Here is a 56,074-nt window from a genome sequence, read left to right as displayed (position 1 = left end):
ATATCTTGCGTTGCGCAGAGGCGCTCCGAGCGGCTTGGCCCCTCTGCGTGGACTGGACAACACCTCCGCCTCCCGGGACTTTCTGCGCGAGTGGTTGATGGCCCTGATCGAGAGTGACGGCCGTGGTCCGATCTCGCCGGAGGAAAGCCGTCGGCTGGAACGCGGAATTGTTCGTCAGCTTTCGTTCGAACCCCCTATGCGCTCACTTGCGGGCCTGCGCGAGTTCCTATTGCACAGCCCCTCCGAGGGCGCAGGAGCACGGCTGCAGCGGTGGTGTAGAGGGGGGGCGCTTGGATGGGCCTTTGACGGCGACGTGGACGAAGTAAGGCTGGATGCCTCGATTACGGGCTTCGACATGACGCAGCTCCTGGAATATGAGGAGGTCTGTGCACCGGCCGCCGCATACCTTCTGCATCGAGTGGGCGCTATCGTCGATGGTCGTCGGTTCGTCATGAGCTGCGACGAATTTCGATTCTATCTACTCAACCCCCAATTCTCGGCCGTTATCGACAAGTTCTTGCTCACGGTCCGCAAAAACAACGGCATGTTGATACTCGCAACGCAGCAGCCTGAACACGTTCTGGAATCGCCTCTCGGAGCTAGTCTCGTTGCGCAATGTATGACGAAAATTTTCTACCCATCACCGACGGCGGACCGCTCTGCATATGTCGATGGCTTGAAGTGCACTGCGCAGGAGTTCGAGGCAATCCGCCAGGGAATGGCAATCGGCAGCCGCAAGTTTTTGCTCAAGCGCGATAGCGGGAGTATTGTTTGCGAATTCGATCTTGGGCAGATGCGCGAGTACGTAGCCGTACTCTCGGGGCGGGCCAACACAGTGCGCTTTGCCGACCAGCTTCGTAACCAGCACGGAGACGCCCCAAGTGGGTGGCTCGACAAGTTCATGGCCCGGTACCATGAAGTTCAAGACTGACGGAGGAATATTCATGAAATTTGCCAAACTTGCAGTAACGACCCTTGCTGCTTCCCTTCTGCTTCACGGACAGGCCCGTTCGCAATGGATCGTCACCGACCCTGTAACAGAAACACAATCGACCTTAACAGCGATTTCCAATGCGGCGATCCTTGAGAGGTCAATCGAGACGCTCGCTACCACGATCGAAATGGTGACAATGCTGACGTCGTCATTCGCTGTCACGGGACTGCTAAGCTCACTGAACCAAGGAAATCATTACCCGTCGAGCAATAAGCTGGAGGAGCAGATGTTTGATGCTCGGGCGCCAGCTTCGATTATGGCCCGTAACATTGCGAAGGACCCAAATCGGATTGTCAACGGCACCGATTCAGAAGCGAAACTGTTACAGGGACAAATCGCCGGGGCCGCCAATGCCGCAGCTATTGCAGCCGACACTTTGGGCATGATGGACAAGCGCCTTAAGGATAACGCCGGCACGCTTGGTCAGCTTTCCCGCTCGGGAAATATTATGCAGGCTACCGTGACCAACGGTCTGGTCCTCAAGCAGATTCACGATGCGATGATCCAAAATGTCCAGGCCACGAGTCTGCTGACGATGGCCACTGCACAAGGGAGCCTTCACGCCGTGGAGGAGGCCGCCACGCAGCGTCGCGAACATCAGGACACCGCTAATATGTTTAGCATCCTCCCGTAAACCACACAGAGTTCATCAGGCTCAGCTGCGCTGATCAGGGACACATCAGGCTCACGCCATGAATTTCAAAATTCCCGCGCCATTCACGACTATACACACGATCTTTCATGGGGCCTTCACGTCCGGGCTGCACAAAGTGCTTGAAAACGTCCAGGCGGCGGTCAGTGCGCCTCTGGTTGCGTGTGTCACGCTCTGGATAATAATCCAAGGCTGTCTGGTCATGCGTGGTCAAGTCGATGCGCGCGGGGGTATCTCGCGCGTAATCATGGTGTCGATTGTCGTCGCCCTTATCTTAGGGCAGGCCAACTATCAGCAGTACATTGAAGCGCTCTTCGACGACACGATTCCGAGGTTGGCTCACGACATCAGTGGCAGCGACTTGCCCTTCATCGGAATCCCCCAGAAGCTCGATCTCATGTTTGCTTCAAGCCAGTATGTCTTTCAGCTGATTGCTTCCGAAATTGGGCCTATGAACGGCCAGGACATACTTGCTTTCGAGGGAGCGCAATGGATTTTCTACGGCGCGCTGTGGACAGCGTTCGAGATCTACGATGCCGTTGGAATTCTGACGAAGGTGCTCTTGACGATCGGCCCCCTGGTCCTTGTAGGCTACCTTTTTGATCACACTCGAGACATAGCCACCAGATGGATCGGCCAACTGCTCTCGTACGGGCTGCTGCTTCTCCTCCTCAACATCGTTGCAACGATAGTAATCGCTGCCGAAGCAGTCTCGCTGGCAGCCATGCTTTTGATGATCAAATTCTCGGGCACGACAGCAGCCAAGATCATCGGGCTTTACGAGCTCGACATGCTTTTCCTAGCTGGTGACGCTCTGATCGTCGCGCTTCCGACGATCGCCAGCAGCATCGCCGGCGGCTCTTGGGGAGGTGCGAACCGACCTCTTAACAGCCTCAATCGCCACTTTGCCAAAACGGCGGGTGGTTAATCAATCGACAAGCTCGGTGCCAAAAACATGAAATATTGCCTACTTCTGTCAATCCTCGCTTTGGCCGCCTGCAAGACGAGCCATGGGCTTGCGACGTGCGCGGGTGCCCCATTCCAACTGAACGTGGGACAATGGGAAACCACCCCTGAGGATCTTCAGGTCGAATGCGCGGAAGAGCCAAAGTGAAATTTCCTGAACATGCCCTTCTGGTGGAGAGAGAAACGCTAGCCGCCCACTATAAGAAGGTGGAAGCGTTTCAAACGTCACGAGCGAAGTCTGCGCGGCGCCTGTCAAAGGCCCTGATCGCCTTTGCCGCAGCGGCGGTCCTAGGAAATGTTGCCCAGGCATTTACCATCGCTGCCATGGTCCCGTTGGCCAAGCTCGTACCTGTGTTCCTCTGGGTCCGGCCGGATGGGACCGTCGACAGCGAAGTGTCAGTCTCTCGACTGCCGGCAACCCAAGACCGAGCCGTCATAAATGCTTCGCTGTGGGAATATGTACGCCTGCGCGAGGGGTACACAGCAGATACAGCCCAATACGCCTATGACCTCGTATCCAGTTTCAGCGCGCCGGCTGTGCGACAGCAATATCAAGATTTCTTCAACTATCCGAATCCCACCTCGCCGCAAGTCACGGTCGGCAAGCGCGGCAAGCTCGAGGTCGGGCATATTTCTTCAAACGACATCAGTCCGGACGTTCAACAGATCCGTTACAAACGTACGCTTGTTGTCGATGGGCAGATGCCGATAGTGACCACCTGGACAGCTACCATCCGCTACGAGCGCTTGACGGGTCTGCCTGGGCAATCGAGGCTCACCAATCCGGGAGGTCTACTCGTCACTTCTTATCAAGGCTCGGAAGATAGCGTATCGAACCTGGGCTATGTGCAGCCATGACAAAAAGAGCGTTTCTCGCGCTGGTCTGTTCACTCTTCTTAACGATGGAAGCGTCCGCGGAAGACACACCACTTGCCGGCAAGCATGATGCGCGCATGCGCTACCTGGCTTACCGTCCCGACGAAGTGGTGCGCCTGTCTACCGCAGTGGGGGCAACGCTGGTTGTCACATTCGCGGCCAACGAGACAGTCGCAGCCGTGGCCGTTTCCAATAGCAAAGACCTGGCTGCGCTCCCGCGCGCCAACTATCTCTTTTTTAAGGCTAGCCGGATGCTCCCGCCGCAGCCGGTCATCGTGCTGGCGGAGAGTGAGTCCGGTACACGGAGATACGTCTTCAGTATTTCAACGAGAGCGATGCCAAAACTCGATGAGCAGCAACCTGACCTATACTATAGCGTGCAGTTCACCTATCCTGCTGATGAGGCTGCTGCTCGGAGAAAGGACGCAGAAAGGCGCTCGATTCTTGGTCAGGGCCGGGCGAAAGTGCTGCACGACGAGAGAGTTCAGGATTTGTTGAATCGGCCCGCCGCAACTACCAGTCCGGACGAAAGCAATTTTCACTACGTCGCAAAGGGCGATCGATCGCTGTCCCCGCTGCAAGTTTTCGATAATGGCTTTACCACCGTATTTGGCTTCGCAAGCAATTCCCGCATACCCTCTCTCTACATTATCAATCCCGACGGCAAGGAAGCCGCTGCCAATTACACGGTCAAAGGGGACTATGTTGAAGTATCCGCAGTCGCCCGGGAATGGCGTCTGAGAGATGGCAATACGGTCTTGTCCATTTTCAACAGGGCTTATGACCCTGTGGGACGAGCGCCAGGGACCGGTACAGTGACACCCGACGTGTGGCGCGTTTTGAAAGGCTCGGCCGATGAATGAAACCGGCCCACAGTCGGGACATGATGTCCATGCCTCCGGATCGATGGTCTCGGAGCCGGCCCGCCGGCATGTTTCGGGATTGCAGAAGTTGGCCGTCGCTGCTCTTGTTCTCATCTCATCTCTATCGCTCATCTGGCTCGGAGGTCGTCCCAGCACACAAGACGAGCCAACTCAGCCAAAACCTCCAATTGTCGCCGACGCCGAGCCATTCCGCCCCGTGCCGATTGAGATTGCTCCCGAACCTCCAGCACCCGTACAGGTGGCGCAGGCAGGAGATCCTGCGCCATCTACGCCGCCTCCGGCGCCAGCTGATCCGCCGCCGGAGGAATCACCAATTTTCGCCTACAGTGGCAGCGGTCAAATGCCCAACGACGGTCAGCGGAGCGAAGACAACCATAGGGATGCTCCCGCAACCTCGGATGAGATTTCAGACGCTGGCGATCTGTCGGGGCGATTGAAGCCAGATATACAGGAGCCGAGCCGGGCCACACTTTTGCCGCACCCTGATCTCGTGATTACTCAAGGAACGATAATTCCCTGCATTTTGCAAACGGCAGTCGACACAAACTTACCGGGTTATGTGAAGTGCGTCTTACCTAAAGACGTCCGCGGCGCCACCAACAACGTGGTGCTTTTGGATCGCGGGACGACCGTGATTGGCGAGATCCAGCGTGGTCTCCAACAGGGGGATGCGCGTGTCTTCGTGCTGTGGACGCGCATCGAAACGCCTGACCATGCCCTCGTTTCGCTAGCATCGCCGGGCGCTGACGAGCTCGGCCGCTCCGGAATGCCTGGCACGGTGGATAATCACTTCTGGCAGCGCTTTGGCGGAGCAATGCTCATGAGCGTCATTCAAGGCGCGTTTCAGGCCGCCGGTCAATACGCTGGCAGCTCAGGTGGAGGAAGCGGCATCAACAGCTTCCAGAGCAACGCCGGACAAGCCGTTGACACGACCCTTAGAGCAACGATCAACGTTCCGCCAACTCTGAAGAAAAACCAGGGAGATGCTGTATCCATCTTTGTGGCTCGGGATCTCGATTTCTCAGATGTATACGATCTTAGAGCGACCGCCGTGGCGCCAGCCCCCCAACATCGTGAACGCCGGAGAGACAACAATGCGACCGGAGGCTGACCCTCAATTGCGTTTGCTTCTCAACCCTGTTCTGAAATGGCTTGAGGAGCCAAGGACCGAAGAGGTCGCTATCAACCGGCCTGGGGAAGCCTTTGTCCGACAGGCCGGCGTTTTCACGAAACATCCGCTACCGCTATCTTATGACGATCTGGAGGACATCGCGATCCTCGCTGGAGCGCTGCGCAAGCAAGATGTCGGACCGCAAAGCCCCCTCTGTGCGACTGAGCTGCCGAACGGAGAGCGGCTGCAGATCTGTTTGCCGCCCGCTGTTCCCTCAGGAACAATAAGCCTGACGATACGGCGTCCCTCAAGTCGTGTGACCGAACTCAAGGAAGTTTCTTCTCGCTACGAATACTCGCGTTGGAATCAATGGCGGTCACGAAAGGAGCGCCAAGAGCGGCAGGACGAAACGATTCTTCAGCACTACGACCATGGTGACTTGGAGCAATTTTTGCGAGCGTGCGTTTGCGGGCGGCTCACGATGCTGCTTTGCGGACCTACTGGAAGCGGCAAAACGACAATGAGCAAGACTTTGATCAACGCTATACCCCCGCAAGAGAGGCTGATAAGTATCGAGGACACGCTCGAACTTGCAATCCCGCACGAGAACCATGTCCGGTTACTCTATCCGAAGGACCGAGCAGGCGTAGGTGCGGTGACAGCCGAGCAACTGTTGCAAGCCAGCTTGCGCATGCGCCCTGATCGAATATTGCTTGGCGAGATGCGCGATGATGCTGCTTGGGCCTACCTTAGCGAAGTCGTCTCCGGCCATGCGGGATCAATATCAACGATTCATGGGGTGGATCCGGTCCAAGGCTTTAAAAAGCTCTTTTCACTCGTCAAGAGCAGCCCGCAAGGAGCTGCTGTGGAAGACCACACGCTTCTTGACCTGCTGTCGGCTGCCATTGACGTCATTGTGCCGTTCCGTACCCACGGCGACGTGTATGAGGTGGGGGAGGTGTGGCTCGCCGCCGATGCCCGGCGACGCGGAGAGACAGTAGCCGACCTTCTTAACAAGCACTAAGGCTAGAGCATGTCGGGGATCGGTAAGTGGTTTGTGATCCGATGGCGTAATTTGTTCAGATTGAACGTCCACTTTGATTTGACGGAGGTGGATAATGGGAGGAGGACTGGGCGTAGACCTTCGGTCACAAGTCTGAAGTCTTCGGGCGCCCTGTCGGCGCGGCAAGCTGCGGCACGATTCGACTGGGTGTATCGAGCGCGTCCGCTGAATTGCGCGGGCGACGCTCAGCGAGCTGGTGCCGATGCCTGCTTCAAAAGCGGCATCGACACCCGGCAGGTCGTACCCTTGATTTACCTAGCCGCGCTCAATGAGCGTGTTCAAAGCCGCCGAACGTGGTTCGGAATGACCGGTTGGTAAATCGGGAAGTGCCATATAGGGAATCCTCCTGGTATTGCCTTCAGGGGGTCCTCTCAACGCCGCAACCTGCCCTTGCGACCTCAGCTGGAGTTTGCGATGCAACCCATATAGGAGGATCGATGCGTAGAGAAATCGCACGCAGAGTCGGTGGCATTGTGGGCTGGCCGACCGACGGTTTCAGCCCGTCAACAGGTCTTCACGTGTTCCATCCCCGACTATTGCAGGCGTGCGGCTTGCATGCTCCCGCGATCACCCATCGGAAAGAGCGTTACGAACACTACGACGAGTTGCGCGACTTCTGCTGTCGCCCCGGTCTTACAGCGGACGGTGACCTGTCCTACCTTGATAGGACGTGAAATGCGAACGCTGCTCATTGATCATCATGTGGATCTTACGCGCGCCGTGCGAGTTGCGCTCGGGGATAGCGGTTTTGCCGTTGATGTAGTTGGCAACCTGGAACAGGCGTCGAGGGCATTTTGTTGCGCAACCTATGAAATTCTCCTGCTGGAGTTGGCTCTGCCAGATGGCGATGGCTTGGGCTGGCTGAGACAGCTAAGGAGCGACGGGCATTCAGTTCCAACCCTCATTATGAGTAGCATCAACGATCTCGAGAAGCGAATTGCAATTTTCAACGGTGGCGCGGACGACTTTCTGCTCAAGCCCGTCTCTTTCGATGAGCTCATCGCCAGAATGAGAGCCATTCTGCGCCGGTCGACACAGGTGACCGACCCCATCGTTGTATTTGGCAATCTCAATTTCGATCCGATCGGCCGACAGGTTTCCGTCTCGGGTCATCCTCTGAAGATCGCACGCCGCGAACTATGTATTTTAGAGCATCTGCTTATCCGTGCAGGCCGCATCGTGCCTCGTGCGCAGTTGGAAGATCACCTCTATTCGTTCAACGACGAGGTATCTGCCAACGCGCTTGAAGTCGGAATCTATCGCTTACGTGGACACCTGAGTAGGTCAGGTGCAACGCCACGTATCACGACCGTGCGCGGCATTGGCTACATTCTTGAATTGACTGAGGCGGCATCCGCATAGTTGGTCTAAATTGAAAGAACAGACTGCCTGCCCGTCGTCAGGTTGAGCTTGTTGGCCATAATGGACATCGCGGCCGCCCTTGACGATGGTGTCGGCATGCGGTTCGAACGGCTCTGTCGCAAACCTTTTTGTAAGCGAGCATGGCAAGAAAAACGCCTCAGCTGTGGAGGAGCACGTGATGTTCAAGGGCCGCCATTTCGACCAGTCGGTGATCCTGCTGTGCCTGCGCTGGTACCTGGCCTACACTCTGAGCTGCGCGATCTGGAAGAGATGATGGCCGAACGCGTTGAAGGTCGACCGTGCATCGCTGGGTCGCCCACTTCTCGCCGCAGCTGCTGGAGCGCTTCAACCGGCGCAAGCGTGTGGTCGGCAGCAAGTGGCATATGGACGAGACGTACATCAAGGTCCGCGGCCATGGATGTATCTCTACCGCGCTATCCCTCGGCGACACGGTCGAGTTCTTCTTTAGCGAAAACCGTGACCTGGTGGCGGACCAACGCTTCCTCCGCAAGGCGCTGACGTGCCATGGCCGGCCGGAAGTATCGTCATCGACGGCAGCCAGACCAATTACGAAGCAATCCTTTCCTGCGACGCTGAAAGCCGGCTGCGGCAGCGATCGCGGGCGACCGCTGAAGCCGATCCGCATCCGCAATAGCCGGCATCTCAACAATCGGATCGAACAGGATCACCGGCGTATCAAGCGCCGCATTCCCGCATTCGATCCATGCTCGGCTTCAAGTCGCAGGCGAGCGACGTGGTGATCCTCTCCGGCATCGAGATGATCCACATGATGGGCAAGCGACAGGCGAGGTATGCCTACAAGTCTGTCGATCGCTGTTTCGATATCCTCGCTGCCTGACGGACAGGCCGAAATGGCCGTTCACAACCCCATTTCCAGGTTTGCGACAGAGCCTTTTGTCGGCGTTGCCGGCTTCGAAGGGCCGGTGCGCGCCGAGCGCATCAAGATCACCCCCGGCCACCTTGCTGCGGCCACTCGCCGAGTACGAAGCGGTGGCCGGAGGGAGCTGGTGATGACGACCCTAGATCATGACCTGCTGATCGCAATTCTGGATCGGCTGAAGTTGACGGCGATCCGCGACCAGCTCGACACGCTCATGTCGAGCAAGATCGCGCAGTTCCCGTTTGTCCGCGAACTCGACGGCTTCGGCTTCGACGCGCAGCCATCGGTCTGCTTCAGCCAAACGTATTCATAGGTATGGGAGAGGCCTTGGGTATGGGACAGGCCTTGCTATGTCCGCCACCCACGCCTGCTCCGAGGTCCTCCAGGGCAATGGTCTGAGACCTGGGCTCAAGCCCTTCGGCGAGGAGGATGAGACACCGCTGGAGCTCAGGTGCAAGCGCTGCCACGCCCGCTCCGAGGCCCCACAAGGCCGAAGCGCAGTCGTCGGGGTCACGAGGCCCCTCGGCCACGACGACGAGACGCTGCTGGAGCCCGGTTGCAAGGGCTGCCACAGATGGCCTGAACCTGGATCCGCCTTTCTTGAGGCGTTGCGACTATCATGGCGGCGACACGCAGCTCTTGATTTGTGTGCGACATCCTCAGCAGATCCATCGGGCTGAGCCGCTCAGCAATATCAACGAGAATGTCCAGCGGCAGATCAAGGATACTTAGAGGAGGAAACGCTTGATCTTGAGGCTCAGAGCGCGTCTGCTCCACTATAGAATAGGATGATTCACCGGGTCCTTCAACGCCAGCCGCCGGTCCGATGAGAGAATTGTCCCTGATATCACGCTCGATGGGGTTAAATGCCGAGATGGGCGCCTTGCCACGCTCCTCAATGCCCTCATGATTCACCGCCTATAGCTACCAACTGAATGAATCATCGTGATTGTCGCGCAGCGGAATCCTCAAGGATCGGGCAGTTCGTAGGGGGCGCCGGTTTGACCAGGTTAAGCCCGCGAATTGCTCGATCGGACAAGATCCTAATTCTCGACCATGCGGTGAGGCTCGAATGAGATCCTCGGGACGCACTCCAAGTTGTCGATCATGTTCGGCACACAAGGAAAGGGCGGCATTGCTGCCGCCCTTTCCGCTGTAGGTTGATAGGGGCTGGATTAGAAATCCATGCCGCCCATGCCGCCCATGCCGCCCATACCGCCGCCGCCCATGCCGCCAGGCATGCCGCCGCCAGCCGACTCCTTCTTCGGAGCCTCCGCGATCATGGCTTCGGTGGTGACGAGCAGGCCGGCGACCGAGGCCGCGTCCTGGAGGGCAGTGCGCACGACCTTGACCGGATCGACGATACCCATGGCGATCATGTCGCCATATTCGCCGGTCTGGGCGTTGTAGCCGAAGGTCAAGCCCTTGTTCTCAAGGATCTTGCCGGCAACGATCGATGCTTCCGCACCGGCGTTGGCCGCGATCTGGCGGGCCGGAGCCTGCAGCGCACGACGAACGATGTTGATGCCAGCGGCCTGGTCGGCATTGACGCCGGTGACCTTGATGTCGGCCGAAGCGCGCAGGAGAGCGACGCCGCCGCCTGCAACGATGCCTTCTTCCACGGCCGCGCGGGTCGCGTTGAGGGCGTCATCGACGCGGTCCTTCTTTTCCTTGACTTCGACTTCCGTCGCACCGCCGACGCGGATCACCGCAACGCCGCCCGCGAGCTTCGCGAGGCGTTCCTGCAGCTTCTCCTTGTCGTAGTCCGACGTGGTCTCTTCGATCTGCTGCTTGATCTGGGCGACGCGGCCCTGGATCTCGGCCTTCTTGCCGGCGCCGTCGACGATGGTGGTGTTCTCCTTGGAGATCGACACCTTCTTGGCGCGGCCGAGCATGTTGAGGCCGACGTTCTCGAGCTTGATGCCGAGGTCTTCGGAGATGACCTGGCCACCGGTGAGGATGGCGATGTCTTCCAGCATGGCCTTGCGGCGATCACCGAAGCCCGGCGCCTTGACGGCGGCGATCTTAAGGCCGCCACGCAGCTTGTTGACGACCAACGTGGCCAGAGCCTCGCCTTCGACGTCTTCCGAGATGATGAGCAGCGGCTTCGAGGTCTGCACGACGGCTTCGAGGACCGGCAGCATGGCCTGCAGGTTGGAGAGTTTCTTCTCGTGCAGGAGGATGTAGACGTCCTCGAGCTCGGCAACCATCTTGTCGGCGTTGGTGACGAAGTAGGGCGAGAGATAGCCGCGGTCGAACTGCATGCCTTCGACGACCTCGAGTTCAGTCTCGGCGGTCTTGGCTTCCTCAACCGTGATGACGCCTTCGTTGCCGACCTTCTGCATCGCTTCCGCGATCATCTTGCCGACCGACTCGTCGCCATTGCCGGCGATCGTGCCGACCTGGGCGACTTCCTCGGAGGTCTTGATCTTCTTGGCAGCCTTGCCGAGCGCCGCGACGACTTCGGTCACGGCCAGATCGATGCCGCGCTTCAGGTCCATCGGGTTCATGCCGGCGGCAACGGCCTTGTTGCCTTCCTGGACGATCGACTGCGCCAGAACGGTCGCGGTTGTGGTGCCGTCGCCGGCGATGTCGTTGGTCTTCGAAGCAACTTCGCGGATCATCTGCGCGCCCATGTTTTCGAACTTGTCGGAAAGTTCGATTTCCTTGGCGACGGTGACGCCGTCCTTGGTGATGCGCGGTGCGCCGAACGACTTGTCGATGACGACGTTGCGGCCCTTGGGACCGAGGGTCACCTTCACCGCGTCGGCGAGGATGTTGATGCCGTGCAGCATGCGCTCACGGGCATCACGGGAGAATTTTACGTCTTTGGCAGCCATTTTTTTACTCCTGGGCATCTCGCCCGAAATTCAGATTTGATGGTGCGAAGGAAAGGCGGCAGCGTGTCAGCCGATGATGCCCATAATGTCGGATTCCTTCATGATCAGAAGGTCTTCGCCATTGAGCTTGACTTCCGTGCCCGACCACTTGCCGAACAGGATGCGGTCGCCGGCCTTGACGTCCAGCGGGACCAGCTTGCCAGCTTCGTCACGAGCGCCGGAGCCGACAGCGATGATCTCGCCTTCCTGCGGCTTTTCCTTCGCCGTATCCGGGATGATGATCCCGCCGGCGGTCTTGGATTCGGATTCGACCCGGCGAACGACCACGCGGTCATGCAGCGGCCGGAAATTCGACTTTGCCATTTTTGGATTTCCTTGGTGCGGATGTTGAACGGTTCTCCGTTGCCGGAGCGTGCTTAGCACTCAGCCGAAGCGAGTGCTAACGCGGCAATGAGATAAGCCGCATGCTCCTGCTAGTCAAGACGGAAGAGCAAAGAGCAAAGAGAAAAGAGCAGACAGCAAAGAGAAGAGAGCAAAGAGCGTGTAAGCATCGAGCCTTTTATGTGAACAATGTCGGGTATCAGACATATATGGGGCGGCTCACCCTTTGTATTTGAGCTTTATTCAGATGGCACGAATGATGCAACGGGTGATGCATTTGATCTCATCCAGAGGTTCGCACGGGGTCGTGCTGCGTCAGCTCGGTCATGTCGAGCTTCAGAAGGCCATTTTGGCATTGGTTCTGTTGCCCTATTGCCATTCATGACCAGTCCTGCGCGCGTGAGCCGGCCGGCTAGATTCCAACCACGAGAGCGCCGCCGCTGAGACCCGCACCCGCCGCCGACAGAAGGATTTTCTCTCCAGGCTGGAATGGCTCCGTCTGGTTGGCGAGCGAGAGCGACAGCGGGATCGTCGCGGCCGAAGAGTTGCCGTATTCGGCAATCGTCTTGACAATTGCTTGGTCCGCGATGCCGAGGTTCCTCCCGACCGCGTCGAAAATCCGAGTATTGGCCTGATGTGGCACGAACCGGCCGAGATCGTGTGGCCGAACTCCGGCAGCGGCTAGCGCGCTTATCGAGCAATCGGTCATCATCTCGACGGCCATTGCGAACACTTCGCGGCCGTCCGTCATCCTCATTCGGGTTTGCGCGAGATCGAGGTCACCGTGGAACGGCTTGTTGCTTCCTCCTGCGGGAATCTGGATCAGCCCGTATCGCGAGCCGTCCGAAGCCACCGAGGCACCGAGAATGCCCCGATCAGCATCATCGCACTGACCGATCACCAGGGCGCCGGCGGCATCGGCAAACAGGACCGAGCTTGCGCGCTCGGCTGGATTGATGCGGCGGCTGAGGATGTTGGCGGCGATAACAAGGCTCGCTTTGCCGTGCAGGCGGGTAAATCCGTCCGCAAACATCAGCGCATAGATGAAGCCGGCGCAGGCGCCTGTCAGATCCACCGCGCCTGCGCGGCCAAGGCCAAGCTTGTGTGCGACCAGCGGCGCGCTCGGCGGCAGAAGATGGTCGGGTGTCGAGGTGGCAAGCAACAGCAGACCGATGTCGTGGCGCGCAATACCGGCGTTCGCCAGCGCCATGTCGCCGGCCTGCGCAGCAAGACCAGACAGCGTGTCTTCGTCGGTTGCCCAGAAGCGCGACCGTATCCCGGTACGCCTTTCGATCCAGCCTGGATCAAGACCGAGATTGCTCTCGATTTCGGCATTCGCCACCTTGCGCCCAGGCGCATGATGGCCAAATCCGAGAATGCGCGACGACTTGCTCATGGCCTGGACCCGAAGCGTTCGCCGGCCTCCTCGATGGCGTCATAGAGTCGCTCGAGCTCGTCGCCTGCCATGCAATAGGGCGGGAGAAGGTAGAGGACATTGCCGAGCGGGCGCACAAGCAGGCCGCGCTCGAGGAAGAACGCACGCAGCTTCGGACCAATCTCGGCGAGATAACCTGCGGAACCGGTTCGCAGGTCGAGCGCCGCGATTGTTCCCGTGGCTCGGCAGTCGGTGAAGAAGCTGTTGTCGCGAAAGCGTCGAAGCCCGGCGGCCTGCATTGCGCTCAAGGCCGCAATGCGCTCGGCCACCGGCTCGTCCCGCCAGATCTCGACATTGGCAAGTGCTGCCGCGCAGGCAATCGGGTTGGCAGTGTAGGAGCTCGAATGGAAAAACGTCTTCTTCCGGTCCTCGGAATAATGAGCCTGGAAGATGGCATCGGTGGCAAGCGTTACGGCCAGCGGGATGGCGCCGCCGGTCAGGCCTTTCGAGGTGCACAGGATATCTGGAGAGATCGATGCCTGCTCGCAGGCGAACATGGTTCCGGTCCGCCCCCAGCCGGTCATCACCTCGTCGGCGATCAGCAGCGAGCCGGAGGCCTCAGTGATCTTCTTCAATTCGGCCAGAACCGATGCTGGATACATCAGCATGCCGCCGGCGCCCAGCACCAGCGGCTCGACGATTAAGGCTGCGGCTCGTCGATCGCGGGTCACAGCCTCTAAACGATCCAGCGTCTCCTGCTCGCGCCCCGCTGCCGGAAAGGGGATGGTGTCGACCTCGAACAGCAAGGGTTCGTAGGCGGCGTTGAACACGCCACGCGCACCGACGCTCATCGTGCCGATCGTGTCGCCATGATAGCTGTGATCCATGACGACGATGCGCGAGCGTGGGGCGCCGATGTTGCGGAAATAACTGAGTGCCATCTTCAGCGCAACTTCGACCGAGGTCGAGCCACTGTCGGAATAGAACACCCAGTCGAGTCCAGCGGGAGCGAGGCCGACAAGCGCCTTGGCCAAGCGCTCTGCCGGCTCGTGCGTGAAGCCCGCAAAGATAATCTGGTCGAGGCTCGACGCGGTTGTCTCGATTGCCTTCATGATGCGGGGATGGCGGTGGCCATGTGTGACGACCCACCAGGAGGAGATGGCGTCCAGGATGCGGGCGCCGTCGGCCCTGCGGAGATAGGCGCCTTCAGTCCGGACGATTTCTGGGATCGCAGGCTCGAGCGCGTGCTGGGTGAAGGGATGCCAGACATGGGACTGCGACATCAGTCACCTCCAGTAATCGAGGCGAAGGCGAAGCCGGCAATCATTGCGTCCCTCAGTGTTTTGCCCGTCAGCAGATCGAGGTGCGGCAGCCTGCCGAGCTGCGGCGCACCGCTGAATTCCACGATGGTCCGTTGCGTATCGGCCATCTCATCGCCGATGAAAGCGATGCCCGCCAACGGGATGGAGCGGGCGCGGAGCGCCTCGACCGAGAGCAAGGTGTGGTTGATGGTGCCGAGCGTGGTGCGGGCGCACAGAATAACGGGCAGCCGCCATTCAGCGAAGATGTCGATGAACCTTGTGCGCCGGTTGAGCGGCACCATCAGGCCGCCGGAGCCTTCGATGACGAGCGGCGTCGGTAGGACGGGAAAGTTAAGATCGTCAGCCTTGATCGCGACGCTGTCGATCTCGGCCGAACGATGCGGCGACAGCGGGCTCCGCAAGCGGTAGGCTTCCGGCAGCACGCGCTCTGAGGGCAAGCCGGCAAGCCGCGCGACCACCTCGCTGTCGGTCTCGCCGTCGAGGCCCGATTGCACCGGTTTCCAGTAAAAGCCGTCGAGCAGGCCGGCGAGCCCAGCCGCAAACACGGTCTTGCCAACTCCCGTGTCGGTTCCGGTGATGACGATGCGTTGGGTCATATCGCCTCCGGCGATGTTTGGGCCAACACCTCGACCAGCGCCTCGACCATGGCGGAAATGTCGGCTTCGCCGATATTGAGCGTCAGTGAGATGCGCAGCCGCGACGTGCGCACGGTCGGAGGACGAATACCGCGTATGTCGAAGCCGCGGGCCTGCAGGCGCGCCGCCACTGCCATGGTGCGCCTGACATCGCCGATTACGAGGGGCTGGATCTGCGAGCCGCTGGGTATCACGCCGCAGCGCTCGGCCAGCTGGCGGCCGGCGAGGGCAACGCGTTCATGCAGCTGAACACGCCGCATAGGCTCGTCGGCGAGCATTGCGAGTGCTTCGCGCACTGCCACTGCCATCAGCGGCGATGGCGCGGTGGCGTAGATGAATGGCCGGCAACGGTTGATCAGATACTCGCACAGTGTCCTCGGCCCGGTCACGAGCCCACCAGATGCGCCGAGCGCCTTGCCGCAGGTGTGGAGCGCGACGATGTTGTCGCGGCCCTCGAAAGTGGCGGCAAGCCCCCGGCCGTCCGGTCCCCAGACGCCGGTCGAATGCGCCTCGTCAATGACGATGAATGCGCCGTGCCGATCGGCAAGCGCGACCAGGCTCTCCAAAGGCGCGCAGTCGCCATCCATGCTGTAAAGGCTTTCCACCGCGATCCAGACGCATCCCATGCCGCCTGCGGCGCGCCAACGTGTGATCGCATCCTCAACAGCGGTGGCATCGTTGTGCGCGGCCAGCACGAACTGTGCGCGCCCGGCCTGCGCACCCTCATGCATGCTGGCATGGGCGAGCTCATCGAGAACCAAAAGATCGCCCTTCTGCGGCAGGGCACTCAGCAGAGCGAAGTTGGCGATGTAGCCGCTGCCGAAGAACAGCGCGCGGTCGGCTCCAAAGAATGCCGCCGCGTCTGCCTCGAGCTGCTCGTGTTCCGGTGCATTGCCGCGCAACAGCCGCGACCCGGTGGCGCCAACCGGCGTGCCCCGCGCAATCGCCGCCACAACAGCATCGCCAAGTCTCCTGGACGAGGCCAGCCCGAGATAGTCGTTCGACGAGAAGTCCAGCCCGGCGCGGGGCGAAAGCGTCCGCAGCCGGTCCTTGCGCGCCAGCCTCTTCAAGGTCGCATCATAACTGGCAAGCGGCGCCCCGTTCATTGCGCTTCGAGTTCCATCGGCTCGATGCCAAGGCGCCGGAACAGCAGGGTATCCTTGTCCTCACCGGGATTGTCCGCCGTCAGCAGCGTGTCGCCGACGAAAATCGAGTTGGCGCCGGCAAAAAAGCACAGCGCCTGCATCTCGTCGGTCATGGCCATACGGCCGGCGGAGAGACGGATATGCGATTTCGGCATCATGATGCGCGCCAGCGCGATCACGCGCACGAATTCGATCGGCTCAATGGGCTTGGCATCGGCAAGCGGCGTGCCGGCGATCGGAATCAGCATGTTGATCGGAACGCTTTGCGGATGTTCCGGCAGATTGGCCAGCGTCACCAGCATGTCGATCCGGTCCACCGGCTCCTCGCCCATGCCGATAATGCCGCCGCAGCAGACCTTGATGCCAGATTGGCGAACGTGCTCGAGTGTCTCGAGCCGCTCGGCGAAACTCCGCGTGCTGATGACCTCGCTGTAGTAGCGTTCCGACGTATCGATGTTGTGGTTGTAATAGTCGAGACCCGCCTGCTTCAGACGAGCGGCTTGCTCAAGATCGAGCATGCCCAGCGTCATGCAGGTCTCCATGCCCAGCGCCTTGACGCCCTCGACCATCGCCACCATCGCATCCATGTCGCGCGCTTTGGGGTTCCGCCAGGCGGCTCCCATGCAATAACGCGTGGCGCCGGCGTCACGCGCTTTCTTCGCCTCGGCGACGACGCGCCTGACCTCCATCAGCTTCGACGCCTTCAGGCCGGTCTCGTGATGCGCCGACTGGCTGCAATAGCCGCAATCCTCCGGGCATCCGCCCGTCTTGATGCTGAGCAGCCGGCTGAGCTGGACCTTGTTTGGATCGAAATTCTGGCGGTGCACGGTCTGCGCCAGGAAGAGGAGATTGTTGAAGGGGGCATCGTGAAGTGCCTGAGCCTTCTCCAGGGTCCACGCTCCAGGGTCAGGGGATTGAGCCTGTGGCGATGTCTGCGTTGAACTTGCCGTTTGCATGTCCATGCTGTTCCTCCGGTCTGTCTTGCGGGGTCTTTGCTATCTGACTGTCGACGATCGGAGAGGACAGTTGACCAAATCCTGTTCGTTACTCAGACAATCATGAGCCCCGATGGTCGAGGCCGATATCCAGGATCGGCGCGCTGTGGATGAGTCGGCCGACCGAAATCAGATCAACGCCGGTCGCGGCAACCGCTCGCGCTGTATGGGACGTGATCCCGCCAGAAGCCTCGGTGATAGCGCGGCCACCGACGATTGCGACGGCGCGGCGAAGATCGGGGAGGGACATGTTGTCGAGCAGAACCGCATCGGGAGCGAAGCCAAGTACCTCCTCCAACTGGGCCAGAGTATCGACCTCGACTTCGATCTTGACGAGATGACCGGCCGCTCTTCGTGCTCGCTCGAGCGCTGGGCGGACGCCGCCTGCGATGGCGATGTGGTTGTCCTTGATCAAAATTGCATCGTCCAGGCCGAAGCGGTGATTGGACCCGCCACCTGCGCGCACGGCATATTTTTCGACTGCCCGCAATCCAGGCGTCGTCTTGCGTGTGCAGACGATCTTCGCGCCATATCCACGAACCGCAGCGACGATCGATGCCGTTGCTGTGGCGATGCCGCTCAGATGGCACAAAAAATTGAGTGCCGTCCTTTCGGCTGTGAGAATGGCCCGGGCCGGGCCAACCACTGATGCAATGATCTCTCCATCCACGACATTGCAGCCGTCTGCCCGCTCCACCGAGATGTCGACATCAGGATCAATCAAGTGGAAAGCGAGCATCGCCAGATCGAGGCCGGCGACAACTCCAGACTGTCGCGCCACCAACACGGTTCCCGCTTGGTATTCCTTCGGGACGATGGCATCCGTGGTCAAGTCGCCGGCTCTGCCAAGGTCTTCAAGAAGCGATGCCCGTACAAGCGGCTCAAGCATGACCGTGGGAAGCGGTGAGAGCCTCATCACTTTGCCCCTTCCAAGTTTGGCGAGTGTCCGAGTTCGCGCGCAGCGCCCAAGGCGGCTTCGAGCGTGATTTCGGACCGTCGGGCGGCAGTCGCATGATGAGGAAAATCTGTCCGGTAATGAGCGCCGCGGCTTTCTTCGCGCAACAAGGCGGCAACCGCGATCATTAGCCCGACAGCCGCCGGATCCGAGACCGCATCCTTGCTTTCGGCGAGCGGCAATAAGGCACGCGCGGCTGCTTTCAACCCTTCACCGTCCCGGACGATGCCGAGTGCGCGCGACAGGAAAACACGCACGGGTATCGGAGCGGGCGGTGGGTAAACGTTCGCAAACGCAGGTCTTGTTCTGCGACCAGGCGTTCCGGCGACACTTTCAGCGACCCAGCGGGCGCACACGATTGCCTCGGTCAAGGAATTGCTGGCGAGCCTGTTGGCGCCATGCAGTCCTGTCGAAGCGACTTCGCCGCAGGCCCACAGCCCCTCGACGGAGGTCCTGCCAAAGCTGTCCACGGCAACGCCACCCATGTGGTAGTGTTGGGCCGGACGAATGGGGATGAGATCGCGCGCGGGATTGATGCCCGCTCCACGACAGGCTGATGCGATTGTCGGGAAATGTCGAGCGAATGCCGGGCCAGGCCGTTGTCGGGCGTCGAGAAAAACACGGTGGCCGTTCGCAAGATGGTTCCACACGGCGCGGGCCAAGACATCGCGAGGCGCAAGTTCCGCCCCTGGCACGCTTTGAAGAAAAGCCTGGCCGGTTTCATCGATCAGGGCAGCACCTTCGCCTCGGACAGCCTCGCTGACCAGGGCCATAGGGCGTTCTGGGCCGTCAAGCGCGGTCGGGTGGAACTGGATGAATTCGAGGTCGGCTAGGACAGCTCCAGCGCGGGCCGCAAGTGCAAGGCCTTGTCCGCAACTGCCCCAAGGGTTCGTGGTGTCGAGAAACAGTCCCCCGATGCCACCGGTGGCGAGGACGACCCGCCGTGAGCCGAAGAAGAAAGGTCCGATCGAACAGCTCGCCCAGACGCCTCGGATCGCATTCTCTCGCACGGCCAGCCGGCGTGCTTCCACGCCCTCCACGACAACTATCGACGGAGTGGAACGCACAGCCGCGATCAGGGCACGCATGATCTCACGCCCGGTGCCGTCCCCATGCGCATGAACGATGCGACGTCGGCTGTGTGCGGCCTCCAATCTGAGGCACAGTGATCCTTTCGGCGTGCGGTCAAAGGGAACCCCAAAGCCCGCAAGCCCCTCTATCGCCTTGGGCGCGGCCTGGAGGATGCGGCTCGCCACGTCTCTGTCGCAGAGACCATCCCCGGCGGCAAGCGTATCGGCCAGGTGCATTGCCGGATCGTCGTCTTCGCCGAAACTTGCAGCCAGACCCCCCTGTGCCCAGGTGCTCGAATTGTCAGCTCCCAGCAGCGACCTTGACAGAAGAAGCACCGGCTCCGGCGACAGTTGAAGCGCGGTCATCAGTCCGGCGATGCCGCCGCCGATGATGATCGGCCGCCCGAAGAAGCTGCGGAGGTCGGCGCTCAAACTGCCAGCATCCGTTCGACCGCAAGCCGCGCGCGCCCGGCGATCCCGGGTTCGATGGTTACGACATGTTGGTTCTGCTCGAGCGCCGTGCGGATGTTGGCAAGCGTGATCCGCTTCATGTGCGGGCACAAATTGCAGGGCCGGATGAACTCGACCTCTGGGTGCGCTAACGCGACGTTGTCGCTCATCGAGCATTCCGTCATCAGCACGACACGTGGCGGCCTTTGCCTTTCGACATAGTCGGACATGGCAGCCGTCGAGCCGGAAAAATCTGCTTCAGCCACGACGTCGGGCGGGCATTCGGGATGGGCGAGCACGACCACGCCGGGATGGCTTTCGCGCAACTCGCGGATGTCGGCCGGTGTAAAGCGCTCATGCACCTCGCAATGCCCTTTCCAGGCGATGATCTGCACATCGGTCTGGGCGGCGATATTCTGGGCCAGATATTCGTCCGGCAGCATGATCACCCGGAGAACCCCAAGGGATTCGACGACCGCCTTGGCGTTGCCGGATGTACAGCAGATATCCGACTCGGCTTTCACTTCGGCCGACGTGTTTACATAAGTGATGATCGGAACCCCGGGATAACGCTGGCGCATCAAGCGCACGTCTTCTGCCGTGATTGATTCCGCCAACGAGCAACCGGCGCTGAGATCCGGAATGAGCACGGTCTTGTCCGGATTAAGGAGCTTGGCCGTTTCGGCCATGAAATGGACGCCGGCCAGCACGATGACTTGCGCCTCGATCGTCGCAGCCGTGCGGGCCAGTGCCAAGCTGTCGCCGACGATGTCGGCCACGCAATGGAAGATCTCGGGCGTCTGATAGTTGTGCGCCAGGATGATGGCGTTGCGCTCGCGCTTCAGTGCAAGGATCGCCTCGATATCCTCGGCGAAAGCCGGCCATTCGATCGGCGGGATCACTCGTCGGACGTGCTCGTAGAGCAACGCGGCCGTAGGCAGCATGGCGCTCATCGACCCCCTCCCGCTTATACTCTAATTGAAAATAACCAGCATATACTTACTGTGAGTATAAGGGATGTCAACCCCGCGCCAGCGGCAATTTTGTCCCGGCGATGAGCCTATCGTCGAGAACGGCGTGGCGGAAACGGAAAAGCTTCGCTGGCCGGCCGCCGGTCTCAGTGGTGGCCTCTCCGGTCTCCTCGACCAGCTCCTGCTGTTCGATCAGTCGGCGAAAGTTCGGCTTGTGGATGAGCCTGCCGGCGAGCGCCTCCACGGTTCGCTGCAGCTGCAAAAGCGTGAAGACCGGCGGCATCAGCTCAAAGACGACCGGCCGGTATTTGATCTTGGAGCGCAGCCGCGCAATGCCGGTCGCCACGATGCGGCGATGATCGGCGACCATGGACTTGCTGGGCACCAGCGGAGGGGGCGCCGCGTCCCGCCCTCTTACGGCCTCTTGGACCAGGCCTGCTTCGTAGACTAACTCATAGCGTTGAAGCGTGAGTTCCTCGTTCCAAAGGCGGTCGTCGAAGCCGAAGGCTATCGTCGCCCGCTGCCAGCGTTCACGTCGCGTGGCCGAATCGCGGACGCCGTTTGCCCATTCAATCAGGCGTGGTCGCAGAACGTCCAGCACGACCGGAGGCGTGCCGGAGCGGTGGTCCTCCCATGGAAAATATTCATACCAATTCTGCCATCCGCACTTGGGCGAGCCCGCTGCCTGTTCCTTGCGGGTCAATGCAAGATAGCTGATGGAGATGACGCGCTGCTGGCGCTCGGCGCCGATGCGATCCCGATCAGCGAACGTGTAGAGTTGCTCAATGTACCCCAGCCGATGGCCGGTCTGCTGCTCGACCCACCCCCTCAAGCCGGATTGCAGCGATCGGTGCTCAAGCGCAAAGGGACCGGAGGGCAAGGTGTCTGCCTGGCCGATGGTGAGCACACAGGGTTCACTGTCGTTTACGGCGACGACAAGGGCGATCAGGTCCACTTTGACGTCGTCGGCCTTGAAGGCGGCTCTGTCTTTCCTGAGTCCTATTGCCTGATCGTCCATGTTCGCGAATTACTTGGCCAGCTCGGGGGACCTTAATCGATTTAGTGTAAGCGCGCCTGTCGGCACGTCAACACCCCACAGCTGCAAGGGCATTTTTAGCTCTTCGCACCTGCACAAAAATGTGCCAAAGGCGACACCCGCGGTTGGTAACGTAGGGGAAGGAGGATCCATTGAGCGCGTTTGGTGACACCAAGGCGATCACACCGCCGGATATTCGTTCGCGCAAAGGTGGGACGCCGCTCGTCTGCCTTACCGCCTACACCACTCCAGTCGCCCGGCTTGTCGATCCCCATTGTGATGTGGTGCTCGTCGGCGACAGCGTCGGCATGGTTCTCCACGGCCTGCCCTCGACGCTCGGTGTCACGCTGGAGATGATGATCACGCACGGCCAGGCGGTGCGCCGTGGCATCAAGCAGGCGCTGATGGTGGTCGACCTGCCGTTCGGTTCCTACGAGGAAAGCCCAGAGCAGGCTTTCCGAAATGCTGCGCGCGTCATGTCGGAGACCGGCTGCACTGCCGTCAAGCTCGAAGGCGGCGAAACGATGGCAGAGACGATCGGCTTCCTCGCCGCACGCGGCGTGCCCGTCATGGCTCATGTCGGCTTGACGCCGCAGGCCATCAACGCCATCGGTGGCTACCGCGTGCAGGGCAGGGGCGGGGATGCCGAGCGCATCAGGCGCGACGCAATTGCGGTGAGCGAAGCGGGCGCCTTTGCGGTCGTCCTGGAAAAGGTTCCTGAAGCGCTCGCCCGCCGGATCACCGGGGAGGTGGCGGCCCCGACCATTGGCATCGGTGCCTCGGCAGCCTGTGACGGCCAGATTCTCGTCGTCGACGACATGCTCGGCCTCTTCGGCGACTTCCGACCCAAGTTCGTCAAGCGCTATGCTGAACTGGGGGAGGCGGCTGCGGCTGCGATCGCTTCCTATGCGCACGAGGTGAAGGAGCGCCAGTTTCCGGCCGCCAAGCACGTGTTTGCCGATGCGCCCAAGCCCGCCGACACGGACGCCACCAAGAGCGGAGAAGCAGCGTGAGCGTGCCGATCGTCAGGAGCGTTGACCAGCTTCGCGAAATCGTCGCCGCATGGCGCCGCGAGGGCGTGAGGATTGCCGTGGTGCCAACGATGGGCGTCCTGCATGAGGGCCATCTCAGCCTGGTGCGCGCTGCACTCAAGAAAGCAGACCGTGTGATCGTGACGCTCTTCGTCAACCCGAAGCAATTCAATAGCCAGGCCGATCTTGCCGCGTATCCGCGCACCGAGGACGAGGATGCCGCCAAGCTGGCACCGGTTGGCGCGCACCTGCTTTATGCGCCAGATGCAGAGGAGATGTATCCGGCGGGCTTCGCCACCACCGTTTCGGTGTCCGGTGTCAGCGAGGGCCTGTGCGGTGCCTTCCGGCCGGGACATTTCGATGGCGTGGCGACCGTCGTCGCCAAGCTCTTCCTGCAGACCAGCGCTGACTTCGGCTTCTTTGGCGAAAAGGACTTTCAGCAAATTCACCTGGTCAGGCGCATGGCCCGGGATCTGGATATTCCAATCACCATTGTTGCCTGTCCGACAGTCCGTGAAGCCGACGGTCTTGCGCTATCATCGCGCAATGTGCGGCTCTCGCCAGCGCAACGCGCTGTTGCTCCCAAGCTATCATCGGTCCTGCTCAAGACGGCTGAGCGGCTTGGGCGCGGCTCACCCGTCCTGCCAACGCTTGCAGAATCTCGCGCAGCAATTCTGGCTGCAGGCTATCGCGAGGTCGAATACCTGGAACTTCGCGAAGAGGCAGATCTGCACCCGATGACAAACCTTGATCGACCGGCACGGTTGCTTGCCGCGGCCTGGCTCGGCGGCACACGTCTCATAGACAACGTCAGACTATTTCGGATTGGTTCAACAGATTAGCCACGTTCTCGGCACGCGCTGTATCCGTCCGGGATCGTTTAAAACAAGGTCTCTGCCTGGCATTGAGCGAACGGAGGTTACGCACAGGGCAAATGCATCGCGTGTTTGAGAACTTCGTCGAGCAACTGTCTGCAAGTGTTGATGCTGCCGATCTCTGTGAGGCAATGGCCTCCGCTGCAGCCGGCTTCGACTTCCCGCTATTCGCCTATTTCACTTACCCGTCGGCCTCCGGCGACGCCCCCCAATTGATTTCAAACTATCCTTCATCCTGGACGTCACGTTATCTGCAACAGCGGTACCACAGTCTCGATCCGGTCATCCTGCGCGGGCTGCAAGGCTGGGATACATTCGATTGGGGTGTGGATCGCGCTCGACACTGTCTGCCGAATTCGCAGCAACAAATTCTGGAGAGTGCGGCTGAGTTTGGCATCTGCGGCGGCCTGACGATGTCCATGCATGATCATCTCGGCCGGTTTGCTGCCCTGACCTTTGCTTCCGACCAGTCCCGTCCGCCTCTGTTGCGGTCACTGGCACGTTACGAAAAAGCATTGCAGCTGGTGGCCATCAACTTTCATATCCACGTCCGGCGCAGGCTCGCCGACGATCGCGTGGTGGATGGTGTAACGCTCACCCCGCGGGAGTTCGAGTGCCTGAAATGGGCGGCGCGCGGCAAGTCGGCTTGGGATATCAGCCAGCTTCTCGGCGTCTCAAAGCGCACCGTGACTTTTCACTTGGAAAACGCCAAGGCAAAGTTCGGCGTCCGAACGATCAACCAGGCCGTTGCACGAATGGCTGCCTCCGGCCAGACAAGATCCTGATTCTTCAGCCACGATACCTGTAAACCTCTACAGGCTGCATCGCTGTCAGCTTTGCCCTTCGATGGCGGGAACACATCCCACATGGAGGCGACCATGATGCAACTGATAACACCAGACTTTTACAACGAGTTTGCAAGCGAACTCAAAGAGATGCACGGGCTCAGGTTTCGGGTGTTCAAGGAAAGGCTCGATTGGGAAGTTGATACCGAAGACCAGATGGAATCCGATCCGTTTGATGCTCTGAAGCCCGTCTATCTGCTCCTCAAAGGATCCGACTGGCGAATTCGCGGTTGCGTGCGTCTTCTGCCCAGCACCGGACCCACAATGTTGCGCGACACCTTCCCGGTGCTGCTGGGTGCTGACGTCGTGCCCTCGACCACCGACATATGGGAGAGCAGTCGTTTCGCGCTCGATCTTCCTGCGTCGGCGCCCAAGGCTGCGGGCGGGCTGGCCCAGGCGACCTACGAGCTCTTCGCGGGCATGGTCGAGTTCGGCTTGGCCAAGGATCTGACCCGGATAGTAACGGTGACGGATACGCGCATGGAGCGGATCCTCCGCCTGGCTACGTGGCCATTGTCGCGCATCGGAGAACCCAAATGCGTCGGCAAAACGGAGGCGGTGGCTGGGTTTCTCGAGATTTCCCACGCGAGCCTTTTGCGCATCCGCAGCAGGGGACGTCTGATTGGACCGGTACTGTGGCAACCGGTTCTAGGCCCGTCGGCATAGCGCCATAGTGGACACCTGAGCCATGAAGGATGCTGGTCTGTCCAAGGAAGCGACGGTCGGCCTTGTATGCTGGCCGGACTGGCGTCGCCAGGACGCTTACCACTACGCCAGACAATTGCCACGCACTGGCTGGGCCTGGGAGTTTCTTCGGCGCAATCCACAATTCCAGCGCGACCACGCCAAAATGGCACCGTCCGCCTGCTTTGTCGGAGCCCAGGCCGACATGAAGATAATCGAGTTGACGACAGAATCAGCTTTCCTAAGACAATGGTGCCTCCTCTTTCGCGGACGCGCCACAGTCGGACGCTACATCGGCAAGGGTCTTTTGGGATCCACGCGATTGCGCCTGTATTCTACGAGCGGCTGCGGAGCCGCTTGGGCTCGACCACGATTTTGAACCGCTTCACCTTTCTTCGCTCTCATGCTGCAAGGACATCCTGCTGACAGCTGCGGGCGTGCAGCACGTGCTGCTGAGGGAGAACTGCCGGAGTCTGCAGATCGCCGTTTCCGGTGCGTCCGTCCTCCGCCCGTTGCGGCTATATGTCGACGCGATCCTTCAGCCGCGCCACCTCAAGTTCCATGTCTCTGCCCTTCAGTTCCTGAACGACGTCAATGGTTGCCGCCGTCTGTCAGCTGCTTGCTTTCCGCCGGAACACCGCGGAGCGCGTCTGCGTATCGTACTCCAGGCTTTGGATGGCTCGCTCGCGGGAGCATCTCATCAGGAGGTCGCCATTGCCTTGTTCGGCAGACGCCGTGTCGAAGAAGATTGGCGTCATCCAGGTGGCCATCTTCGCGATCAGGTACGTCGCGCCATCCAACGTGGCCGCTACCTGATGGGCGGCGGCTACAGACAGTTCCTGAGGTAATTGGGGTGGTTGTGATTGTCTTATTCGAACGCGCAACCTCCATTTTCTCACTGCAATTGTGCGTTGCGCAAAACGTGGCAAGCGCCTAGTTCTTCCCGCGGCGAATCCGGTTTCGGCGAAGCACTGAGACCCAACCTTCGTCGATAAGTGCCTTCATGCCCTGAGAATCCCGATGACCGTTAGGAACCCCGACAAAGCCGGCGCTGCAAGCCTTGAGACAATCGCGCGAAACGGCAGCATGCTGCGTCGCATAGCCGTACGCATTCCGACCTACCTGTCGGATATTCGCGAGAACCCGGCGTGGCTGCCCATGTTCATGTTGGCGCGCACCATGCCGGCACGGAGAATGCACTGGCGTGGTGCAAAGCCGGTCCGAAGGTCAAAGAGCCCAGGACACGATGTTTGCCGGTGTCAATTGCCACGACGTTGTCGACGCGCTGCAGATGGATGGGCTTTTTCCCGGCCTAGTCCTGCCAACAATGGTGGCTGAAAATGTAGCCGCATTCGCCAGGTGCACACCTTGTTTCGGCAATTTCGATCGCCGACTCGAATTCATGCCGGCGGAGCATGTGGAGGCTGAGGCGCGGTTTGGCCGTCCGTTGCTCAGCGGCCATTATTTCGAGCGCATTCTGGGCTGTAACTCGGCCGTTGCCGTCCAAAACGATCCGCTGCTCATGGATATTAGCCTGAGTTCGCTTCGCGGGCCGCGCGGCTCGCCCAGGACCGTCGTCGTCTCGCGCGGCGCCGGTGTCAGTTGACGATGGCATAATGCCCGCCGGGGGCGAGCGCCTCGCGCACGGCACGTGCCAGCCGCGGTCGGTCCGGGACGCCATGGAAAGCGTTGGCCATGAAGACGAGGTCGACGGGGCGTGACACCAGAGTAGCGAGTTCATAGGCGTCGCCGGCGACGAATTCGCAATTGGTCACGCCGGCGCCGGTAGCGGCGCTGCGTGGCCTCCAGCTTAGTCAGGCAGTCCGGCATGTATGAGCATTGTGCCGCCGACTTCGGCATCGGCGATGGTCTGTCTCGGCGACAAGCTGCGGCGACGGCTGTGCCGATCGCCACGGTCGCCCGCCATGTCGTCGCCATAGACATCGACGCCGACCAAGGGCTCGCAGGCCGGTCGTCCGTCCACTGTCCAAGGCCTGCTGGCCTTTCTGAGGCCGTGATCCTGCCGCGGGTGAGTTTGCGATTCTCATAAGAGCGTCAGGCGCGAATAGAACTTTAGGTCCCCACAGCAGCCGACCTATCCATGGGGTGGATGGTAGTGATCACTACAATCAATTGTACCAATATCATGGAATACTACTACAAGGCCGCCACTTAAAGCGGCCGGATGGGTATCCGTCTCGCGTGGGCTGATGCTGCCCGCAAAAATGCGGAGACGAACATGTGCGGGATTGTTGGCATCGTTGGGCAACAGCCGGTGTCGGATCGGTTGATCGGCGCGTTGAAGGGTTTGGAATATCGCGGCTATGATTCCGCCGGCGTTGCGACGATCATCGACGGTGCCTTGCACCGCCGGCGCGCCGAGGGCAAGCTCGTCAATCTCGAGAGGCGACTGAAGGAAGAGCCGCTGAGCGGCAAAGTCGGCATCGGCCACACGCGTTGGGCAACCCACGGGGCCTCGACGGAACGCAATGCGCACCCGCACTTTACCGACGGTGTCGCCGTCGTCCATAACGGCATCATCGAGAATTTCACCGAGCTGAAGGAGGAATTGGCGGCGGATGGCGCCGAGTTCCAGACCGACACCGACACCGAGGTCGTTGGGCATCTCTTGGCAAGATACCGCCGCGAGGGCATGAGGCCGCAAGAGGCCACGCGTGCCATGCTGAAACGCGTCAGGGGCGCCTATGCGCTTGCCATCCTCTTCGAAGATGAACCGTCGACCATCACGGCGGCGCGCAACGGACCACCGCTGGCGATCGGTCACGGCGACGGCGAGATGTTCCTGGGCTCCGACGCGATCGCTCTTGCGCCCTTCACCAATGAAATTACCTATCTCATGGACGGCGACTGGGCCATTGTCGGCAATTCGGGCGCCCATATCTTCGATATCGACGGCCATCCCGTCGAGCGTCCGCGCCATATCTCCACGGCCGCGGCCGATCTGGCCAACAAGGGCAGCCATCGCCACTTCATGGAGAAGGAAATATACGAGCAGCCCGAGGTCATCGCCCATGCTCTTCGTCATTACATCAACATCATAGAGGGTCGCGACATGGTTCCTGGCATCGATTTCGCCAAGGTTCCGAGCTTGGCGATCTCTGCCTGCGGGACCGCCTATCTCGCCGGACTGATCGGAAAATACTGGTTCGAACGCTATGCGCGCCTGACGGTTGAAATCGACGTTGCGTCTGAATTCCGTTACCGCGAGATCCCTTTGCCGCCGCAGTCCGCGGCTCTTTTCATTTCGCAGTCCGGCGAAACCGCCGATACGCTTGCATCGTTGAGGTACTGCAAGGAGCGTGGGCTGAAAATTGGCGCTATCGTCAATGCCTGCGAATCGACCATCGCTCGGGAGGCCGATACGGTCTTCCCGATCCTTGCCGGACCGGAGATCGGCGTCGCCTCTACCAAGGCTTTTACCTGCCAGCTTGCCGTTCTAGCCGCACTCGCCCTCAGCGCCGCCAGAGCCCGCGGGACCGTCCCCGAAGGCGAGCTGCAGGCACTCGTCAGGAGCCTCGCCGAATTGCCGCGCGTCATGGGCCAGGTACTCAACAGCATCCAGCCGGAGATCGAGTTCTTGTCGCGCGAACTGTCAAAGTGTCGTGACGTCCTGTATCTCGGCCGTGGCACCAGTTTCCCGCTAGCGATGGAAGGAGCGCTGAAGCTCAAGGAGATTTCCTACATCCATGCCGAAGGCTATGCAGCGGGTGAATTGAAGCACGGGCCAATCGCATTGATAGACGAGAACATGCCGGTGATCGTCATCGCGCCCCATGACCGCTTTTTCGACAAGACCGTCTCCAACATGCAGGAAGTGGCTGCCCGTGGAGGGCGGATTATCCTCATCACCGATAAAAATGGGGCAGCCGCATCGAAACTCGACACCATGCACACGCTCGTGCTGCCGGTAGTCGACGAGATTATCGCGCCAATGATCTTCTCGCTGCCGATACAGCTTCTTGCCTACCACACGGCGCTCTTCATGGGGACAGATGTAGACCAGCCGCGCAATCTCGCAAAATCGGTCACGGTCGAATGATTGTGAACCTGTACAGATGGCGAAGCTCTCGATGGAAAGCTACCCTTTGGCTGGATCCGGATGAAAACCAGATGACCAGTGTTTGCTGGAATTTGGAATCCCTTTTTTCGGCCGGTCGATCGGGGCACAGGGCGATCGAGCTTCCTAGAGCCGACGTCAGCACGCAGCCGGGGGCTTTCAAGAGTGGGTCTTTCGCTCCCCCGCCGGTGGAGATTGGCCGAAGGAAGCAGTGTCCGTACCGGGAGTTCGAGTTGGTGTTCAGAGTTCCAGGGCCCCCTCCTGAGATGGCCTGATCGGCTGTAGCGCATCCGACCTGCGATCCTTCGCGAATAATTCTCGCCGTTGGCTTTCTTGATTAGAAGGAGGTGAGCCGCCATATTCCGACCCAGCTCCTAATTCAGGCGGCCCATTCCATGGATGAGGCCGGTTCGGCTGAATGGACGTCCATTTTTTGATTTGCTTGGTCTGCGCCGCCGGGGGGGTATCTCCCGAGGGAGCTCCCATGTTCTTGGAGATGTTTATGAACGATTCGCGCATTCCCGAACCAGTCTTGACGGCTATGTCGCAGGGGACCCACATCGTCCGCGCTTATCGTGAGCACCTTGGGTATTCGATCGAGGACCTGACGGTCGCGAGCGGGCTTGCCGCTGAGGAAATTCAAAACATCGAGCGAGGTCTGAGGTACAACAAGGGATATCGGGATCGGATAGCGAGATCGCTTTCCATACCTGTGGGAATCCTTGAGGCAGAGTCGCACATTTCGGACGCCGCCTGATCAGTCGGATGATCCGCAATGGGTGGACTACCGCTCTTGTGATGTGAAGCTTGCGGCTGATTGTAGACGCTGATTCCGTTGGGATGCCTCTGGCGCAGTACCGCCAAGAGAATCTCGTCAACTTTCCGATGCAGGAACCCTTCACATGGGCTCGCCAACAACAAGGCGATATAGCCGCCCGGAGTGCTACGAAACGTGCACGAGGGCATCGGCTCGCGACGAAGGATTGTAACGGCGAACTCTTGGTAGTTCGGCGAGGCGATGCTGGCGCTTGAGCATCAACTCGGCCTACGAGAGTGGCTACTGGCTGAATCGGCCAACATGGCCGGCATCGCGCCGCTCTGAAAATAACATGGCGGGCATCCTGACGTTTCCGGGTTGACTATGGGTGTTCGAACCACGAAAAGGGGCCGCTCTTCGTGAGTGGCGTGCGCCGGCAGTCTAACCCCAAGCCCCCCCGCCCAGGCTGCCGGCGCGCTTCTAGAAAGATCGAGGTAGGCACTCGCTGCGCTCTGCCCGCCGACACCTTGTGCTTCCTCCAGCGAGTCCAGCGGACCACCATGGGTGTTGCAGTTCTGGTGCTTACCCACGTCCATTTGCGATCTCGGGTCATTGAGAGTACCGCAAGCACCCTCTCTGCTGGATGGCAACGCGGCTCGCGCCGCCCGTATGCAGCGCAAGCTCCATGCATGAGGTCATCCCTTCAAAATACTTGATGCAGCTGCGCTTGCGTAGCTCCTTGCATGCGCTCGATGCCAGGAGGAGACCTCTGTCTACGCTCGCATCGATGCAACGCCGTTGATCACCATCATCGCGGCGACCGCTTCGCGGGGGCCGCAGCCGTTTTGGAGCATGACGATCATGCCGGCGCCATCGCAGTGACGCACATGCAAAATTCACAGATGCATTCTCGCCCAATGCTAGGTGCCCAGCATATGTCCGGCATCCCGCAACGCGGCTACGAAGAGACGGGCATTGCCGTTGGCATCCATCTTGGCCTGCATCGACAGGGGCATCCTGTGCCAGCTCTCCAAGGACGCAATGTAATGTGAGAACATACCGTTAACGATGCAATAGTGGGTAACTAGGCCGTGTACATCCAACGCCAGCACGCCGAATTGGCCGCCGTGATATCGGATGGCTGCGACCCGCTGGACCTGCGCGTCACCGTCGATCCGCACGTCGAAAAGCAGGATTCCGCGGCTCCTGGTGGCTATCTCGGCGGCTTTTTCAGCGAAGCTCAACGAGAGCGAGCGGACGCTTTCGACTGCCATCTGTAAAACCATCAAGTTCAGTTCATCCACTGACATAAGGTACCTGTGCGCAAGACATGGGTGATTGCAATCGACCACACCGCTTGTTCACAGATGTCGGCTCATCACCGGTTATTCAGGGTTTGCCGGTCATCTTTGCGGCAAGCCATCCGGGCTCCTTGTACCCTGCAACCGTTGCAGTGTCGTCCCTCGGCGCTCGGAACCGCCAGGCTCTGCTCGTCGAGAACTTTGTCCGCGAGCAGCGGCCGCTTGAGCATTCCGCTGAAGCGTGACGTCTCATCAGTCCGTGTCCTTGCAGCTCACCGCGAGGGCGTTTTGCGCACCGCACGCAAGCGCACGAAACTGGTCTCCGTTCACTTCACAAAATGGTTTTCCTGAAGTACTGGAGCGCAGAGAAATCTCCGGTCGCAGCCTACCCGGTTAAAACAAGGACCCAACGATGAAGACTCTCGTCGTCTGCTCCGGCGGATTGGATTCCGTTACTCTTGCTCACAAGGTGGCAGCGGAGCACCAGCTTACCGGCCTGCTATCGTTCGATTACGGCCAACGGCATAGGAAGGAATTGGGCTTCGCCACCCTTTGCGCGGAGCGCCTGGGCGTCCCGCAGCGAATCATCGACATCCACGAGATCGGCGGCGGCCTTTCCGGCTCCGCGCTGACCGACAATGTGGACGTGCCCGATGGGCACTATGCCGAAGATACGATGAAGGTAACGGTGGTGCCCAACCGGAACGCCATCATGTTGGCCATTGCCTTCGGCCTCGCCGCAGCGCAAGACGCTGACGCGGTGGCGACGGCCGTGCATGGTGGGGATCATATTGTCTATCCCGATTGCCGTCCGGCCTTCATCGATGCTTTCCAGATGATGCAGGACCACGCGCTCGACGGCTACGCGCAGATTCGCCTTTATGCACCCTATGTGAACCTGACGAAGGCGGACATTGTTAGGGATGGAGCCACATACGGCACGCCCTTTGCGCAGACCTGGTCCTGTTACAAGGGCGCCGAGCGTCATTGCGGGAGGTGCGGGACCTGCGTCGAGCGGCGTGAGGCGTTCCACATCGCTGGGCACCCGGACCCAACCGAGTACGAGGACTCCGACTTCTGGCTCGGAGCGCTGCGAAGGACCACCGCGTAATGTTCCGCATCACCAAGGAATTCCACTTCTCAGCCTCGCATCAGCTCACCTCATTGCCACCCGATCACCAATGCGCGCGCCTGCACGGACATAACTACATCGTCGAAGTGGAGCTTTCAGCGAATGGACTGGACGATCACGGCTTCGTGCGCGACTACCACGATTTGGCGCCATTCAAACGCTACATCGACGAGAGCTTCGACCACCGACATCTCAACGACGTGCTGGGACACGAGCAAGTCACGGCGGAATATCTGGCCAGACATTTCTACGACTGGTGCAAGGCACGCCTGAGCGAAACCGCGGCCGTGCGGGTGAGCGAAACGCCGAAAACCTGGGCGGAATACCGGCCATGACCAATACGCATCCCGCAATCCGCGTTAGCGAGATTTTCGGGCCGACGATCCAGGGCGAGGGCGTGCTCATAGGTTTGCCGACGATCTTCGTCAGAACCGGCGGGTGTGACTTTCGCTGTTCCTGGTGCGACAGCCTGCATGCTGTGGACAATCAATTCCGCCATGAATGGGAGATGATGTCCGTCGGCGCGGTGTGGAAAAATGTGCTTGCGCTTTCCGGTGGCCGCCCGCTTATGGTGTCACTGTCAGGCGGCAATCCGGCCATCCAGCCGCTCGGCGCGCTCATCGACCGAGGCCATGGTGACGGTTACCGTTTTGCGCTGGAAACCCAAGGTTCGCTTGCCAGGGACTGGTTTGCGCACCTTGACGTGCTGATCCTCAGCCCAAAGCCGCCGTCAAGCCAAATGACGACAGATTGGGCCGCTGTCGAGGCGTGCCTCCAGGCGGCACAAGGCAAGCCCCAAATCGTGCTCAAGCTCATTGTTTTCGACGAAAGGGACTACGCCTACGCGAAAGACGCCGCTGCGCAATTTCCGCAACTTCCGATCTATCTGCAACCCGGCAATCACACGCCGCCACACCCGGCAAATGATGACGCGCCCGTCGACCTTGACGGAATATTGAAGCGCATGGAGTGGCTGGTTGACAGCGTGACCCGCGACAAATGGTTCGAAGCCCGCGTGCTACCGCAGCTGCACGTTATGCTCTGGGGTAACAAGAGAGCCGTCTAGGCCAGGCCCTTTCCACCGGAACTGCACCGGCATATTCGGCTGAACGGGTGGTTCAACGTTGACCGCGCTGCCGGGGTGCTTGCGGACTTCTGCCACCGGCCCAAGTGTTGTCAGCCGCTTGCACGGCACCTTGCATTCTCCTTGCAAGGTCGAAGGGAGCTGTCGCCGACAACCATGATCTGACAGGCAGGGCATGAGCGGGCGATATCGTCGCTATGCCAAGACGCGTCTGGTCCGCTTCGAACCGTCTCGGCCGACGGTCGCCGGTCAACAGTGGAAAACGATCGCAATCGGTTCACGATCGAGTGAGAGCCATGACCGTTCCTCTGCGGTGCTCAGACTGCCGCCGAGTGCCTGGCCGTTCCAGTTTCGAAATATTTGTCGAACCTGGCCGCGATGCTTCGGACGAAAGGGCGACTTTCAGCCGGCACAACGAATTTGTCGCCATCAAGTTCAAGCAATCGAACCGGATCGTGGAGGGCCATGGAACTTGACTGAAGGAGGAGCCTCTGGCCGGCCTCGCCGAAGCGTTCCACCAGATCGATGGCCGAGAAGGCGAAGTCGCACATCAGCCGCTCGATGATCCAGCCGCGAACGCGGTCGTCGTTGGAAAGTGCGATACCCCGAACAGCGGCCAGCCCGCCGTCATCAACCGTGCATCGATATTCGCTGGTCGAAGGCATGTTCTGCGCATAGCCCTGCCGAAACTGGCTGATGGACGATGGGCCTAGCCCAATCAAGGTTTCGCAGCAATCGTCGGTGTAACCCTGAAAGTTCCGGTGCAGTGTTCCGGCGCGGGCGGCAAGCGCGAGCGTATCACCCGGCTTGGCGAAATGGTCGATGCCGATTGCTTCGTAGCCCTGGTCCACGATCGCCCGCGCCGCCAGTTGCAATTGAGCAAATCTCTCCGCGGGACCGGGCAGCCATGCCTCGTCGATCATGGTCTGATGTTTCTTGAACCACGGCACATGGGCGTAACCAAAAAGCGCAATCCGGTCTGGTTCCAGGGTCAGCGCCTGCGCAACGGTGGAGGAGACGCTCTCCCTCGTCTGGTGCGGCAAGCCGTAGAGCAGGTCCAAATTGACGGATTCGACGCCGCGTGAACGAACGCCGTCGACAACCGCTTTGGTCTGCGAAAAACTCTGCTCGCGGTTGATCGCCTTCTGAACCTTCGGCTCGAAATCCTGGACGCCGAGGCTGGCCCTTGTCATGCCGATTTCGGCGAGTGCATCGAGGCGGGCTTCGTCCATATCGTTGGGTTCGATTTCGACGCTGATCCTGGCGTCGGGAAGAAATGCGAAGCTGTTGCGCAGGACGCTTCCCAGCGCCACAATATCCTCAGGTTCCAGCATCGTCGGGGAACCGCCGCCGAAATGAACCGCGCGAACTCGGCCCTTGCCGGTAACAAGGCCGCCAACCGTGGCGATCTCCGCATACAACGAGCGCAGATAAGCGGCCACCGGCTCGTAGTGGCGGGTCTGTTTGGTATGGCACGCGCAGAACCAGCAGAGCCTGTCGCAATAGGGAATATGCAGGTAAAGCGATATCTCGTCACCACCTTCGAGCGCCTCCAACCAGCCTCGGTAAACGACGGCATCGACGCCCGCATGGAAATGGGGCGCAGTCGGATAACTGGTATAGCGCGGGACGTTCTCGCCAAGTCTGGCAGCTAGCTTTTGTCGCATGTCGTGGTCCACCGTGTTTGCGTCGCCCGAACTGTGGATGCTTGGATGAGCCTAAGCCCTGATTTCGATCAACCTTCAGCACGGACAAACTGCCGCAAGGATTTTTCTACCGTGGATTGCTATCCTGCCCGCACTGGACCGGTAGAGCGATCGAATGACATTACGGCAGGATATTCACAGTTCCGGCATTCCCGTTCTTTGCTTGCCTTGCGAGGCACGGCGCCGCGGTGTCTGTGGCGCGCTCGAGCCAGACGATTTGGCTCAGCTCGCCAAGACGTCGTCGCGGCACAATATCGAGCCGGGGGTCGAACTGATCGGCGACGCCGAGGCGGTCGACTGTTATTCAAACGTGCTTTCAGGCGTGGTGAAGCTCACGAAGAGCCTTTCGGACGGCCGCCAGCAGATCGTCGGTCTCCAGTTCGCGCCGGATTTTCTGGGACGGCCCTTCAAGATGAAAAGTGCGATCAATGCGGAAGCGGCAACAGCTGTCTCGCTATGCTCGTTTCCGAGAGCGGCCATCGAACGGATGATGAAGCAGTCACCCGAATTTGTGCATCGCCTGCTCAAGCAGGCGCTGAACGAACTTGACGAGGCCCGCGAATGGATGGTGACTCTGGGGCGCAAGACCGCACCAGAGAAGGTGGCGAGCTTTCTCCTCATGATTGCCCGGAACATCGACTCCAATGTTGACCCGGCGGCTAGGTCGGCGTGCTTCGAGCTGCCGATGACGCGTGCCGACATCTCTGATTTCCTTGGAATCACTAACGAGACCGTGAGCCGTCAGCTGACCAGCCTGAGAATGGACGGCGTGATTCGGATCGAGAACAACCGCCGCGTCACCGTGGACAGCATGAGCCGGCTGGAACGGCGCTGCGGCGGCCGAGGCGCAATAGCCGTTTGAATGACACGAAGCTGCATGGCCCACGCCACTTACTTCATTCGGGGCAGGGCATGCTCGCGTTGGGCTCAGAAGACATCGCGTAGCGACAGCCCGTTCTAATTCCGATCGTATACGCCAGTTGCGTTTGGGCTCGTCGGCGAAGCATCCACACTTGGCCGAAGTCAATATGCCTCATACGCAGGCGAAAATCGCCGTCCAAACTATAAATGTCGCGAAGGCAGCGCAACGCTGGCGCTGGCTGTTCCAAGGCATTGAAACGATCGACGTTCGGTAAGGCATCGGCCTGCTTACCAGCGTCAAGGTGCGCTTCCCCACACGCCCACGGTCGCCTCCTACCCGGGCCCCGACTGGGGACGCCGGGCCTGTCCATAAACCGTCGGCCGGTGCTGCACTTCCACATTCGGCACAGTCTGATCGCACCGAACTCGATGCTGCTCGAAGCAAAATGGTGCGGCTCTGACATGGATCAGGGCGAGCAGGCGACGGCTGCGCAATAAGGCACCGCGGTTTGGCATCCGCCGGAATTGGAAATCGGGGCTTGCGATGAAATTCGGCAAAGAAATCGTGCTTCTAAGCCTGTTCGCATTCGCGGCTTTGGTGGCCGCTGGCGCTGGGGTGGATGAACCCTTTCGCCAGCATATGTGGGTCTTGTTCTTCGCCTTGGCTGGCTTCACTGCGATCCTGTTGCGCAACACTGAGTTCAAGCCTGCCGCGCCGATCGACCCGTCCGCTTACATGGACGGGCCAATCCGCTATGGCGCCATCGCCACCATGTTCTGGGGTGTCATCGGCATGCTTGTCGGCGTGGTCATCGCGCTGCAGCTTGCCTATCCCGATCTCAACATCCAGCCCTGGTTCAACTTTGGCCGTTTGCGGCCACTGCATACGTCGGGAGTCGTCTTCGCCTTCGGCGGCAACGCGCTGCTTTGCACGTCTCTCTATGTCGTGCAACGCACCTGCCGCGCCCGGCTGTTCGGCGGCGATCTCGGCTGGTTCGTGTTCTGGGGCTACCAGCTCTTCATCGTCATGGCCGCAACCGGATACCTGCTCGGCATCACCGAGAGCCGCGAATACGCCGAGCCCGAATGGTATGTGGACATCTGGCTGACCATCGTCTGGGTCGCCTATCTCATCCTGTTCCTCGGCACGATCCTGAAGCGCAAGGAACCCCACATCTACGTCGCCAACTGGTTCTACCTGTCCTTCATCGTCACCATCGCGATGCTGCATGTGGTCAACAACCTCTCCATGCCCGCCTCCTTCCTGGGCTCGAAGAGCTATTCGGCTTTCTCCGGGGTCCAGGACGCTCTGACGCAATGGTGGTATGGCCACAACGCCGTGGGCTTCTTTCTGACCGCCGGCTTTCTCGGCATGATGTATTATTTCGTACCCAAGCAGGCGAACCGGCCGGTCTATTCCTACCGGCTGTCGATCGTCCATTTCTGGGCAATCATCTTTCTCTACATCTGGGCTGGACCCCATCATTTGCACTACACCGCCTTGCCCGATTGGGCGCAGACGCTCGGCATGGTGTTCTCGATCATGCTGTGGATGCCGTCATGGGGCGGCATGATCAATGGCCTGATGACGCTGTCGGGCGCCTGGGACAAGCTCCGCACCGATCCGATCATCCGCATGATGGTGATGGCCATCGCCTTCTACGGCATGTCCACCTTCGAGGGCCCGATGATGTCGATCAAGACGGTCAACTCGCTGTCGCACTATACCGACTGGACCATCGGACACGTCCATTCGGGCGCACTCGGCTGGGTTGGCATGATCTCGTTCGGCGCGCTTTATTACATGGTGCCGAAGCTGTGGAACCGTGAACGGCTCTACTCGCTGCGCCTCGTTACCTGGCACTTCTGGCTGGCGACGCTTGGCATCGTTGTCTACGCGTCGGTCATGTGGGTGTCCGGCATCATGCAGGGCCTGATGTGGCGCGAATACGACGAGCAGGGCTTCCTGGTCTACTCCTTCGCCGAAACCGTGGCCGCCATGCACCCCTACTACATCATGCGCGCCATCGGCGGAGCCATGTACCTGTCCGGCGCCCTGATCATGGCCTGGAACATCGCCATGACCATCCTTGGCTACCGGCGCGAGGAGGATCCGATGCCCGGCTCCGTTCCCGCCCTCCAGCTTGCGCGATGATGAGACAGAAAATGAGGTTGATGAACAGACACGCGGTCATCGAGAAGAACGCTACACTTCTTCTCCTCGGGTCGCTGCTGGTCGTGACAATCGGCGGCATCGTCGAGATCGCGCCGCTCTTCTATCTCGACAACACGATCGAGAAGGTCGAAGGCATGCGGCCCTACTCGCCGCTCGAACTGGTCGGGCGCAACATCTATGTGCGTGAGGGATGCTATCTCTGCCATAGCCAGATGATCCGGCCGTTCCGCGACGAAGTCGAGCGCTATGGGCATTACAGCCTGGCGGCCGAGTCGATGTACGATCATCCTTTCCAATGGGGATCGAAGCGCACCGGACCGGACCTCGCTCGGGTTGGCGACCGCTACTCGAATGTATGGCATGTCGAGCACCTCACGGACCCTCGTTCCGTGGTGCCGGAATCCATCATGCCGAGCTATGGCTTTCTGAAGGATACGCCGATCGCGGTGAAGGATTTCTCGACGCATCTGGTTGCCAACAGGCGCGTCGGCGTCCCCTACTCCGACGACATGGTCGCTAACGCCAATGCCGATTTGATGGCGCAGGCTGATCCCAATGCCGACACGTCCGGCCTCGAGGCCCGCTACCCCAAGGCCAGGATCGGCGATTTCGACGGTGATCCGCAGCAAGTCACCGAAATGGACGCCCTGGTTTCTTATCTCCAGATGCTCGGCACGCTTGTCGATTTCAAGAACTACGATGAGACCGCCGGCTACCGCTGAGGACAATGGCGATGACGTACAATTTCATGCGGGAGTTTGCCGACAGCTGGGGCCTGCTTGCCATGGCTCTTTTCTTCATCGGATCCGTTGCCTTTGCACTTCGTCCCGGCAGCCGCAGGCAAGCCGGCGAAGCAGCTCAAATTCCTCTGAAGGAGGACTGATCATGAGCAGCGATCACATTGACGAGGTTTCCGGCATCTCGACGACCGGTCATGAGTGGGACGGCATTCGCGAGCTCAACAACCCGCTCCCGCGCTGGTGGGTCATCACCTTCTACATGACCATAGTCTGGGCGATCGGTTACACAATTGCCTACCCGGCATGGCCGCTGTTGCACTCCGCGACAAAGGGTGTACTTGGCTATTCCAGCCGCAACGAAGTCAAGAACGAGTTGTCCGCGGCCGAAGCGGCAAAGGGCAAATATGTCGCCGCAATAGAGTCGAAAAGTGTTTCGGAGATTGCTGCGGATGACACGCTGCGCGAATTCGCCGTCGCTGCCGGCGCCGCCGCGTTCAAGGTCAATTGCGTGCAGTGCCACGGTTCTGGCGCCCAAGGGTCCAAGGGCTTTCCGAACCTAAATGACGACGACTGGCTGTGGGGCGGCGAGGTGGACCAGATCCAGCAGACGATCGCTCATGGCATCCGCTTCGCCTCCGACCCGGCTACGCGCCTGTCGGAAATGCCGGCCTTTGGCGACATCATCACCGCCGATCAGATCAAACAGGTCAGCACCTACGTTGCCAGCCTGTCCGGCACTGTCGGCGATCAATCGTTGGTCGCGCCCGGCGCCAAGGTCTTCGCCGAAAATTGCGTGGCCTGTCACGGCGACAATGCAAAAGGCAACAAGGAACTCGGCGCTCCAGATCTGACCGACGCCATCTGGCTCTACGGGTCAGGCGAAGCGGCCATCGCCGCCCAGGTCACCGCGCCGAAACAGGGCGTGATGCCGGCCTGGGGCGCGCGCCTCGGCGAGACCAAGGTCAAGGAACTGGCGGTCTACATCCATTCGCTTGGCGGCGGAGAATAGGAGCAGAAGCCTATTCTCGTCCTCCCCCTCCCGCCAAGCGACGAGGCCCGGCGCAAGCCGGGCCTCGGCATCATCCAGAACCGATGAGTCGGCTTCCGGCGAAATCGTCGCTGGTAACTGGAGCTTCTCGTGCTTGATAACTCGCAAATAGAAAGGATCGAACCCACGCCGGTCGACTCCGCCAAGGTGCGTCAGCCAATGTACGCCGCGCGCAAGAAGATCTTCCCGAAGCGGGCCTCGGGCAGCTTTCGCCAGTTCAAATGGCTGGTGATGGCGGTCACGCTCGGCATCTACTATCTGACGCCGTGGCTGCGCTGGGATCGGGGCTCGTTTAGCCCGAACCAGGCCGTGCTGCTCGATGTCGCCAACCGGCGTTTCTATTTCTTCTTCATCGAGATATGGCCGCAGGAATTCTACTATGTCGCCGGCCTTCTGGTCATGGCCGGCGTCGGTCTTTTCCTGATCACCTCGACTGTCGGCCGTGCCTGGTGTGGCTACACATGCCCGCAGACCGTATGGGTCGATCTGTTCCTGGTCGTCGAGCGAGCCATCGAGGGTGACCGCAACGCTCGTATCAAGCTTGATGCCGGTCTCTGGACTCCCCGCAAGCTTGTGCTGCGGGTATCGAAACACGCCATTTGGCTGGCCATAGGCGCGCTGACGGGCGGCGCCTGGATCTTCTATTTCGCTGACGCGCCGACGCTGCTCGGCGAACTCTTCACCGGCACGGCAGCGCCTGTCGCCTACATCACCGTCGCGGTGCTGACGGCAACGACCTACACGTTCGGCGGGCTGATGCGCGAGCAGGTCTGCACCTATATGTGCCCATGGCCGCGCATCCAGGCAGCCATGCTCGATGAAAGTTCGCTCACCGTCACCTACAATGACTGGCGCGGCGAACCGCGCACGCGTCATGCCAAGAAGGTGCTGGCCGCAGGCCAGCTCGTGGGCGACTGCGTCGACTGCAATGCCTGTGTCGCGGTCTGCCCGATGGGGATCGACATTCGCTATGGCCAGCAGCTCGAATGCATCACTTGCGCGCTCTGCATCGACGCCTGTGACGGCGTCATGGACAAGCTCGGCAAGGAGCGTGGGCTGATCGCCTATGCGACGCTCTCCGACTACAACGCCAACATGATGCTGGCGACTGCAGGCGGGTCCAGCTCAGTCAATCCGGCGCTGGTCAGGACGGATGACGGCCTGTTTTCGGACAGAGTGGCGCATTTCCACATCCGCAAGATCTTTCGGCCACGCACCTATGTCTACATGGCTATGTGGTCGCTGATCGGCCTGGGCCTCCTCTACTCGCTGCTGACGCGCGACCGGCTCGAAATCAATGTCCTGCACGACCGCAATCCACAATTCGTGACGCTCTCCGACGGCTCGATCCGCAACGGCTACACCGTCAAGCTGCTCAACATGATCCCCGAGCCGAGGACGATCGTCGTAACCATGCAGGGCCTTGAAGGCGCTGACATCGTCGTCGTCGGCGACGACATCCCCGCAGGCCGTTCCTTCGCCATTCCGGTCGAACCCGACCGCCTGAAAATGCTGAGGGTCTTCGTTCGCCAGCCGGCGGACCAGATCCGCGCTCCGGCACAGACCTTCAAGTTCCGCGTCGAGGACAGAGCCAGCTTCGAGTCGAACGAGTACACCGCCACCTTCAACGCGCCGGAGACTGCCAGATGAGCGCCAGAACACAAAAAACCCGCGAATTCACCGGCAGGCACATGTTGGCCATCATCCTGGCCTTTTTCGGTGTGGTCATCGCGGTCAATCTGACCATGGCGACGCTTGCCAACACGAGCTGGACCGGCCTGGTCGTCGAAAACACCTATGTGGCGAGCCAGCAGTTCAACAGGAAGGCCGAGGAAGGGCGGGCGCAGGCAGCCCTCGGCTGGACCGGCAAGCTGACCATCGCATCGGGTGAAGTCCGCTACGGCCTCATCGACGCCGCCGGCAAACCGGTTCCCTTGCATGGCGTGAAGGCGCTGTTTCGCCATCCCGCTTACGAAAAAGAGGATGAATCCATCAAGCTCGTCCTCGCCTCGGGTCAGGAATTCGCCGCCCAGCATTTGCCGAAGGATGGTGTCTGGATCGTCGAAGTCGACGCCGATGCCGGCCTGGATAAACCGTATCGCGACGTCCGCAGGATCATGATTTCCCATGGAGCGCTGCAATGAGCTGTTGTGCGCCGGGTGCTGAAATGGCGCTTGATCTGGTCAACGCCGGATCGGTCCTGCCGTCCAGCCAGGAGATCAGGCTGGCGAGCCGATCGCTTGGCGATGATCTCCGCCAGACCGATCTTTCGGTCCCCACGGTTCATTGCGCGGCCTGCATCCAGGCGATCGAGACAGCACTGGGAAAGCTCGATCAAGTGGAGAGCGCTCGTGTCAACCTGTCGACGAAGCGGGTCGCGGTCCGCTGGCGTGGAAACCAGGTACCACCATTCGTCGCCGCGCTGGGACGGCTGGGCTACGAGGCGCATCTGTTCGACCCCGAGGTCGACAACAAGGACAAGACGCTTTCGGAGCTGATCCGCGCCGTTGCTGTCGCCGGCTTTGCGGCGGGCAACATCATGCTGCTTTCGGTCTCTGTCTGGTCCGGTGCTGAAGGCGCTACCCGCGACCTGTTCCACTGGGTCTCGGCGCTGATCGCCATCCCCGCCCTCGCCTTCGCCGGCGGCATCTTCTTCAAGTCAGCCTGGAATGCGCTGCGTCACGGCCGCATGAACATGGATGTGCCGATCGCCGTCGGCGTGTCGCTGGCCTACGCCATGAGCCTCTATGAGACGATCACCCATGGCGACCACGCCTATTTCGACGCGTCGGTGTCGCTGCTGTTCTTCCTCCTGATCGGCCGCACGCTCGATCACGTGATGCGCGAACGCGCCCGCACCGCCGTCAAAGGCCTGTCACAGCTCGCGGCGCGTGGCGCCATGGTGCTGCGCGGCGATGGCGCACGCGACTATCTGCCGGTAGGCGAGATCGAACCAGGCATGCTTTTGCTGATCGCGGCCGGCGAAAGAATCCCCGTCGACGGCAAGATCACGCGTGGGACATCGGACGTCGACTGCTCGCTGGTCTCGGGCGAGAGCACGCCCAGAAGCGTGGCGCCAGATGATGCCGTCCAGGCCGGCGTGCTCAACCTCACCGGCCCGCTGACCATCAAGGCGACAGCCGCCGCTAAGGATTCGTTCCTGGCGGAAATGGTTCGGCTGATGGAAGCCGCCGAGGGTGGCCGCGCGCATTACCGCCGGATCGCCGACCGCGTTTCGGCGCTCTATGCGCCAGTGGTGCATCTCACCGCCTTCGCGACATTCCTCGGCTGGATGGCGGCGACCGGCGACTGGCACCGGGCCATAACCATCGCCATCGCCGTTCTCATCATCACATGCCCATGCGCACTAGGCCTCGCCGTGCCGATCGTCCAGGTGGTCGCCGCTCGGCGTCTGTTCGAGCACGGCATCATGGTCAAGGATGGTTCGGCCATGGAGCGCCTGGCAACAATTGATACAGCGGTGTTCGACAAGACCGGAACGCTCACGCTCGGCCAACCCCGGCTGGTCAATGCGAGCTCGATTGATCCGGCCATGCTGGCAATCGCGGGAGACATGGCTGCGCACTCGCGTCACCCGTTTTCAAAGGCCATAGCCGGCTTTGCCCGCCTTGGCGGGCAGCACAAATTCGATGCCGTCACCGAGCAGCCGGGATTCGGCATCGAAGCCGCTGCCGCCGGTAGCACCTGGCGGCTGGGTCGACGCGGAGGATGGAAAGCCCGCACCGGCCGCGAAGGCAGACATGGCTATGGCGGGACGGTTCTGACGAAAGACGGGATCATTGTCGCGACCTTCGATTTCGAGGATGCGCTGCGCGTCGACGCCAGGGCAGCCATCGATCAACTGCACAACGCTGGTATGTGCGTGGAGATGCTGTCGGGCGACACCGCGAAAGCCTGCGCCGAGGTTGCGGACGGGCTTGGTGTCGATGATTTCGTTCCCTGCCTGCTGCCGTCCGGCAAGGTTGAACGCATCGAGACGCTGGCGAGGGACGGGCACAAGGTTCTGATGGTTGGCGACGGGCTCAACGATACGCCGGCGCTGAGCGCTGCGCATGTCTCGATCGCACCCGCCACCGCCCCCGACATTGGCCGCAATGCAGCCGACTTCGTTTTCCTGCGCGAAAGCCTCTTGGCGGTCCCGCTGGCTGTTGACGTATCGCGCAAGGCGGGAAGCCTGATCCGACAGAACATAACAATTGCGATCGTTTATAATGCTGTTGCCGTGCCGATCGCCATTCTGGGCCATGTTACGCCTCTTATCGCCGCGGTCGCGATGTCAGCCTCGTCATTGCTCGTGGTTGGAAATGCCATGCGTCTGCAAGGCTTCGCAACGGGTGCGTCGTCCGCGATTGCGCGGCAAGACAGGCCCGCGCGGGCCGGCGCCTTGGCTCAATCGTCATGACGACGCTCGTCTACCTCATCCCCGTAGCGCTATTCCTTGGCGCACTCGGCCTGTCCGGCTTCCTTTGGGCGTTGAGAAGCGGCCAGTACGAGGATCTCGATGGCGCGGCGGAGCGCATTCTCATCGACAGCGACGACGGCGCGGAGAATGCCACTCGTTCCACGTGACTCAGATCAACGCGCCGCGGGTCGGGATGTCCTATCGTCGTCCGACGAAAGATCAGGAGGGTGAGGATGCAAGCCGAATTCTTAATGACAAAGCCAGTCATCACGACGCATGCGAACGCGACGATCGCCGAAGCGGTCATGCTTTCAAGCAAAGTCAGCTGCCTGCCAGTAACGACCAGCGACGGCACCTTGGTTGGCATTGTAAGCAAAAGCGACTTCTTGCGCCGAGAGGAACTCGGAACCCAGCGTGTGCGTCCGCGCTGGCTGGAGCTTGATCTTGGCCCGGGCACAACCGCCAATGACTATGTGTGCGCTCGAATGGACGGATCATCCATCAGGTGATGACCACACACGTCATCTCGGCGCCTCCTGTCGACCTGATGATGCAACATCGCACAACAATGTCCCGATTGTCGATCGGGAAAGGGTCGTCGGCATCATCACGCGAACTGATTTGCTGCTTGTCCTGATCCGCGCCATGTCGAAACAGGGCACCACGCCACCCGATGACGAACTGATCCGCAAGGCTATCCTTGCCGAACTGCAGCCACAAACCTGGAGCGGTGGTGACGTGATCGATGTGAGGGTCAGCGACGGCCTTGTCGAACTGAAGGGGGCGATTGTCGACGAGCGTCAGCGGAAGGCAGCGATCGTTGCGGCCGAGAAGGTTGCCGGCGTCGGGCAAGTCAAGGACCGCCTCCTCCTCAGTACGGATCCGTTCTCAGTGATGGTTTCATAGCTGCGAAAAAAGCGGGGACGCCAAGCAGAGTCCCTTTGGTTTGCTCCCTTCCCACATCATTTGGACATGAGGCCGTCGGCGAGTTCCTTCGGCGTCTAGCGCGTTATGGTCGGAGAGCACGCTGTCGGCAGCAAGACGCCCGTCCTGACGGAAATGCGATGGCCGCTGCCTGTTTTGGTGGGGCTTGGACCGGGGCTTCCGGTGGATCTTGTAGAGCGGCCAATACAAAGATCTCAACGGCTCCGCCGAGCGGGTCCTTATCGATCGGGAAGAGCCGCGAGGCTGAACCGGTTGGCGGCGCCAACGACTGTGCGGATGCTGGTCGTCAGTCGACCGAATCTTTGCTGGCGATTGCCCGCGAGGCGCGCGTGCGAAGAACGGATCAGCCACAATACGTTGCCGAACCTTTGGCCAGGAGGGGCACGCGATTGGGAAGCCGACCATTCAGAATGCCCAGACATGCAGACGTTTTCACGGCAATCGACCACTCGACCGTGAACCCGCCGCTGCCGGGTTTGTCGAGCCTGGTTGATCCAGATCAGCGTTATCTCTTCATCGGCATGGTTTCATTGACCAGGCTTCCAACGGAGAACGCATGTCTATCGAGTTGGGGAGATGAGCGGCAAACCGTGGGTGATTGCGATGCTTCAAGAGCGCTTCGTATCGAAGATAGCCGCTATGGCGGCACGCTGATGGCCGGCTATGTCGACAAATTCGACATCATTGTCGTCGGAGCTGGGCCGGTCGGACTTGCCTTCGCAGCATCGCTCGCCTGGAGCCGACTCAAGGTGGCAGTGGTTGAACGGCAGTCGCTCGACAGCCTGGCGAATCCGGCTTTCGACGGTCGCGAGATCGCGCTGACCCACGCATCAGTGAGAATCCTTCGCGAGCTCGGCGCCTGGGATGCCATCCCCGCATCGGACAAATCACCGCTTCATGGCGCGCGCGTGCTCAACGGATCCAGCCCTTTCGCCCTGAGCTTCGATGGCCCCAGCGGATCTGGGGAACCACTCGGATTTCTGGTCCCAAATTGTCGGATCCGCGATGCCCTGTTCAAAATTGTCCACTGCCAGGATCATGCCCGGCTCCTGTGCGGCAACTCGGTCGTCAATGCAACAAATAGCGAAGACGAGGCGGTCATAACGCTTTCTGATGGCAGGCAATTGGCCGCTCGGCTGCTCGTAGCAGCGGATTCGCGTTTGTCCGCGATGCGCGACCTGCTCGGCATTGGCGCCACCATCCATCCGCTTGGCCACTCCATGCTGATTTGCCGAGTGAGGCACGAGCGCGTCCATCACCAGATCGCGGTCGAATGGTTCGACCACCATCAGACCATAGCGATGTTGCCGCTCATGGAAGGCGTGTCGTCGCTGCTTCTGACTTTGCGCTCAAGCGAGGCCGACAGACTGTCTGCTCTCGATGACGAATTGTTCCGCATGGAATTGATGAACAGGTGTCGAGGACGCCTCGGGCAGATGACCCTGGCAAGCACCCGCCATGCCTATCCGCTGGTCACGACCTGGGCGCACAAGTTCTCGGCTCCGAGTGCGGCACTGATCGGCGATGCTGCCATCGGCATGCACCCGGTGACCGCGCATGGCTTTAACATCGGCCTCAGCGGCCAGAAGCAACTCGCTCATAAAATACTGACAGCATGTCGCGCCCGCCGCGACATTGCCGATCCCGACATGCTCGGCAGATACGAAAGCCGGCTGCGGCTGTCGGCGGGGCCGCTCTATCATGCCACCAACATGCTTGTCGGTCTCTACTCAAGCGAGCACCCGGCGGCACGGCTTGCAAGACATGCTGGGCTCCGCTTTGCCCAACATCTTCCCTTTGTCCGCCATGGCATTTCGGCCATGCTCAGGCGGTGAATCGCACAGAGCGCTGCCGCTCTGGAACGCTGTCTCGGCGAGGCTTCCTTGTCTTGCTGGCGCGCGTCGTCGCGGGCACGGCTGCTTCCTGGTGACGTTGCCGATCATGGCATGATTCGGATCAAGGCACGCGCGCGGGCGAAGCCTTGATGATTCGGCAATGCTAAGCCAAAGGTGTGACCCGCAGCATGGTGAGCGCACTGGTTACCCTCGCTGGGTAGTTAACCCGTCCTTCAGTGGGCTTGCATAGGTTTGGTCCTCGCGAACAACGACGCAAGCAAGCTGGTCCATTCATGGCACCCCTAAAGGAAGAAGAATCGCTGGAGGCCAAAATCCGTCAGGATCAGCTTGCTGACCTGAGGGCCGGGCTCTTCGTGTCGATGCCGATAAGCGCGATCCTGTCAGGCCTGATTTGCGCGGTGCAGGCCCTTTCTGGCGGCGGCTTTGCCGCTGCCAGCTGGTTCCTGGTCGTCAATGCGCTAAATGCCGCCCGGCTTGCACTCGCCCGTTTTCAGCTAAAGGAAACGGGGCGCCATCAGGATTTGCTTGGCGTTTTGCCGCGCCTTCGCATGTTTGGCGTCCTTGCCCTTCTGGCAGGGTTTGCATGGTCCTTCCCGGCCGTGCTGACTGTTGGATACACAACACCACAAGCACCGATGCATCTGGTCATACTGGCGGGCATTTCAGCTGGTGCGGTTACATATGGCAGTTCGTATGCCGCGGCGGCGACCAGCTTCATCACACCTCCACTCCTCATCACGGTGGCGTGCCTTTTGGCGAAAGGCAATTTTGAACGCTACATTCTGGCTTTCACCGTTCTGCTCTTCATGGGCGGCTTGGTCCGAGCTTCGTTTGTTGGGCAGGCGCGCTTCCGCGAAGCAAGCCGCCTGAGACATGAGGCAGAGCGATTTGCGTCGGAAATGGAGCGCAACTCCAGGGAGGACCATCTGACCGCCCTTCTCAACAGGCGGGGCCTTGAACACGCCATCGGTCGGTTCAAGACCGCGGATGGCCCCTTCGTGGCAATGCTGATTGATCTGGACGGCTTCAAATCTGTCAATGACACCTACGGTCACAGGACCGGTGATGAACTGCTTGTCATGATCGCCCGCCGCATAGAGCAGGAAGCACCCGAAGGCTCAACGCTCGCTCGTATCGGCGGCGATGAATTCGTGCTGGTTTTTCCCTCAACGAGAGCTTCGCTTTCTGCCAGTGATCTCGCCTCCAATATCATAGCCAAAATTGCTCGCCCCTATATCGAGGTCGCGTCCGTTCGGGTCGGGGCATCGATAGGGATATACTTGGCGCAGACGCCGAGCCTGACTGAAATGTTGTTGCGGGCGGATATCGCCCTGTATACGGCCAAGCGCCATGGCAGGAACGAATTTTGCCTGTTCGATGCCGAACTCGACAGGGAACTGCAACGTCGCCAGTCGATCGAACGGGATCTTCATTCGGCGATAAAGACGGGAAGATTGCAACCTTGGTTCCAGCCGATCGTGAAACTCGAAACCGAGACGGTGGTCGGTTTTGAAGCCTTGCTGAGATGGTCCCATCCGACGCATGGTGCCATCTCTCCACCCGAAATCATCACGGCCGCACGCGAAACCGGAATGCTTCAGCTGCTGACGCAAACCGTATTCGCCGACTGTTGTGCTTTTATCGACGGCTTGGTGAAAGCTGACTGTCGTGACATTCGTGTGGCGATGAATGTTTCCCCTCGCGAACTGGAAGCCGGCGATATCGACGACATGGTTCTGGAGGGTCTGGCGGCAAGAGGCCTGCCTGCGACGATGTTCGAAATCGAGATTACCGAAGAATCGCCGGTGGACCCGGACAGAGTGGATGAAAAGCTCGGACGGCTTTCACATGCCGGTATTTCCATCGCGCTCGATGACTTCGGCACCGGCTTTTCTACCTTGGCATCTCTCAAGGACCGTCGGATACGCAAGGTGAAAATAGACCAGGGCTTCATTCGCGGCCTGGCCAAGTCCCGAGAGGACCGACTGCTTGTCAAATCGGTCATCGAACTCGGTGACATGCTCGGGATCGAGGTCATGGCCGAGGGCGTCGAAACAGAGGCGGATCGGCAAACCCTGCACAAGCTTGGCTGCCGAACCGCTCAGGGCTTCCTCTTCTCCAAGGCTGTGCCGTCGATGCAAGCACTGGAAATGGCAGTCAAACAGCACGCGAACCAGTTGTGACCGCTCCCGCCGCGCCGGCTGTCGCGGCCGTGCGCTGCCGAATTTGGCTACAGAGACTTGCCTGCTCGAAACACGTGGCAGTGGGCGTTGTGCATCAGCCGGCGAACAGTTCCTTGTAGCCGGTCGTCACCATCCAGTTCGCACGGTCGATATGGCTGCGAAGAGCTTTGCGGGCGCGGACCGGGTCAATGGACGGGTCGATGCCGAGAATGCGCTCGGCCATCTCCTTTTCGCTGGCATTGTCGGCGCAGGCATCCAGGATCCGCAGGTAGATCGTGAAATGCTCCCTGTCGTAGCTCGTGAGGTTCTCCGACCAGGGGACTTCATCGCTCAAAGTTGAGCTTCGAGTCTCATCTGTTCCCATTGGTCCATTCATGCCTGCGAACCTCGCCTGTGAGCGCACGCAGTATATCCCAAAATGGGATAATCCGAAACCGGGATTAGTCGCTGATCCGGTCTTTACCCGACCGGTTCGCCTCCATGCCCAAATCCCTTCGATCGCCCCGCCACCAGCGGTTTCTGGCCCAGCTGGTTTCGCTGCGCAAGGCCAAAGGCCTGACCCAGGAGCAGCTGGCTGACAAGCTTGGTCGTCCCCAATCCTTCGTGGCCAAGTACGAGGGCGCAGAGCGGCGTCTCGACGTCATCGAGTTTCTCGACATAACTGCGGCCATTGACGCTGATCCGTGCGAGATTCTGTCCAGCCTCCGGTCCTAGCGGGCGCGCCGCATCTATCATGATCCGGACAGGAATATTGTCTAGGACAATGCCTCAATTTGTTGAAAGGCGAGCGCTGGTTTTCGGAGGAAGCCGCGCGCACGGCGCCGATGCCGTCGGGTTCCTCGACGTAACTGCGCCGCCTGACCATGTGCGAAAAAACTTGGCGCGCGCCCGCGCGCCTGACGACGCGCACCAGGTGCTCGTGAACCGAGCCCGCTTTTCTTCGGCAAGCTCAGGCGGTCTCGGCCATTCGGCTTCGCCCCTTGGCGTGGGCAGCCCTTCGGGCTGTGACGGCCGCCGCCCTTGCGGGCGGCGCGGTTTGTCTGTTGGCCTTTCCCGGTGGCGCGGGGCGGGCGGCACTCCCTTCTAGACCCGCTGCGGCAGCCCGCAACCCTTCGCGTGCCGCTCAGGGTCCTCCTCTTCGTTACGGTCCTTCGGATGCGTTCCGCCTACTGGGCGGGCCCTTCCGGTCGCGACTCGCCGCCCACCCCGCTTCCGGGGAAAGGCGCGGCGATTGGTGAGCGGAGGATAACACATGCGTGCAAACAGCAAGCGTACCACCAGCGGAGAGGCTGGCGCAGGCAAGGGCAGGCGCCCGGGCGCCAGCCTCTATCAGGAGATCACCGACCGCATCATTGCCGAGCTGGAGCGCGGTACCGTGCCATGGGTCAAGCCATGGGGCAGCGCAAAAGCAGGCCTCGGCCTGCCGAGGAATGCGTCCACGGGGCGCAGCTATTCCGGCATCAATATCCTCATCCTGTGGGGCGCCGTCATCGAGCGCAGCTATCCCAGCCAGAATTGGCTGACCTTCCGGCAGGCGCTTGCCCTGGGCGGCAATGTCAGGAAAGGCGAGCGCGGCACGACCATCGTGCATGCCGACCGCTTTGTCCCCAAGGACGAGAAGGAGCGCGCACGCCACGAGGGCGATGCACCACAGGCCGTGCCTTTTCTGAAGCGCTTTACCGTCTTTAATGTCGCGCAGTGCGACAATCTTCCGGAACACCTCCATGCCCCCGCCGAGCCGCTGCCTCAGTGCGAGATCGTGCCGCAGGCCGAAACGCTGATTCGCGCCAGTGGTGCGGATTTCAGGGTCGGCGGCGATCGCGCTTTCTACATGCCGGGCAGCGACCACATTCAGGTGCCGCCGCAGCCGGCGTTCCATCAGCAGATCGACTATTACCGGACCTGCTTTCACGAGCTTGGCCACTGGACCGGCCACCCGACGCGGCTTGGTCGCGACCTCTCCGGCTCCTTCGGCTCCAAGGCTTACGCGCGTGAAGAATTGGTCGCCGAAATCACTGCCGCCTTCGTCTGCAGCAATCTCGGCATCGAGCCGACCGTGCGTCACGCCGATTACATCGGCTCATGGCTGAAGGTGCTGCGCGAGGACAACCGCGCCATTTTCCGTGCCGCCAGCCTCGCCTCGAAGGCCGCCGATTTCCTGCTTGGCCTTCAGGCCGATGCGGAAGGCGAGGCGCAAGAAGGGACTGCGGCATGACGATGCCCGATGCTCAACTGGCCACGACCGAGCCGACGCCGGATAGCGAGGAGATGCCCGTTTCTGACGGCGCCGGAACTCACCGGCCCGATGCTGAACTATGCCGATCTGCATCGCCAAGGTGCGCCCCGGGCCGCAGCGCGCAGCCAACGAGACAGTGACTGCCAGCCTTGCCGGCTGCAAGGCTGACGCCGCATTCGGCAATATGCGGCACAAGCTGTTGGCCTGCCCGGTGGTGGCCAGCGGCAATCGCGACCCCTTGCTGCCGCCGGCATGTTCGCGCGCAAGGTGGGCGCTTGGCGACGACAATATCGTGCGCGTCGTCGGCATATGGCGGCAACCGGACAATGGCGTTTCGATCGCTTGCGCGACAAGGAAATCGCCGTTTCGATGCTCGCCGAGATCGGCGGCAAGCATGGCGCGGACAGCAGTTTCGCCTGGGAGGTCCGCGGCTTCCTGGTGGCGAGAATGGCCGCCGCCTCAAGTTGAGGCCTGGCTGCACGCTGGATCAAATTCCCGGCCGAAAGCTGCCCAGCCGCGAGGCCTTCCTATTCGCCGATCTGTGCGCAAGGAAGCAGTCGCTGTTCGTGGCGAATAGTCGATCAGGGCCCGAGCGGCGTTTTCTCGAGTACTGCCGCTAAGGACGCGCGCGCCGCTCCGGGCCGCGCCGGCTCCGATTGATCGTCTTGCCGAGCCAGTGCCGCGTGCGATAAATTCCAACGCCAATTCGCCCCCATTTCGGCAGCCCCGCACCGCCCCGGATTGCTTGCTGAGGCGCTAGGCGCGTGGGTCCAATTGCCAATCCGATTGCCGAGAGAGCCCGCGCCGCCGGCCCCCCGCATATTGCCGCCTGCTTATTGTGCTCCCGATCGCGCAACCTGTCTCCATTGTGTCTCAGGGACCATTCCCCTGCGCCTGGCTTGACGACCTATGGGCGGATCCGGCCCGCTCGAAACCCTCGCCGGCAGCTTTTTTCCCCGCCGCCTGCGGCGGCTTCCTCGCGCCGCTTCGCTTCAAAAAAACTCCCCGCTCGGGTCCTCCGCTGGCGCTGCGGCCGTGCCGGTTCCGGCGGTCCGGACGCGCCCATCACGGTCCGCCATCGCAGGGGAATGGTCCCCTGCGAGCACCAAGAGGAGACTGAAAATGACCGCAATCGGATACGTCACCAAACAGGAAAACGGCGGCTACAAGGGCCAGCTCAAGACGCTCAGCGTCCGCGCCGACATCGACATCGTGCCCAATCAGGCAAAGAGCGCCGACACCCATCCCGACTTCCGGGTGCTGACGCAAGGGGTCGAAGTGGGTGCGGCCTGGATCCGCACCGGCGAGACCTCCGGCAAGGACTATGTGAGCCTGTCGATTGCGGCCCCCGAGTTTGGCCCGCGCAAGCTCTACGCCAATCTGGGCCGCGCCGCCGGCCAGGATGACGACGACACTTACGCCATCATCTGGAACCCGGTCGACTGACCGGCCGACCCGCAAAGCCCTGCGCCGCCAACCGGCGCAGGGCCTCTCTCAGGACCCGTGAGGCCGCCGAAGGGGCGGCGAAAACTCGCCCCCCACTCTTCGCCCGTCCCCAAAATGATCTCGCTCGCCGATCCTCGCCTCGCTTGCCCGTAACGAACCGAGGATCATCATGGACGACGAAAACGAACGCGCAGCCCGCGCCAAGAAGGGCAGTCCGTTTCTCAACACCGCGCAGGCGGCCTTCTATATCGGGCTGTCCCAGCGCACGCTGGAGAAGATGCGCCTCAAAGGCGGTGGCCCACAATTCCGCAAGCACGGCCGCTATGTCCGCTATCACATCGACGAACTCGACGACTGGTCGAAGGGGCACGCGCAGGAGACCGCGCCCGAGGATGGCGCGCACGAATCCGGCTCGGCCGGTGAGGGAGGCCGCTCATGAGCCGGCGTCCCACCATCCGTCTGATCGGCAGCCATCTGCGGCGCATTCGAGCCCGCAAGACGATCGTCGTTGCCACAATCGGCCTTGGCCTGATCGGCTTCGCCGCCTTCGGCAAACCATCGCCCTGGCTGGTCTGGAACGCCTCGGCGAGTGCGCCGGTCGGCCTCTATCGCGCCGCATCCAGATCGCCCGCTCGTGGTGATCTCGTACTCGTCCGCCCACCAAGACCGGTCGCCGATCTCGCCGCCGAACGCTTCTATCTGCCCAGCAACGTGCCGCTGGTCAAGCGCCTTGCGGCGCTGCCCGGCGAGCATGTCTGCACCTTCGGCGACGCCATCATCATCGGCGGCGAGATAGCCGCGCGCCGGCTTGCAACCGACACGCAGCACCGTCCGCTGCCTTGGTGGAATGCATGCCGAAAACTCGCCGCCGCCGAGGTTTTCCTGCTCGGCAGCGATAAAGATCGCTCGTTCGACAGCCGCTATTTCGGGCCGGTGCCGGCCGAAAACATCATCGGGAGGCTCGTGCCGCTATGGACCGAGTGACCCTCCTTATGCTGAGCATGGCGTGTCTCGCACCATGCTCCTGTTCCGCCGCGACCAACACGAAGCCGGTCGTCATCTCCCATAGTCCGCAGCTTGCAAGATGGCAGCCCTTCGTAGCCGAAGCAAGCCGGCGTTTCAGCATTCCACAGACCTGGATTTATGCCGTCATGGATGCCGAAAGCCGGGGGCAGACGACGCTCAATGGGCGGCCGGTCACGTCGAGCGCCGGCGCCATTGGCCTCATGCAGGTGATGCCAGCCACCTACGAGGAGTTGCGCGCAGAGCTCGGCCTCGGAGCCGTCCCGCACGACCCTCGCGACAACATTCTGGCAGGCACTGCCTATCTGCGCGCCATGTATGACCGCTTCGGATTTCCAGGCCTGTTTGCAGCCTATAACGCCGGGCCGGAGCGCTACGAGCAGCATTTGCAGCGCGGGCGACCGCTGCCTAGCGAGACGGTTTCGTATCTGGAAGAGATCAAGGCGGCGGGCATTTCGGCCGCCGATATGGACGCGCTCACCGGCAAATCCCGTTCCAAAAGCGCGCCGGGAATCCCGTCCGGGCAGTCGCTGTTTTTTCTCCGAAACGGTGTTTCCGTGACCGGCCCGAATGGCCAACTCCTGGTGCCGCTCGGATCGGAGCGAGCAAGATCAGGCCGGCCGGATCGCAGGTGAGGGCAGCGGCTACCGTGGTTCGGGCGGGGGCAGGGAGGCAGGTCCGCGGAAGGCAAGATAAAGGCAGCGCCTCCTGGAGGCGGCCAAGTCTTTGTCTGCACATCGTTTTCCCAGGAGGTTGCCTCCGGGTCCAGGAGGGTCTGGCGCGCAAGCCTCTGAAATTGCTGCTGGCTCATCGGAGGCCGCATGCAGGATAACGAATTCACGCCGAAGCTCGGCAAAATTGGCTCGCGCGGCTCGAAGGCGGGCAAACGCTACGCTGGCCAGGTGCAGGCCGCGGTCAACCGAGCAGGCGGCAGGAGCGGACGCGGCAGCCGCTTCATCGGAAGCCGGGTGGGGCGCGGCGGGGCCGCTGCCGCCGTTCTTAGAGCGCGCGACCGCCACGCGGCGTTTCGGCAGCGGCGCGCAGTCGTCAAGGCACGCATCGTCAAGCTGGCCGGCAAGGGAGTCGACGGGGCTCGTGCGCACCTCCGCTACCTCCAGCGCGACGGCGTCACCCGGGAAAGCGAGCGTGGCGAGCTCTACGCTGCCGACAATGACCGCGCGGACGGCAGGGCCTTTCTCGATCGCGCGAACGGTGACCGTCATCAGTTCCGCTTCATCGTCGCCCCTGAAGACGGTATCGAGTATGATGACCTGAAGCCGCTCACCCGGCGCCTCATGGCGCAAATGGAAGAAGACCTCGGCACCAGGCTAGACTGGGTGGCCGTCGACCATTTCAACACCGGCCATCCTCACACCCACCTCATCGTGCGCGGCAGGGACAATCACGGCGAAAACCTCGTCATAGCGCGGGACTACATCTCCTCTGGCTTGCGCGAGCGCGCAGCCGAACTGGTTAGCCTCGACCTTGGCCCGCGCACCGACCGCGAGATCGAGCAGCGCTTGCGCCAGGAGATGGATCAGGAACGCTTCACCAGCATCGACCGGCAGCTGATGCGCATGCGCGACGATGAGGGGTGTGTCTCACCGGCCAGCCGAGACACCTTTCGCCAGACGCTGCACCAGGGCCGCCTGCGCAAGCT

Annotated in this window: 58 protein-coding genes and 1 pseudogene (2 of these 59 only partly in view); 43 read left to right on the top strand and 16 right to left on the bottom strand. The window is 60.8% G+C overall.

Going from position 1 to position 56,074, the window contains the following annotated elements; translation table 11 throughout:
• The 11 genes and pseudogenes from virB4 to NKJ26_RS14465 form a co-directional block, all read left to right on the top strand.
• Positions 1–931, top strand: partial view of a type IV secretion/conjugal transfer ATPase VirB4 gene (gene virB4 / locus NKJ26_RS14515; protein WP_352695853.1) — the final stretch only. Its footprint begins 1,439 nt before the window's first position; the window shows 931 of its 2,370 coding nt (coding positions 1,440–2,370); its start codon lies off the left edge, out of view; the stop codon is at positions 929–931.
• Between the two features lie 13 nt (positions 932–944).
• Positions 945–1,628, top strand: coding sequence for a TrbJ/VirB5 family protein (locus tag NKJ26_RS14510; protein WP_352628633.1), 684 nt, complete (start codon positions 945–947; stop codon positions 1,626–1,628).
• Positions 1,629–1,686: 58 nt separating this feature from the next.
• Entirely contained in the window at positions 1,687–2,574 is an 888-nt protein-coding gene (locus tag NKJ26_RS14505) for a type IV secretion system protein (protein ID WP_023762840.1), read from the top strand.
• Between the two features lie 27 nt (positions 2,575–2,601).
• The gene (locus NKJ26_RS14500; protein ID WP_081731114.1) at positions 2,602–2,760 is read left to right on the top strand and encodes a type IV secretion system lipoprotein VirB7; all 159 of its coding nucleotides are present in this window, start codon (positions 2,602–2,604) and stop codon (positions 2,758–2,760) included.
• Positions 2,757–3,470: a type IV secretion system protein VirB8 gene (locus NKJ26_RS14495; RefSeq protein WP_023785251.1), complete on the top strand. Its 714-nt coding sequence runs from the start codon at positions 2,757–2,759 to the stop codon at positions 3,468–3,470. Before NKJ26_RS14500 ends, NKJ26_RS14495 begins: the two co-directional genes overlap by 4 nt.
• The gene (locus NKJ26_RS14490; RefSeq protein ID WP_023762842.1) at positions 3,467–4,351 is read left to right on the top strand and encodes a TrbG/VirB9 family P-type conjugative transfer protein; all 885 of its coding nucleotides are present in this window, start codon (positions 3,467–3,469) and stop codon (positions 4,349–4,351) included. The genes NKJ26_RS14495 and NKJ26_RS14490 overlap by 4 nt, the downstream gene beginning before the upstream one ends.
• Positions 4,344–5,483 (top strand): type IV secretion system protein VirB10, encoded by a 1,140-nt coding sequence (gene virB10 / locus NKJ26_RS14485; protein WP_352567799.1) that lies wholly within the window; start codon positions 4,344–4,346, stop codon positions 5,481–5,483. Before NKJ26_RS14490 ends, virB10 begins: the two co-directional genes overlap by 8 nt.
• Complete coding sequence (gene virB11, locus NKJ26_RS14480; protein WP_352695850.1) at positions 5,467–6,507, top strand: P-type DNA transfer ATPase VirB11; 1,041 nt, start codon at positions 5,467–5,469, stop codon at positions 6,505–6,507. Before virB10 ends, virB11 begins: the two co-directional genes overlap by 17 nt.
• 714 nt (positions 6,508–7,221) lie before the next feature.
• Complete coding sequence (locus NKJ26_RS14475; protein WP_023796647.1) at positions 7,222–7,908, top strand: response regulator; 687 nt, start codon at positions 7,222–7,224, stop codon at positions 7,906–7,908.
• A 299-nt stretch (positions 7,909–8,207) separates the two neighbouring features.
• Positions 8,208–8,669: a DDE-type integrase/transposase/recombinase gene (locus NKJ26_RS14470; RefSeq protein WP_352695849.1), complete on the top strand. Its 462-nt coding sequence runs from the start codon at positions 8,208–8,210 to the stop codon at positions 8,667–8,669.
• A 270-nt stretch (positions 8,670–8,939) separates the two neighbouring features.
• A pseudogene (locus tag NKJ26_RS14465) lies at positions 8,940–9,098 on the top strand (ATP-binding protein); the annotation flags it as partial.
• 886 nt (positions 9,099–9,984) lie between these two features.
• Here the strand turns inward: NKJ26_RS14465 and groL are convergent.
• From groL to NKJ26_RS14405, 11 genes are all read right to left on the bottom strand, one after another.
• The gene (gene groL, locus NKJ26_RS14455; protein WP_352487661.1) at positions 9,985–11,649 is read right to left on the bottom strand and encodes a chaperonin GroEL; all 1,665 of its coding nucleotides are present in this window, start codon (positions 11,647–11,649) and stop codon (positions 9,985–9,987) included.
• Between the two features lie 66 nt (positions 11,650–11,715).
• Positions 11,716–12,012: a co-chaperone GroES gene (gene groES / locus NKJ26_RS14450; RefSeq protein ID WP_019863563.1), complete on the bottom strand. Its 297-nt coding sequence runs from the start codon at positions 12,010–12,012 to the stop codon at positions 11,716–11,718.
• Positions 12,013–12,442: 430 nt separating this feature from the next.
• Positions 12,443–13,426: a 3-oxopimeloyl-[acyl-carrier-protein] synthase BioZ gene (gene bioZ / locus NKJ26_RS14445; protein WP_352695847.1), complete on the bottom strand. Its 984-nt coding sequence runs from the start codon at positions 13,424–13,426 to the stop codon at positions 12,443–12,445.
• Entirely contained in the window at positions 13,423–14,688 is a 1,266-nt protein-coding gene (locus NKJ26_RS14440; RefSeq protein WP_352695764.1) for an adenosylmethionine--8-amino-7-oxononanoate transaminase, read from the bottom strand. Before NKJ26_RS14440 ends, bioZ begins: the two co-directional genes overlap by 4 nt.
• The gene (gene bioD / locus NKJ26_RS14435) at positions 14,688–15,323 is read right to left on the bottom strand and encodes a dethiobiotin synthase (RefSeq protein ID WP_352695845.1); all 636 of its coding nucleotides are present in this window, start codon (positions 15,321–15,323) and stop codon (positions 14,688–14,690) included. The genes NKJ26_RS14440 and bioD overlap by 1 nt, the downstream gene beginning before the upstream one ends.
• On the bottom strand, positions 15,320–16,468 hold the full coding sequence (locus tag NKJ26_RS14430) for an 8-amino-7-oxononanoate synthase (protein WP_352695844.1): 1,149 nt from the start codon (positions 16,466–16,468) through the stop codon (positions 15,320–15,322). Before NKJ26_RS14430 ends, bioD begins: the two co-directional genes overlap by 4 nt.
• On the bottom strand, positions 16,465–17,463 hold the full coding sequence (gene bioB / locus NKJ26_RS14425; RefSeq protein ID WP_352695871.1) for a biotin synthase BioB: 999 nt from the start codon (positions 17,461–17,463) through the stop codon (positions 16,465–16,467). The genes NKJ26_RS14430 and bioB overlap by 4 nt, the downstream gene beginning before the upstream one ends.
• Positions 17,464–17,563: 100 nt before the next feature.
• Entirely contained in the window at positions 17,564–18,418 is an 855-nt protein-coding gene (nadC, locus tag NKJ26_RS14420) for a carboxylating nicotinate-nucleotide diphosphorylase (RefSeq protein ID WP_352695842.1), read from the bottom strand.
• On the bottom strand, positions 18,418–19,959 hold the full coding sequence (locus NKJ26_RS14415) for an L-aspartate oxidase (RefSeq protein ID WP_352695869.1): 1,542 nt from the start codon (positions 19,957–19,959) through the stop codon (positions 18,418–18,420). Before NKJ26_RS14415 ends, nadC begins: the two co-directional genes overlap by 1 nt.
• Positions 19,956–20,930, bottom strand: coding sequence for a quinolinate synthase NadA (nadA, locus tag NKJ26_RS14410; protein ID WP_352695841.1), 975 nt, complete (start codon positions 20,928–20,930; stop codon positions 19,956–19,958). Before nadA ends, NKJ26_RS14415 begins: the two co-directional genes overlap by 4 nt.
• A gap of 67 nt (positions 20,931–20,997) precedes the next feature.
• On the bottom strand, positions 20,998–21,966 hold the full coding sequence (locus tag NKJ26_RS14405) for an NUDIX hydrolase (protein WP_352695839.1): 969 nt from the start codon (positions 21,964–21,966) through the stop codon (positions 20,998–21,000).
• 170 nt (positions 21,967–22,136) lie between these two features.
• On the opposite strand from NKJ26_RS14405, the gene panB reads away from it, so the two are divergent.
• From panB to NKJ26_RS14375, 6 genes are all read left to right on the top strand, one after another.
• Positions 22,137–22,997, top strand: coding sequence for a 3-methyl-2-oxobutanoate hydroxymethyltransferase (gene panB, locus NKJ26_RS14400; protein ID WP_352487472.1), 861 nt, complete (start codon positions 22,137–22,139; stop codon positions 22,995–22,997).
• Positions 22,994–23,857: a pantoate--beta-alanine ligase gene (gene panC, locus NKJ26_RS14395; RefSeq protein ID WP_352695837.1), complete on the top strand. Its 864-nt coding sequence runs from the start codon at positions 22,994–22,996 to the stop codon at positions 23,855–23,857. Before panB ends, panC begins: the two co-directional genes overlap by 4 nt.
• A 92-nt stretch (positions 23,858–23,949) precedes the next feature.
• On the top strand, positions 23,950–24,675 hold the full coding sequence (locus tag NKJ26_RS14390) for a LuxR family transcriptional regulator (RefSeq protein WP_352567809.1): 726 nt from the start codon (positions 23,950–23,952) through the stop codon (positions 24,673–24,675).
• Positions 24,676–24,768: 93 nt separating this feature from the next.
• Positions 24,769–25,401, top strand: coding sequence for an acyl-homoserine-lactone synthase (locus NKJ26_RS14385; protein WP_352695836.1), 633 nt, complete (start codon positions 24,769–24,771; stop codon positions 25,399–25,401).
• A gap of 22 nt (positions 25,402–25,423) precedes the next feature.
• Positions 25,424–25,798: a transcriptional regulator domain-containing protein gene (locus tag NKJ26_RS14380; protein ID WP_352567811.1), complete on the top strand. Its 375-nt coding sequence runs from the start codon at positions 25,424–25,426 to the stop codon at positions 25,796–25,798.
• 67 nt (positions 25,799–25,865) lie between these two features.
• Entirely contained in the window at positions 25,866–26,267 is a 402-nt protein-coding gene (locus tag NKJ26_RS14375) for a DUF2285 domain-containing protein (RefSeq protein WP_352567812.1), read from the top strand.
• A gap of 750 nt (positions 26,268–27,017) precedes the next feature.
• Here the strand turns inward: NKJ26_RS14375 and NKJ26_RS14365 are convergent.
• Together NKJ26_RS14365 and NKJ26_RS14360 are read right to left on the bottom strand one after the other, a co-directional pair.
• Positions 27,018–27,194 (bottom strand): class I SAM-dependent methyltransferase, encoded by a 177-nt coding sequence (locus tag NKJ26_RS14365; RefSeq protein ID WP_023762808.1) that lies wholly within the window; start codon positions 27,192–27,194, stop codon positions 27,018–27,020.
• Positions 27,195–27,229: 35 nt separating this feature from the next.
• A complete protein-coding gene (locus NKJ26_RS14360; protein WP_352604117.1) occupies positions 27,230–27,403 on the bottom strand; it encodes a hypothetical protein in 174 nt (57 codons plus the stop codon).
• Positions 27,404–27,658: 255 nt separating this feature from the next.
• Here NKJ26_RS14360 and glmS point away from each other — a divergent pair, with 255 nt between their 5' ends.
• Positions 27,659–29,479, top strand: coding sequence for a glutamine--fructose-6-phosphate transaminase (isomerizing) (glmS, locus tag NKJ26_RS14355; protein WP_352695833.1), 1,821 nt, complete (start codon positions 27,659–27,661; stop codon positions 29,477–29,479).
• Between the two features lie 520 nt (positions 29,480–29,999).
• Positions 30,000–30,254 carry a helix-turn-helix domain-containing protein gene (locus tag NKJ26_RS14350; RefSeq protein ID WP_023735822.1) on the top strand — a complete coding sequence of 85 codons (255 nt, stop codon included), beginning with the start codon at positions 30,000–30,002 and terminating at the stop codon, positions 30,252–30,254.
• Positions 30,255–31,174: 920 nt separating this feature from the next.
• On the opposite strand, the gene NKJ26_RS14345 is transcribed toward NKJ26_RS14350, so the two are convergent.
• Positions 31,175–31,564, bottom strand: a complete 390-nt coding sequence (locus tag NKJ26_RS14345; protein ID WP_023735820.1) for a hypothetical protein — start codon at positions 31,562–31,564, stop codon at positions 31,175–31,177.
• A 403-nt stretch (positions 31,565–31,967) separates the two neighbouring features.
• On the opposite strand from NKJ26_RS14345, the gene queC reads away from it, so the two are divergent.
• Genes queC through queE form a run of 3 tightly spaced genes read left to right on the top strand, consistent with a single transcriptional unit; the run spans position 31,968 to position 33,753 of the window.
• Entirely contained in the window at positions 31,968–32,666 is a 699-nt protein-coding gene (gene queC, locus NKJ26_RS14340) for a 7-cyano-7-deazaguanine synthase QueC (RefSeq protein WP_023766604.1), read from the top strand.
• Positions 32,666–33,022 (top strand): 6-carboxytetrahydropterin synthase QueD, encoded by a 357-nt coding sequence (gene queD / locus NKJ26_RS14335; RefSeq protein ID WP_023735818.1) that lies wholly within the window; start codon positions 32,666–32,668, stop codon positions 33,020–33,022. Before queC ends, queD begins: the two co-directional genes overlap by 1 nt.
• Positions 33,019–33,753 carry a 7-carboxy-7-deazaguanine synthase QueE gene (gene queE, locus NKJ26_RS14330; RefSeq protein WP_023735817.1) on the top strand — a complete coding sequence of 245 codons (735 nt, stop codon included), beginning with the start codon at positions 33,019–33,021 and terminating at the stop codon, positions 33,751–33,753. Before queD ends, queE begins: the two co-directional genes overlap by 4 nt.
• Before the next feature lie 335 nt (positions 33,754–34,088).
• On the opposite strand, the gene hemN is transcribed toward queE, so the two are convergent.
• Positions 34,089–35,438, bottom strand: coding sequence for an oxygen-independent coproporphyrinogen III oxidase (gene hemN / locus NKJ26_RS14325; protein ID WP_352695831.1), 1,350 nt, complete (start codon positions 35,436–35,438; stop codon positions 34,089–34,091).
• Between the two features lie 154 nt (positions 35,439–35,592).
• Here hemN and NKJ26_RS14320 point away from each other — a divergent pair, with 154 nt between their 5' ends.
• From NKJ26_RS14320 to NKJ26_RS14260, 13 genes are all read left to right on the top strand, one after another.
• Positions 35,593–36,339 (top strand): Crp/Fnr family transcriptional regulator, encoded by a 747-nt coding sequence (locus tag NKJ26_RS14320; RefSeq protein WP_023766606.1) that lies wholly within the window; start codon positions 35,593–35,595, stop codon positions 36,337–36,339.
• 543 nt (positions 36,340–36,882) lie between these two features.
• Positions 36,883–38,493 carry a cytochrome-c oxidase, cbb3-type subunit I gene (gene ccoN / locus NKJ26_RS14315; RefSeq protein WP_352441140.1) on the top strand — a complete coding sequence of 537 codons (1,611 nt, stop codon included), beginning with the start codon at positions 36,883–36,885 and terminating at the stop codon, positions 38,491–38,493.
• Positions 38,494–38,504: 11 nt separating this feature from the next.
• Positions 38,505–39,236 (top strand): cytochrome-c oxidase, cbb3-type subunit II, encoded by a 732-nt coding sequence (gene ccoO, locus NKJ26_RS14310; protein ID WP_352695829.1) that lies wholly within the window; start codon positions 38,505–38,507, stop codon positions 39,234–39,236.
• An 11-nt stretch (positions 39,237–39,247) separates the two neighbouring features.
• Positions 39,248–39,397 (top strand): CcoQ/FixQ family Cbb3-type cytochrome c oxidase assembly chaperone, encoded by a 150-nt coding sequence (locus tag NKJ26_RS14305; RefSeq protein ID WP_023766610.1) that lies wholly within the window; start codon positions 39,248–39,250, stop codon positions 39,395–39,397.
• A 2-nt stretch (positions 39,398–39,399) separates the two neighbouring features.
• Positions 39,400–40,263, top strand: coding sequence for a cytochrome-c oxidase, cbb3-type subunit III (ccoP, locus tag NKJ26_RS14300; protein WP_023809313.1), 864 nt, complete (start codon positions 39,400–39,402; stop codon positions 40,261–40,263).
• A 129-nt stretch (positions 40,264–40,392) separates the two neighbouring features.
• Entirely contained in the window at positions 40,393–41,952 is a 1,560-nt protein-coding gene (ccoG, locus tag NKJ26_RS14295) for a cytochrome c oxidase accessory protein CcoG (protein ID WP_352695828.1), read from the top strand.
• Positions 41,949–42,446, top strand: coding sequence for a FixH family protein (locus NKJ26_RS14290; RefSeq protein WP_352695826.1), 498 nt, complete (start codon positions 41,949–41,951; stop codon positions 42,444–42,446). The genes ccoG and NKJ26_RS14290 overlap by 4 nt, the downstream gene beginning before the upstream one ends.
• A complete protein-coding gene (locus tag NKJ26_RS14285; protein WP_352695824.1) occupies positions 42,443–44,725 on the top strand; it encodes a cation-translocating P-type ATPase in 2,283 nt (760 codons plus the stop codon). Before NKJ26_RS14290 ends, NKJ26_RS14285 begins: the two co-directional genes overlap by 4 nt.
• Positions 44,722–44,892 (top strand): cbb3-type cytochrome oxidase assembly protein CcoS, encoded by a 171-nt coding sequence (gene ccoS / locus NKJ26_RS14280; protein ID WP_352695822.1) that lies wholly within the window; start codon positions 44,722–44,724, stop codon positions 44,890–44,892. Before NKJ26_RS14285 ends, ccoS begins: the two co-directional genes overlap by 4 nt.
• A 66-nt stretch (positions 44,893–44,958) precedes the next feature.
• Positions 44,959–45,234, top strand: a complete 276-nt coding sequence (locus NKJ26_RS14275) for a CBS domain-containing protein (protein WP_352695820.1) — start codon at positions 44,959–44,961, stop codon at positions 45,232–45,234.
• A complete protein-coding gene (locus NKJ26_RS14270) occupies positions 45,170–45,631 on the top strand; it encodes a BON domain-containing protein (protein ID WP_352695818.1) in 462 nt (153 codons plus the stop codon). The genes NKJ26_RS14275 and NKJ26_RS14270 overlap by 65 nt, the downstream gene beginning before the upstream one ends.
• Before the next feature lie 692 nt (positions 45,632–46,323).
• Positions 46,324–47,505 carry a 5-demethoxyubiquinol-8 5-hydroxylase UbiM gene (gene ubiM, locus NKJ26_RS14265; protein ID WP_352695868.1) on the top strand — a complete coding sequence of 394 codons (1,182 nt, stop codon included), beginning with the start codon at positions 46,324–46,326 and terminating at the stop codon, positions 47,503–47,505.
• A 293-nt stretch (positions 47,506–47,798) separates the two neighbouring features.
• Complete coding sequence (locus NKJ26_RS14260) at positions 47,799–49,709, top strand: putative bifunctional diguanylate cyclase/phosphodiesterase (protein ID WP_352695816.1); 1,911 nt, start codon at positions 47,799–47,801, stop codon at positions 49,707–49,709.
• 94 nt (positions 49,710–49,803) lie between these two features.
• On the opposite strand, the gene NKJ26_RS14255 is transcribed toward NKJ26_RS14260, so the two are convergent.
• On the bottom strand, positions 49,804–50,085 hold the full coding sequence (locus NKJ26_RS14255) for a DNA -binding domain-containing protein (RefSeq protein ID WP_081731037.1): 282 nt from the start codon (positions 50,083–50,085) through the stop codon (positions 49,804–49,806).
• 104 nt (positions 50,086–50,189) lie between these two features.
• Here NKJ26_RS14255 and NKJ26_RS14250 point away from each other — a divergent pair, with 104 nt between their 5' ends.
• The 8 genes from NKJ26_RS14250 to rlxS form a co-directional block, all read left to right on the top strand.
• A complete protein-coding gene (locus NKJ26_RS14250; RefSeq protein ID WP_023735803.1) occupies positions 50,190–50,423 on the top strand; it encodes a helix-turn-helix domain-containing protein in 234 nt (77 codons plus the stop codon).
• 538 nt (positions 50,424–50,961) lie between these two features.
• On the top strand, positions 50,962–51,924 hold the full coding sequence (locus NKJ26_RS14245) for an ArdC family protein (protein ID WP_023735801.1): 963 nt from the start codon (positions 50,962–50,964) through the stop codon (positions 51,922–51,924).
• A 273-nt stretch (positions 51,925–52,197) separates the two neighbouring features.
• Positions 52,198–52,413 carry a hypothetical protein gene (locus tag NKJ26_RS14240; protein ID WP_198020838.1) on the top strand — a complete coding sequence of 72 codons (216 nt, stop codon included), beginning with the start codon at positions 52,198–52,200 and terminating at the stop codon, positions 52,411–52,413.
• 654 nt (positions 52,414–53,067) lie between these two features.
• Entirely contained in the window at positions 53,068–53,391 is a 324-nt protein-coding gene (locus tag NKJ26_RS14235) for a DUF736 domain-containing protein (RefSeq protein WP_023762782.1), read from the top strand.
• Between the two features lie 169 nt (positions 53,392–53,560).
• Entirely contained in the window at positions 53,561–53,830 is a 270-nt protein-coding gene (locus tag NKJ26_RS14230) for a helix-turn-helix transcriptional regulator (protein WP_023735797.1), read from the top strand.
• On the top strand, positions 53,827–54,375 hold the full coding sequence (locus NKJ26_RS14225) for a S26 family signal peptidase (RefSeq protein ID WP_352695814.1): 549 nt from the start codon (positions 53,827–53,829) through the stop codon (positions 54,373–54,375). The genes NKJ26_RS14230 and NKJ26_RS14225 overlap by 4 nt, the downstream gene beginning before the upstream one ends.
• Entirely contained in the window at positions 54,363–55,049 is a 687-nt protein-coding gene (locus NKJ26_RS14220) for a lytic transglycosylase domain-containing protein (protein ID WP_352611444.1), read from the top strand. The genes NKJ26_RS14225 and NKJ26_RS14220 overlap by 13 nt, the downstream gene beginning before the upstream one ends.
• Before the next feature lie 186 nt (positions 55,050–55,235).
• Positions 55,236–56,074: the beginning of a relaxase/mobilization nuclease RlxS gene (gene rlxS / locus NKJ26_RS14215; protein WP_352695813.1), read on the top strand. It continues 1,132 nt past the right edge of the window; only the first 839 of its 1,971 coding nucleotides appear in the window; its start codon is at positions 55,236–55,238; the stop codon falls past the right edge of the window.

Source organism: Mesorhizobium sp. M0152 (assembly GCF_040322415.1).
Taxonomy (GTDB): domain Bacteria; phylum Pseudomonadota; class Alphaproteobacteria; order Rhizobiales; family Rhizobiaceae; genus Mesorhizobium.
This window is presented reverse-complemented; position numbering and strand designations above follow the sequence as displayed.

What these genes read in the sequence shown, in the direction of transcription:
- NKJ26_RS14510 (WP_352628633.1), top strand. Translation starts at nt 945, where the DNA reads ATGAAATTTGCCAAACTTGCAGTAACGACCCTTGCTGCTTCCCTTCTG.
- NKJ26_RS14505 (WP_023762840.1), top strand. Translation starts at nt 1,687, where the DNA reads ATGAATTTCAAAATTCCCGCGCCATTCACGACTATACACACGATCTTT.
- NKJ26_RS14500 (WP_081731114.1), top strand. Translation starts at nt 2,602, where the DNA reads ATGAAATATTGCCTACTTCTGTCAATCCTCGCTTTGGCCGCCTGCAAG.
- NKJ26_RS14490 (WP_023762842.1), top strand. Translation starts at nt 3,467, where the DNA reads ATGACAAAAAGAGCGTTTCTCGCGCTGGTCTGTTCACTCTTCTTAACG.
- virB10 (WP_352567799.1), top strand. Translation starts at nt 4,344, where the DNA reads ATGAATGAAACCGGCCCACAGTCGGGACATGATGTCCATGCCTCCGGA.
- virB11 (WP_352695850.1), top strand. Translation starts at nt 5,467, where the DNA reads ATGCGACCGGAGGCTGACCCTCAATTGCGTTTGCTTCTCAACCCTGTT.
- NKJ26_RS14475 (WP_023796647.1), top strand. Translation starts at nt 7,222, where the DNA reads ATGCGAACGCTGCTCATTGATCATCATGTGGATCTTACGCGCGCCGTG.
- groL (WP_352487661.1), bottom strand. Translation starts at nt 11,649, where the DNA reads ATGGCTGCCAAAGACGTAAAATTCTCCCGTGATGCCCGTGAGCGCATG.
- groES (WP_019863563.1), bottom strand. Translation starts at nt 12,012, where the DNA reads ATGGCAAAGTCGAATTTCCGGCCGCTGCATGACCGCGTGGTCGTTCGC.
- bioZ (WP_352695847.1), bottom strand. Translation starts at nt 13,426, where the DNA reads ATGAGCAAGTCGTCGCGCATTCTCGGATTTGGCCATCATGCGCCTGGG.
- NKJ26_RS14440 (WP_352695764.1), bottom strand. Translation starts at nt 14,688, where the DNA reads ATGTCGCAGTCCCATGTCTGGCATCCCTTCACCCAGCACGCGCTCGAG.
- bioD (WP_352695845.1), bottom strand. Translation starts at nt 15,323, where the DNA reads ATGACCCAACGCATCGTCATCACCGGAACCGACACGGGAGTTGGCAAG.
- NKJ26_RS14430 (WP_352695844.1), bottom strand. Translation starts at nt 16,468, where the DNA reads ATGAACGGGGCGCCGCTTGCCAGTTATGATGCGACCTTGAAGAGGCTG.
- bioB (WP_352695871.1), bottom strand. Translation starts at nt 17,463, where the DNA reads ATGCAAACGGCAAGTTCAACGCAGACATCGCCACAGGCTCAATCCCCT.
- nadC (WP_352695842.1), bottom strand. Translation starts at nt 18,418, where the DNA reads ATGAGGCTCTCACCGCTTCCCACGGTCATGCTTGAGCCGCTTGTACGG.
- nadA (WP_352695841.1), bottom strand. Translation starts at nt 20,930, where the DNA reads ATGAGCGCCATGCTGCCTACGGCCGCGTTGCTCTACGAGCACGTCCGA.
- NKJ26_RS14405 (WP_352695839.1), bottom strand. Translation starts at nt 21,966, where the DNA reads ATGGACGATCAGGCAATAGGACTCAGGAAAGACAGAGCCGCCTTCAAG.
- NKJ26_RS14390 (WP_352567809.1), top strand. Translation starts at nt 23,950, where the DNA reads ATGCATCGCGTGTTTGAGAACTTCGTCGAGCAACTGTCTGCAAGTGTT.
- NKJ26_RS14385 (WP_352695836.1), top strand. Translation starts at nt 24,769, where the DNA reads ATGATGCAACTGATAACACCAGACTTTTACAACGAGTTTGCAAGCGAA.
- NKJ26_RS14380 (WP_352567811.1), top strand. Translation starts at nt 25,424, where the DNA reads ATGAAGGATGCTGGTCTGTCCAAGGAAGCGACGGTCGGCCTTGTATGC.
- glmS (WP_352695833.1), top strand. Translation starts at nt 27,659, where the DNA reads ATGTGCGGGATTGTTGGCATCGTTGGGCAACAGCCGGTGTCGGATCGG.
- NKJ26_RS14350 (WP_023735822.1), top strand. Translation starts at nt 30,000, where the DNA reads ATGAACGATTCGCGCATTCCCGAACCAGTCTTGACGGCTATGTCGCAG.
- NKJ26_RS14345 (WP_023735820.1), bottom strand. Translation starts at nt 31,564, where the DNA reads ATGTCAGTGGATGAACTGAACTTGATGGTTTTACAGATGGCAGTCGAA.
- queC (WP_023766604.1), top strand. Translation starts at nt 31,968, where the DNA reads ATGAAGACTCTCGTCGTCTGCTCCGGCGGATTGGATTCCGTTACTCTT.
- queD (WP_023735818.1), top strand. Translation starts at nt 32,666, where the DNA reads ATGTTCCGCATCACCAAGGAATTCCACTTCTCAGCCTCGCATCAGCTC.
- queE (WP_023735817.1), top strand. Translation starts at nt 33,019, where the DNA reads ATGACCAATACGCATCCCGCAATCCGCGTTAGCGAGATTTTCGGGCCG.
- hemN (WP_352695831.1), bottom strand. Translation starts at nt 35,438, where the DNA reads ATGCGACAAAAGCTAGCTGCCAGACTTGGCGAGAACGTCCCGCGCTAT.
- NKJ26_RS14320 (WP_023766606.1), top strand. Translation starts at nt 35,593, where the DNA reads ATGACATTACGGCAGGATATTCACAGTTCCGGCATTCCCGTTCTTTGC.
- ccoN (WP_352441140.1), top strand. Translation starts at nt 36,883, where the DNA reads ATGAAATTCGGCAAAGAAATCGTGCTTCTAAGCCTGTTCGCATTCGCG.
- ccoO (WP_352695829.1), top strand. Translation starts at nt 38,505, where the DNA reads ATGAGGTTGATGAACAGACACGCGGTCATCGAGAAGAACGCTACACTT.
- NKJ26_RS14305 (WP_023766610.1), top strand. Translation starts at nt 39,248, where the DNA reads ATGACGTACAATTTCATGCGGGAGTTTGCCGACAGCTGGGGCCTGCTT.
- ccoP (WP_023809313.1), top strand. Translation starts at nt 39,400, where the DNA reads ATGAGCAGCGATCACATTGACGAGGTTTCCGGCATCTCGACGACCGGT.
- NKJ26_RS14290 (WP_352695826.1), top strand. Translation starts at nt 41,949, where the DNA reads ATGAGCGCCAGAACACAAAAAACCCGCGAATTCACCGGCAGGCACATG.
- NKJ26_RS14285 (WP_352695824.1), top strand. Translation starts at nt 42,443, where the DNA reads ATGAGCTGTTGTGCGCCGGGTGCTGAAATGGCGCTTGATCTGGTCAAC.
- ccoS (WP_352695822.1), top strand. Translation starts at nt 44,722, where the DNA reads ATGACGACGCTCGTCTACCTCATCCCCGTAGCGCTATTCCTTGGCGCA.
- NKJ26_RS14275 (WP_352695820.1), top strand. Translation starts at nt 44,959, where the DNA reads ATGCAAGCCGAATTCTTAATGACAAAGCCAGTCATCACGACGCATGCG.
- ubiM (WP_352695868.1), top strand. Translation starts at nt 46,324, where the DNA reads ATGGCCGGCTATGTCGACAAATTCGACATCATTGTCGTCGGAGCTGGG.
- NKJ26_RS14260 (WP_352695816.1), top strand. Translation starts at nt 47,799, where the DNA reads ATGGCACCCCTAAAGGAAGAAGAATCGCTGGAGGCCAAAATCCGTCAG.
- NKJ26_RS14255 (WP_081731037.1), bottom strand. Translation starts at nt 50,085, where the DNA reads ATGAATGGACCAATGGGAACAGATGAGACTCGAAGCTCAACTTTGAGC.
- NKJ26_RS14250 (WP_023735803.1), top strand. Translation starts at nt 50,190, where the DNA reads ATGCCCAAATCCCTTCGATCGCCCCGCCACCAGCGGTTTCTGGCCCAG.
- NKJ26_RS14245 (WP_023735801.1), top strand. Translation starts at nt 50,962, where the DNA reads ATGCGTGCAAACAGCAAGCGTACCACCAGCGGAGAGGCTGGCGCAGGC.
- NKJ26_RS14240 (WP_198020838.1), top strand. Translation starts at nt 52,198, where the DNA reads ATGTTCGCGCGCAAGGTGGGCGCTTGGCGACGACAATATCGTGCGCGT.
- NKJ26_RS14235 (WP_023762782.1), top strand. Translation starts at nt 53,068, where the DNA reads ATGACCGCAATCGGATACGTCACCAAACAGGAAAACGGCGGCTACAAG.
- NKJ26_RS14230 (WP_023735797.1), top strand. Translation starts at nt 53,561, where the DNA reads ATGGACGACGAAAACGAACGCGCAGCCCGCGCCAAGAAGGGCAGTCCG.
- NKJ26_RS14225 (WP_352695814.1), top strand. Translation starts at nt 53,827, where the DNA reads ATGAGCCGGCGTCCCACCATCCGTCTGATCGGCAGCCATCTGCGGCGC.
- NKJ26_RS14220 (WP_352611444.1), top strand. Translation starts at nt 54,363, where the DNA reads ATGGACCGAGTGACCCTCCTTATGCTGAGCATGGCGTGTCTCGCACCA.